Source organism: Microcoleus sp. A006_D1 (assembly GCF_036702805.1).
Taxonomy (GTDB): domain Bacteria; phylum Cyanobacteriota; class Cyanobacteriia; order Cyanobacteriales; family Microcoleaceae; genus Microcoleus.
Genome location: NZ_JAUBVZ010000029.1, coordinates 1 through 41,609 on the forward strand (window position 1 = coordinate 1; position 41,609 = coordinate 41,609).

Consider the following 41,609-nt stretch of genomic DNA (forward strand, 5'->3'; position numbering starts at 1 on the left):
CACAGTGCGATCGCAAGGAAATATCACCCTCACAGGAACAGGCGGCAACGCGAGCGGGAGCGGCAACGCGGGCCTTGTGATAGCAGGGCTGGTAGAATCCACAGGCACCGGGAATGTCACTCTCGTCGGTGTTGGCGGCAGCGGGACCGATCTCAATACAGGGATAACTCTTAACAATACCAGCACAGTGCGATCGCAAGGAAATATCACCCTCACAGGAACAGGCGGCAACGCGAGCGGGAGCGGCAACGCGGGCCTTGCAATATTTGGGCCCGTAGAATCCACAGGCACCGGGAATGTCACTCTCACCGGTGTTGGCGGCAGCGGGATCGATCGCAATTCAGGGATAGGTCTTAACAATACCGGCACAGTGCTATCGCAAAATGGAAATATCGCCATAACAGGAACAGGCGGCAAGGGGAGCGGGCTCGAAAACTCCGGCCTTGCGATAGAAGGGCCTGTAGAATCCACAGCCACCGGGAATGTCACTCTCGTCGGTGTTGGCGGCAGCGGAACCGATCGCAATTCAGGAATAGGTCTTAACTATACGGGCACAGTGCTATCGCAAAATGGAAATATCGCCATAACAGGAACAGGCGGCAAGGGGAGCGGGATCGGCAACTCCGGCCTTGTGATAGAAGGGCCCGTAAAATCCACAGCCACCGGGAATGTCACTCTCGTCGGTGTTGGCGGCAGCGGAACCGATCTCAATTCAGGGATAGGTATCATTTTAGATAATGCCAATATTACGACCAACGAACAGAATATTACTTTTAATGGCAATGTCTTTCTCGCTCCCAATTCTAATGTCAATCTGAATACTGGGCAAAAGGCAGGCGATATTAATTTTGGAGGAACTGTTGATGGCCGTGGCAATCTCAGCTTAGAAACAGGGAGTGGAAACATTGATGTTAAAGGGGACGTAGGCAAGACCACCCCATTAGAAACTCTGACAGCCAATAGTTCTGGTACAACGACATTTAATCAAACAGTCAATGCCGCGAGTTTGACTACAGATGTTGGCGGCACAACTACACTCAATGGCAATGTCACGACAACGGGCGCTCAAACTTATAAGGATGCTGTCACGATTGCCAATAAATCGAGTCTCGCAGGTAGCGACGTTACTTTCAACAAGACAGTTGACGGTAGTGGCGATTTGACTGTGAAGGCGAGTAGTGGCAATATTACATTCAGCGATGCAGTTGGTAAGACAACTCCTCTCACAAGTTTAACTACCAACAGCAAAGTATCTTTAGGCGTCAATGTCACGACAACTGGCGCTCAAACTTATAACGATGCTGTCACGATTGCCAATAATCCGACTCTCACAGGCAAAGGCATTACTTTCAAAAATACTGTTGACCCCCTTAATAACGTCGGCAGCAGCTTGACTGTGGATGGGGGTACTGGTGATGTTACATTCCAGAGTACGATCGGCACTATCAACAACCCGATCGTAGATTTGCAAACTAAATCTACAGGAACAACCGTATTTAGTAAAGCAGTCAGTGCAGTGAATTTGACTACAGAGGCTGCGGGTGGCACAACTCAAATTAATGACAAGGTGACAACTACCGGCACTCAAACCTATGGAGATGCTGTCACAATTGCCAATAATCCGATTCTCTCAGGTAGCGACGTTACTTTCAAAAATACTGTTGACGGTAGCAGTGATTTGACGGTGAAGGCGAGTAGCGGGAATATTACATTCAGCGGTGCAGTTGGTAAGACAACTCCTCTGGCAAGTTTAACTGCCAACAGCAAGACATCTTTAGGCGCCAATGTCACCACAACCGGCAGTCAAACCTATAACGATGCTGTCACGATTGCCAATAAATCGACTCTCTCAGCTAGCGACGTTACTTTCAAAAATACTGTTGACGGTAGCGGCGATTTGACGGTGAAGGCGAGTAGTGGCAATATTACATTCAGCGATGTAGTTGGGGCTGCAAGTGCGATCGGCAATTTAAAAGTTAACTCTGCCGGTACAACTGCATTCAACAAAACAGTCAACGCAGCAAGTTTGACTACAGATGGCGGCACAACTACACTCAATGGCGATGTCAAGACAACCGGCACTCAAACCTATGGAGGTGCTGTCACTGTTGCCAAGAATCCGATTCTTTTAGGTAGCGATGTTACTTTCAACAAAACAGTTGAAGGTAGCGGCGATTTGACGGTGAAGGCGAGTAGCGGGAATGTGACATTCAGCGGTGTAGTTGGGGCTGCAAGTGCGATCGGCAATTTAACAGTTAACTCGGGAGGTACAACTCAAGTTGAGGCAAATGTCACGACAACCGGCAGTCAAACCTATAATGATGCTGTCACGATTGCCAAGAATCCGACTCTCTCAGGCAAAGGTATTACTTTCAATAATACTGTTGACGCCAGTAACAGCGGCAGCGATTTGACTGTGAATGCAGGTACTGGTGATATTACATTCAGCGGTGCAGTTGGGAGTTCAAAGGATCTCGGAAATTTAAAAGTTAACTCTACAGGAACAACTGCATTTAATAAAACAGTCAATGCAGCAAGTTTGACTACAGATGTTGGCGGCACAACTACACTCAATGGCAATGTCACGACAACGGGCGCTCAAACTTATAACGATTCTGTCACGATTGCCAATAAATCGACTCTTTTAGGTAGCGATGTTACTTTCAAAAATACTGTTGACGGTAGCGGCGATTTGGCTGTGAAAGCCAGTAGTGGCAATATTACATTTAGCGATGCAGTTGGGGCTGCAAGTGCCCTGGGCAATTTAAAAGTTAACTCTGCCGGTACAACTGCATTCAATAAAACAGTCAATGCTGCAAGTTTGACTACAGATGGCGGCACAACTACACTCAATGCCGATGTCACGACAACTGGCACTCAAACCTATGGAGGTGCTGTCACTGTTGCCAAGAATCCGACTCTTTTAGGTAGCGATGTTACTTTCAACAAAACAGTTGACGGTAGCGGCGATTTGACGGTGAAGGCGAGTAGCGGGAATGTGACATTCAGCGGTACAGTTGGGGCTACAAGTGCGATCGGCAATTTAACAGTTAACTCGGGAGGTACAACTCAAGTTCAGGCAAATATCACAACAATCGGCAGTCAAACCTATAATGATGCTGTCACGATTGCCAAGAATCCGATTCTTTTAGGTAGCGATGTTACTTTCAACAAAACAGTTGACGGTAGCAGTGATTTGGCTGTGAAAGCCAGTAGCGGGAATGTGACATTCAGCGGTGCAGTTGGGGCTGCAAGTGCGATCGGCAATTTAAAAGTTAACTCTACAGGTACAACTGCATTTAATAAAACAGTCAATGCTGCGAGTTTGACTACAGATGTTGGTGGCACAACTACACTCAATGGCAATGTCACGACAACTGGCACTCAAACTTATAACGATTCTGTCACGATTGTCAAGAATCCGACTCTCACAGGTAGCGACGTTACTTTCAAAAATACTGTTGACGGTACCGGCGATTTGACTGTGAATGCCGATAGCGGTAATATTACGTTCAGCGGTGCAGTTGGTAAGACAACTCCTCTCACAAGTTTAACTGCCAACAGCAAGACATCTTTAGGTGGCAATGTCACTACAACCGGCAGCCAAACCTATGGAAATGCTGTCACGATTGCCAACAATCAGATTCTCACAGGGAAGGAAATTACTTTCAACAAGACTGTTGACGTACCTGGCAATCTCGATCTGGTTGCTGACAATGTTAATCTCAAAGGAATTGTCACAACCACGAATGACGGCGCGCTGACAATTACCAATACGGGGAATCTCAATATCGATCAAAATCTGAATTTAGATGGTGCATTTAATCAAAAAGGTGCCGGAACTGTGGCGCTGAGCGGAAATATCGCTACCACTAATGATCACATTAGTTTTAGTGGGCCTGTGACCTTAAAAAATCCTGTAAATTTTACACTGGGAGATGCAACTATTGCTTTCGGTTCGACTTTAGCAGCAGGAACTAACGCCCTGACTTTGACAGCAAGTGAAATTAATTTTTTCGGTAAGGTTTCTGGTAATGCTGCGCTAACGCTACAACCAGGAAAGGTAGGACAAAATATTGTGGTTGGTGGTAGTGACAACAATACTAGCGCTTTAGATTTGACTGCATCGGAAATTGATTTAATTCAAAATGGATTTACTAAAATCGCGATCGGGCGATCGGATAGTAGCGGCAATATTAGTATTCCCAATAATCGCCAATTTTTAGACCCCGTAACTATTCAAACGGGAACTGGTACGATCGCACTTGATGGCACTCTGACGGGCAATGACAACAGCAGCATTACTCTCAAGGCTTCTACAATCAATTTGAATTCTAGCATCAATACCAATAAAAATGCGATCGCCCTTAACGGCAATGTCAAACTCGGCAACGATATCAATCTCAATACCAACGGCGGAGATATTAACATAGTTGGTGCGATCGACGGCAATCGTTTGTTAAACTTAAACGCAGCTACAGGCAGTGTGCTGGTGCAAGGAAATATCGGAGGAACAGCACCGCTTTCTGTTTTGAATGTTACTGCAACGAACGCAGAATTTACTGGTAATATTGCCAGCAATTCAGGTTTTAATATTACTGCTAGCACTAAGTTGGGTGGCAATGTTACCACGAATAACGGCAATATCAATATTGACGGTACTCTCGGGCTGACGAAAGATGCGATATTGAGCACGGGTGGGGGGAATATTGCCTTTAAAGGTGCGATCGACAGTATCGATGCGGCCCGCAGCCTAAATCTGGATGCAGGTAGCGGCAGCATCACTTTCAGCGCAGCAGTCGGCGCAACCAGCAAGTTAGGAAATATTCTGATTAAAAATGCTGGCAATGTGACAGGAAACTCGACAATTAATGCAGCGCAATTGACAGCACAGAACACGGAAAAAGTCAACTTATCGGGAGATGTAACCGCCAGCAAAGTGGATATTACTGCTAGCGGCGATATCACTGTTAAAAACGTTACTACTGATGGTGGAGAAATTCTCTTCAACAGCGGTAACGTTTTCACAGCAGGTAATTTGAATACATCGGGAACTATTGGCGCTAACATCACGGTTAAAGCGATAACTTCAATTACAGCCGGACAAATTAACTCCAGCGGTACAGTCGGAAATGGTGGCAATGTGTTCTTAGATCCGATCGGCGATATTCAAGTAGAGTGGATTAATGCCCAAGGTGGTACTGGTGGCACCGGTGGCGATGTGTTTGCTTCATCGACGGGGGGATTTTTCCGCGCTACGGGTGGTTTTTCCACCCCACTTTCGCCGACGGGATTTGCTAGCATTTCTACTGCTGGTGGCGCAGGTGGTGGCACAATTACAATTGAGCACGCTGGGGGAGATAAAGGGCCGCCGATTCAACCGTTTGTCGTGGGAGATGCGACTACAAATGGTACGGCGGGTGCAATTACCACTGGACAATCTAGCATTACATCGCAGTCGTTTCCCCGTTCTGCTAGTGGTGTGCCTAATATTGCATTTCCGACTGATGATGCGATCGATCCAATTCCAACTCCGTCAACAACTCCGAGTCCAACTCCCACTCGGGTTGTGATTCCAACTCCGAGTCCAACTCCCACTCGGGTTGTGATTCCAACTCCGAGTACAACTCCCACTCCGGTTGTGATTCCAACTCCGAGTACAACTCCCACTCCGAGTCCAATTCCAACTCCGAGTACAACTCCCACTCCGAGTCCAATTCCCACTCCGAGTCCAATTCCCACTCCGAGTCCAATTCCAACTCCGAGTCCAATTCCAACTCCGAGTCCAATTCCAACTCCGAGTACAACTCCCACTCCGATCGCACCCATCACCACACCAGCATCCCCCACACCCGCACCTATCGCCTCAACCCCCGATCCAGAAGACTTTCCAAGTCGCCGCCGAATTCCAGCGCTAGACACTCCCGGCCCTGCTGCGGGTCAAATTTTAAGACTGGATTCAAGTATCACCAGTCAGTTATCCCCCGGCCAACCGCCAGCAGTTCCCCCCAGGGAAACACCGCCATCGCTGAAACCTACTTCTAATTTAGTTCTGGGATATGTACCGTCTCCCGATCGACTTTTTGAAGGCAACGACATAGAGAAAATAGTTTTGGGAATAGAACAAATTAGGAATCAAGAATTTGGAGAATATCTGGGAGTTAAAGCCAACCTTCCAGACCAAAAAGTGATGATGGTGCAATTCCAAGAAACTTTAAGAAAGATCGAACAGCAAACCGGCAAACGTTCTGGTATTATCTACATAATCTCCCGAATTAATCAACTGGAACTAATTTTAGTTCCTCCCGTAGGGCTGCCGATTCACTACAGCGTCCCCGAAGCCAACAGAGCAGCACTTTTTCCGATAGTCAACCAGTTCCGCGATGAAATCACCATTCCCGCAAAACGCGATACTACCAGTTATCTACCCTCGGCCCAGCAATTGTATAAATGGGCGATCGCACCCCTTGAAAAAGACTTGCAAAACTTAGGAATTCAGACTTTGTTGCTGTCAGTCGATCCGGGATTGCGGAGTATGCCCTTTGCGGCTTTACACGACGGTAAAGGCTTCTTGATTGAAAAATACAGTTTCAGCCTGATTCCGAGTTTCAGCCTGACTAATAGCGATTATAGAGCAGTTAGAGACGCCACTCTGCTAGCAATGGGACGGTCAGAATTTGTGGACAAACAGCCATTGCCCAGCGTGCCGATCGAATTACAGGCAATTTCTGGTGAGTGGAACGGCGCATCTTTCCTGAATTCGACTTTCACTTTAGACAATCTCAACTCGCAACACACCAAGGGAGGATTTCGGATCATTCACCTAGCAACCCATGCTGACTTCCAACCGGGAAAACCGAGCAATTCTTACATTCAACTTTGGAATTCCCAATTGCAGCTCGATCACATGGATAGTTTAAATTGGCGCAATCCGCAGGTAGACTTGTTAGTATTGAGTGCTTGCAGAACAGCCTTGGGCGATCGGGAATCAGAGTTAGGTTTTGGAGGTTTAGCAGTAAAATCCGGCGCCAAATCTGCCTTAGGGAGTTTGTGGTATGTTGAGGACGGAGGCACTTTGGCGCTGATGAGCGAATTTTACCACCAGCTTCGAGGAGCCGCAACCAAGGCAGAAACTTTGCAACTTACTCAACAGGCGATGATTGCTCGTAAAGTTCGGATTGAAAACGGGCAGTTAGTAACAACAGCGGGCAAGTTGAATTTATCGGCTAATATAAAACAACAAAACCAAGATTTTTCTCATCCTTATTACTGGAGCAGTTTCACCCTGATCGGAAATCCGTGGTAAGCTGCGATATTTGAGAGCGTGTTGGTGGATAAAATCAACCATTCCAGGTTCGCAGCATCGGAATGCAAGTCCTCCGACTTTATGAGGACTAAAGTCCTCACTACGAACAGCTATTTTTATAGCAAATTAATTAAATTATTTGAGATTAAATACAACCCCACAGATGAATCTGGGGGCTTGAACTAACGTCCAAACTTTTTGTCTCACCGCGACTTTTGTCGGGGGATTGTATCCGTCTTTGGGCCTTCTTCGAGTCAAAAATTATCTGAAACCAGCAGCAGCTCTGGGCCCAAGCTGTTTCAAGTTAGGTGCGGCAGTTCCATAATTAACGCGACAACCGATGTTTAACAAACTAGAACTGCATTCGAGAGGGACAATTTGCTGGTCGAGGAGAGCGCTGCAACTTACATACTCGTCGTTATTAGTATCTCTTACCATACATTCGATCGCTCTAGCACCCGATCGACTCGCCCAACTGTTCATACCTACAACTGCGATCATGTGCTGCCAGAAAAACGACAACACTAACACTCCCAAGAGTACAGTAACTCCTAATCCTGCTTTAACTTTCCAACTGCTCAGGATGTTTCCCAAGCTACTTTTTACATTTTCCGTCCAAGAAATAGAGCTTTCGGAACTTGTTTCTGGAGCCGATAAATTTGTTTGTGTTGGTTCTGGGATTTCCGACATCACGTATCTCCTCTGATTGTTGGGACTTGCCAGGGCTGGCAGTTGCGATCGCGCGCAACTGCAAACCCTATTAAATTTTAGCAAAACTAGCCTGTGCCGACAACCGATTCGGGCAGCACCGCCCTATAAGTATGTATGTTGAGGAACTGCACCGCGATTTCTATACCTTTTGAGGTATTGCGCAATTTGTCAAACTGGTTGGTAGTGAGGACTTCAGTCCGCATAAAAATCAGAGCACCCAAGTCCGAACGATCGAACACTTTTGATTGTGACATTAGTACAGTGCGGATGACCGCACCTTACGAAAAATTACTGATTTCAACCTGCCAAAAGTTCCAACAACTCGGCCTCGGAAAGTAGCTCGATTCCCAAAGATTGAGCTTTTTCCAACTTAGAACCTGCATCTTCACCCACAACCACATAATCAGTTTTAGCACTCACAGAACTTGAGACTTTCCCTCCCGCTTTTTGGATCAAATCTTTAGCTTCATCTCGTTTCAGAGTCGGCAAAGTTCCCGTAAGCACAAAGGTTTTGCCGACAAATTGTAAATTATGGTCGCCGGAATTCTGACTTTTGACTTCTGACTGCAATTGCAATCCCGCAGTTTTCAACCGTGCGATTAAACTTTGATTTGCCGGAACTCGAAACCACTGATAAACCGACTGAGCAATCTCCGGGCCGATGCCGTACACGCCCTCAATCGCAGCGGCCGATACTGCGGCTAACTCTTCCACATTTGCAAACCTTTCTGTCAGCAATTGAGCGTTGACACTACCAACGTGGCGGATTCCCAAGCCGTAAAGTACCCGCGAATAAGGTTGATTTTTCGATTGGGCGATCGCACTTACCAACTTTTCGGCTAGCTTTTTGCCCATCCGTTCCAAACTCATCAATCTTTCGGCTGTCAAATCGTACAAATCTGCCGCAGAATTGAGCAGGTTGCTATCAACCATCTGCTGCACCAACTTTTCCCCAACACCGTTAATATCCAGAGCATCCCGGCTGCAAAAATGAATCAGGGAACCCCTCAAAATTGCCGGACAAGACGTATTGATGCAGCGAGTCACGGCCTCCCCTTTTTCCCGAACTACAGGTTGTCCGCATTCGGGACAGCAGCTAGGCATTTGAAAAAGTTGAGCATTTGGGGGGCGAAGTTCTGCTAAAACTCGCACAACTTCTGGTATGATTTCCCCAGCTTTTCTGACAATTACAGTATCGCCAATGTGGAGGTTGAGCTCGGAAAGTCGATCGCCATTATGCAGCGAAGCCCGCGAAACCGTTGTCCCCGCCAACTGCACGGGTTTTAGTTCCGCCACGGGCGTCAAAGCCCCGGTTCTGCCTACCTGTACGGTGACTGCTTCCACTATTGTAGGCACTTCTTGTGCTGGATACTTCAGGGCGATCGCCCAACGCGGAAATCTCTGAGTAAAACCCAACTGTTTTTGGAGCAAAACCGAATTAATCTTAACAACAACGCCATCCGTCATGTAAGGCAAATTTCGCCGCTCAGTATCCCAAAATTCGTAATACTCCCGAACCTCATCCAAAGAATAGCAAACTTTGCGATTGGGATTCACCTTAAACCCCATTGTCCGCAACAATTCCAACGAATCCCATTGCGTGTTACCCTCATTTCCCTCATCTAAATAAAGAGTATAAGCAAAGAAATCTAACCGTCGCTGATCCACAACTTTAGAATCCAACTGTCGCAGCGTACCCGCCGCCGCATTGCGAGGATTAGCAAACAATTGTTCCCCCGCTTTTTCCCGTTCCCGATTAATTTCTGCAAACACAGCCAAAGATAAAAAAGCCTCTCCGCGCACTTCCACAACAGGCGGCGGATTATCTAAATTCAGCTTTAAAGGAATCGAGCGAATAGTCTTGACATTTTGAGTGATTTCCTCTCCTGCAATGCCGTCTCCCCGCGTCGCACCGCGAACTAAAACCCCATTTTCATAGGTTAACGCTAAAGCAGAGCCGTCAATTTTCAACTCGCAAACATAGGAACCCCCCCCCAGCCCCCCCTTGCTAAGGGGGGGAGTAATTTCTTTGTTTTTCTCATTGCTAAGACGAGGTGCAATTCCATCTTGTCCCTCCCCTTGGCAAGGGGGGGCTAGGGGGGGTGCAATTCCATCTTGGGCAGGTGCAATTCCATCTTGTTCCCCCCCTTGACAAGGGGGGGTTAGGGGGGGTGCAATTCGCTGCCAGCGTTCCTGCCATTTAGCAAATTCCTCAAAATTAAAAGCATTTTCCAAACTGTAGAGAGGAATATTGTGCTTGACGCTAAAAAACTGAGTAGCAGGCTTTTCTCCCACGCGCTGAGTCGGACTTTCGGCAGCAATCAATTCAGGATGAGCTGATTCTAGTTGTTGCAACTGTCGATAAAGGCGATCGTACACCTCATCTGGTATAATCGGCGCATCGAGAACATAATAAGCATAGCTAGCTTCCTGTAGCTGCTGCCTCAATTGTTGAATTTGCTGCTGAATGTCGGATTGCATATCGATTTGAGATTTAAGATTTTACATTTGCTCTTATTTCAGACCGAACCACAAGAAAATTGGTTCGTAGTGAGGATTTCAGTCCTCAGGATTTTTTGAGGACTGAAGTCCGAACGATCGAACATTATAACGGTTGTTTTACGGGATATGATATTAGATGATCTATCTCAATCTTAACTCAAAAAAAGGAGCCAACAACTAGAAAATCAAAAAATATCCTAATTATGACTCGCCTTTATAGCTGCTGAATTTTGGGTAAAATTCCTCACAAATTCAGGTCGGCAAACTCGCTAAATTTCTTATTATCCCCGGACATAGAAGCTTGAAGATTCTCACCATTTTTTTCGCTATTCAAGTTACCATTGGCGCGGACTTTGGTCAATTCTTGAGCGTTCGCCTTGTTGAAAGCGAGGGGTTCAGCGTGTTCTACCTGAAACACATTAGCGTAGAGGTTAGCAATAATCTGTTTGCCACCCTGGGTCAATTCCAAGTAGTTCAAAGCTGCTGGAATATAGGGAAAAACTCCGTTCCAATAAAACTTGGCGTAATTTTGTCGCAAATCTCCCGGAGACTTGTAGCCCAAAATTTTATTAGTGCCGACTTCCTCAAATTCGTAGAACAAAGCACTGATTTTTCGTAGGTAATTGGGGTCGCTCAACTGACCAATCAAATCGGCGGCCCTGGCGAGTCCAGAATAATTGTTTCTGTCTTGATGAGTTTCGCTAGCAGGAACGGGGAAGCGTGTCAACTCAATATTGCGTTTGATTTGTTCGGCGTCAATTAAGGTGTGGCCGCCGAAGCGTTCGTCAATTACGAGTTTTCCTCGATCGACATGGTAAGGAGTTAAACTGGCAGAAGTGGCGCCGATCGCCACAGAAACCATGCCCCCATCAATACCCGTAGCGTAGAGTCCGACAGCTTCTTGGTCTTGGCGGCAAACACCTTTCACGTAGCCGATATCGTGGCACAGCAGCGAGATCAGGTAGTGCAGCCAATCTTCCGGCGACACTCCCCCTTCGCGAATATGCTTGCCCCGGAGAATCTCTTGTCCCACCAAGGCCACGAGCATTGTGTGTTCCACATTGTGGTACAGAGCATCGCAGTTAGCGATATTTTCCAGAGCCATAGTCCCCGCCCAGGCGATAATTTCCGGGTAGTCAGGCTTGTACTTGCCGTAGGTGCGACGGTAGCCGGCCTGCAGCTCTTGCACAAAAGCGTCAATCAGGATAGCAGTTGCATTGAACATCATAAATTCTCTCACTCAGGCTGTAGTTACAAACTCGATCGAAAATATCTTGCATAGCTGAAAAAATAATCAATGGGCATGACCGTAGGTTTGACCCCGGGCGCGTTGAATTTGAAATTTCAGCTACTCTTGTCAGGTCAGAAAATTACTCTCAGGCTATGCTTCCCACGATAACCTAATTTCCGAAGCAACAGATCGATTGTTCGGTATTAAATATTAGTGAAACAATTTACATCGTTTCACCGACTAATTATTAGAAGTCCTAGGTGTGAAAGTTATGAACTGTCTGTTTCCGAGTCTCTCCACTGCTGTAAAACGCACTCGGCGGTCGATCGCCCCAAAATACCTAGGATGGTTTGCATTCACGGCTGTTTGCACCGCCGCACCGGCTTTGGGAGCAGAGCGAATTTACGTAACTTACGGGCCGCTAGAAGAATCAGTGCCGATCGCATCCCTGGCACTCTTCGCCAAAGAAGGCAAAATAGACTCGAACTTGGACGGCTTCGCTCAGTACGCCAAAAAATCTCAGCTAGCGGAGATTCGCAGCGCCCTGCAAGCCAAAGCTGAAATCAGCCACGTGACGATCGCCCAATTCCTCTACACGCCGCAAGGAGAAGTGCTGCTGGAACGCTTGGGGCGAGTGATTCAAACCAAAGCTCGGCAGCCGGGATTTTATGCGATCCGCGCCGCCTTAATTTTAGCAGCCTCAGACTCAGAAGGCCTGACAATTCTCAACGTGCTGCAAAAATTCCCTACTTACGGCATCAGGATTGACATCTCCCGCGGCTTGGGTATCGCCAGCGAGCTGACATCGCTGATCAACCGTTCCAACCGGGCGATCGCCGGAGTTGCCCAATTGTCGGAAACACAAGCAGCCGAGGAGCCAGGGATACCGCCAGCCGAACTGTTGCAGCCCCAGCAAAATGGCCCCTACACTTGGAAAAAATCATCGGTAACTCTGACGAGTCCAAATCGCGATCGCACGTTTGATATGGACATTTACCTGCCGCAGGGCAGCCAGCAACCGGCCCCTGTCGTCGTAATTTCCCACGGTTTAGGTTCCGATCGCATTTCCTTTCAATATTTAGCAAAACACCTAGCCTCCTACGGCTTTGCCGTCGCCGTCCCCGAACACCCCGGCAGCAACGCCCAACAAATCCAAGACTTAGTAACAGGCAGAGCCAAAGACTTAGCAGAACCAGCAGAATTTGTCAACCGCCCCCTCGACATCAAAGACCTGCTCGATTATTTAACCAAACTTTCTACAACCGATCCGGCCTACCGAGGGCAGCTAGACTTGCAGCGAGTCGGCATCATCGGCCAGTCTTTCGGCGGCTATACGGCATTAGCATTAGCCGGGGCGGAGATTAACTTTGCACAGCTAGACAAAGACTGCCAGCTCGAAAAAGACACTTGGAACATCTCGCTGCTGTTGCAGTGCCGCGCCCGTGGCCTAGAGCGCAACCAGTACAATTTCAGCGATCCGCGCATCAAAGCTGCGATCGCCGTCAACCCTATCGCCAGCAGCATTCTCGGAGAAACAAACCTCAGCAAAATCCAAATCCCAGTCATGGTAATCGCAGGCAGCGCCGATACCGTCGCCCCCGCTTTGCTCGAACAAATTCAACCCTTCACTTGGCTGACATCGCCCAACAAATATCTGGTACTGATGAACAACGGGACTCACTTCTCAACGATCGAGGACTCCCCTCAAAGCCTCTTTCTGCCACCACCAGAGGTCATCGGGCCCGAACCAGCTTTAGCCCGCCGCTACCTCAACGGACTCAGCCTAGCTTTCATGGAAAGTTATTTGAACAACAAATCAAATTTCCGCCCGTATTTGGAGCCCTCCTACGCTTTAAGCATCTCCCGAGACACTCTCGGACTGAGAATTTTGCGATCGCTCACCCCGCAGCAACTACAACAGTTCAGTTCTGCACCTGTGCGCACTCCGGCTCCTCCACTGCCGATCGAGCCACTTTCTCCAGTTTCTCCGCCTTCTCCACCTCCGCTAGCTCCAGTTCCCCGTTAGGCTGTTGTGGCATTTAAATTCAATCTTTGGGGCGGTGCTCGGAGCAACGGCCCAAAGATTGTTTGACAAAACAAGATTGTTAAAATTAGACGCGCACCAGCTTAACAGCTAACAGTTGACGAAAGACTCCAAGTTTTGGAAGTCGTATATAGCCTTTCTCACAAAGATGAGGTATCATGTTACTGACACTCATGAGGGTCAAACAGAGAAGACACAAACGATCGACTGAACTAGAATTACATGGTTCAGTAAAGCCACGGGAAAGCGATAGCACACATAATAACATTTTTCTGACAGCACGAAGAAGTTGACTCACAAAAAGTAAAATTGTACTCCTCTTCATACATTGTTAAAAATGAAAACTTATTCGATTGATTTTAGGCAAAAAATCCTTGATACTTATCATGCTGAACCCATTTCACAAAAAGCAATAGCTAAGCGTTTTTCGGTGGCCCTGAGCTTTGTACAAAAATTGCTTAAACAGTATCGTGAAACAAAAAACATTGCTCCGAGAACTGACCGATGTGGAGCCAAAGGCAAACTTAATGCGGAGCAACTACTCATTTTGGCGGAATTGATTGAAGAAAATAATGATGCAACCCTTGAAGAACTCCGTTATTTGCTTTATGGGAAAATTGGATTTTCCGTGAGTAGAGCAACAATAGGAAGAATGATAAAACTCTTAGACATAACTTTCAAAAAAAAACTCTCTTCCCTTCAGGCAAAGGAACTGAGCGAGTTCAAATCCTGCGATGTGAGTTTTGGGAAACAATTAAAAATATTAGTTTTAAAGACTTAATATTCATTGATGAATCTGGAGTTAATTTGGCAATGGTTAGGTTATATGCTAGAGCTTTAAAAGGTGAAAGAGCCAAGGGGCCAAGACCAACCAAACGTGGCAAAAATGTGTCAATAATTGGTGCAATGTCAGTTAATAAAATCTTAACATCCGTTAATCTAATAGGTGGAACTGATGCAATTACATTTGAAGCTTTTATTATCAGAAAACTTGTGCCAAAACTATGGAAAGGTGCTTGTGTAGTGATGGACAATTGTTCTATTCACATGGGAGAAGAAGTGAAAAAAGCGATCGAAAAGAAAGGGGCAAAATTAATATACTTGTCACCTAATTCGCCAGATTTTTCACCAATTGAAAATCTGTGGTCAAAACTTAAAATCATTCTCCGTTCTAGGAAGACTACTAATTATCAAGAATTAGGAAAAGCCATTGAGTTTGCGTTCGAGCAAGTTACATCAGAAAATATTTTTAACTGGTTTACACACTGCTGTTATTGTACCTCATCTTTTTGAGAAAGGCTATATTATGGATAAGTGATTATTGTCAAAGGTAAATCAGATGGTTGTCGCAATTTCTCAAACAGGATTGGGTACAGGTGCAGCCTTGCTCTCAAACGTGACATGGGAGACTCTGGAAAAGTTGGATGTAGATTTGGCCCTAACTGGAGCGCGTTTAACTTATTTAGATGGGTGTTTAGAAATTACGACTCCTTTTTCTGAGGCCCATGAGGAACCTAAAAAAACTTTAAGTCAGCTTTTAGAGATTTATATGCTGATGAAAGACATTCGTTTCTACGGGCGTGGTAGTACAACTATCGGGATGAAGGAATTGGGTGCACGGAAGGAACCAGATGAGTCTTATTGTTTGGGTACGCGCAAGTCAGTTCCAGATTTGGCGATCGAGGTGACGGTGACGAGCGGTGGAATTGATACGCTGGAAATCTATCGCCGGGTGGGAGTGCAGGAGGTTTGGTTTTGGGAGGATGGTGTAATTTCGGTTTATTGTTTGCGTCCAACGGGATATGAGTTGGTGAGTAAGAGTGAATTGTTGCCGGAGTTGGATTTGCGATCGATCGAGTTTTATTCGCGGATGGCAGATCAATATGATGCGATCAATGCTTTTATGCGATCGATGTAGAAGTTGAGAAGTGCGATCGAAAAATCATGCTTTAGCCTCACGTTTTGCCTTTGCTGCTTGAAGTTTTTTCCATGCAGCTTCGGTTCCTGGTTTCGGTAGTTTTGCAGCAATCTGGGCAAAAAGCAGTTACGCAGTTCACGTAAACTCACCGTGACTCCAACATTTCCTCAACTGTCAAGCCAATATCAATTGCAATCCGCTGAAGCAATCTCGGTGATATATCACGGCCTTTATGAAAAGGAACAGTAGTGCCTCGCCCATCTTCGTGACGGAACTGCTTATGTGAGCCTTTTTGACGCACTTCTACAAAGTCAAGGTTCTCTAGTATGCGGACTATTTCCTGTGGTTTCAGAACTGGGATATTGCTCATGTTTATCGGATCACAATCTGTTGTGTACCTATAAACTCTGTCTCAATGACCAGAGTATCATCTTCTAGGAGCATCTCAATTACCTCACGCAGATTCTCGTGTAACTCATCCAAGGTTTCTCCCTGAGAATGCGCCCCAGGAAATCCAGGAATATAACCAACGTAAAGCTTGGTATCAGAATCTTTTTCGATGATAGCGGTAAATGTTTTCATAAGATTCGCTTTCTATCCGTTAAATGTAAGAAATGTAATCTCTCATAGATTATATAATATTTCACCTGCATTGAATGTATGCTTTGAATACGGGATTGAGGAGAAAGAGCGATCGCCCTTCTAGTTGAATTTTTTCCACTAAGCCGCGTCGGGCCAAGGATTGTATGGCTTGCCACAGTTCTGATTTGGATAATTCGCGATCGGCAGGTGGTTGGGAAATATCTACCGCGTCATCTTGACTTGCTAACCATTCGCTCACCTTTTTTTCTAATTCCGATAAACGCTCTAGTTGAGATTCTAAAAGGGGTTCTATGTCCCCTAAATAGATATCATTTTCTGCGGCTAAAAACCGGGCTACATTCCCGTCAAATAATTCTAAAATTGTTGAAGCGATGATGTTTAACCAGGAAGGATGACCTTGATAAAGGGTGATTAATTCTGACCATTTTTCCTCATCGGTTAATCCTTTTTCTTTGAATATTTCTGCGGCTTGTTCTCCTAAGCCTTTGAGGTATAAGGTGCGAGTTGGTCGGTTTTCTCCTTCTAAAGTTGTGATTTCTCTGGGTTTTTCCCAACTGAGGAGGATTAAGCAACTCTGGTGAGATGATGTGGCAATTTGTTTGAAAAATTTGGCATAATCTTTATATTCGGCTAAATATTCACCTGCTAATTGACCGCTGCTAAATATATTATGTACATCATCAAGTATTACTAAACAACGATAGGTGCGAAAATAATCGATGATTGTTGGTAATGGGGTTGGTTGCGATCGCGAAAAAAATTGCTTGAGTTGGGTTTGCAGTGTTGAGAGTGTGGGAGTGTTGCTGAGACTTTGCCAAATAATGTAATCAAATTCGGTTTGAGTTTGTTGGATGAGTTGGAGGGCGATCGCGCTTTTGCCGATTTCACTTAAGCCGTAGATGGTGATTAAGCGGGTGTGGGCTTCTAATATCCATTGTTTGAGGGTGGTGAGTTCGGATGTGCGGTTGTGGTAGTAAGGGATGTCGGGCGCGTCTGTTAAGTCGATTATGCGGGTATGGGCTTTGTTTTGGGGAGAATCGGGGGGAAAGGGCGATCGGGTTTGTACATCTTTAATGGTTTGTATAAATTGACCGCCAATATTAACATTATCAAATTGTAATAAACAGTGACCTGATTGAGAAGTTTGATCAACTTTATGTTTTTTTTCTAACTTAGAACGAAAATTAAATTTATTGAGATCTTCTCCTAATTCCTCACCCAACTTTTCCCATAACTTAGCCGCTTCTTTTTTAACGTGAGATTCACTACAATTGAACTCTTTAGCTATTTGAGGATATTTCTGTCTTTGCCAAACACCGGTTAGTATGGCTTCTTGTAGGAGTGTGAGATTTGCTCCGGTGCGATCGAAAATTAAGTTGTCAGCCCATTGTACAACATCTTCACCATTCATAGGTCAGGGTTGAGTGAGGTTTAGTGTACTATATTCTACCAAATCCTACTTTGTCAACTAGATTGTACCAAACTCTACTAAATTGGTTCAGGGTGGTTAGAAGTTTGGGTGCTAAATCCGACTTTTTTGAGTTGCCATATATAAAGATTACCAAATACAATTTAAGGAAACAAAGCAATCAAAAATTGAAAAATAAGAGCGAATTAACTTTGAAATCTAATTCCTTTTGGCATAGTTTAGTTGCAGTTATGACTCTGACTCTATTCTTGATAACTGCTCAGTTTTCCATACCCTCTAACCCAGCTTGGGCCGATCAAACCGGCAACTGTTATTCAGATAAACTGGGTCATACGGAATGTACAAATATTGACAAGACAAATAACGGTACTATTATAATTGTTAACCAATCTGATTCAGGCAAAGCTGAAGCTTTTGTAGCAGGCGTGATCGTTGGAGCTATTGGTGGTAGCGCTAGTACAATTGCAGCCGTTTCTACTGCGGGTTCTGTTGCTGGACTCGGAGCTGCTGGAGTTACTTCAGGTTTAGCGGCAATTGGTAGCATTGCAGGTGGTGGAATGGTTGCTGGGTTAGCGGTTTCAGCAGCAGTTCCTGTAATAACTGCTTCTGTTGTTGGTTATGTTGCTTATAAAGCTTGGGAATGGGTGCATCCTCCTCAAACTCAAAATGTAGAAATTACTCCCCACTAAATTTAATTTTTTTCAGTAGGAAGGATCGGCAAAACTTCAGCTAATACAGTAGATCAAGGATAAAATCTGATGGTTCACTTAGGTTCTAGCGAACAAAAAAAAGATATTCGTCTAATAGCAACTATTTGGATTTGGATTTTATCTATCTTTTCACTCTTAGCTTGTGTGCCAATCTTAGCTCTTACGGAAAATAGTTTTTTCCTGCCTTTTGCAGTGCTTATTTCTGTTACTATAAGCACTGCATCTATTTGGTTTTTTGGAAAGCCCATAAATTTAAAAAATGATAAAATGATTAAAATTTTACAAGCTAGAATTGAAAATTTAGAAACAATTTCTGATATTACTGAGTTTGATAAAAAATTAATTAATGATAACTATAAATAAAAATATTTTAATCACAAGGCTTAGATGTAGGGTGCGTTAAATTGAGATTAATTATCAAATAAATAGATTATAGCAGGTGACGCGCTCTACTAGGTAAAACTAACGTCGATCTGCAAAACAGGGAAACCGCGCGATCGCACTACTATTTTCAAGTATAATTTCCCTAACTATTATCTCCACATTTAACTAACGAGGTCCGGCTTCAATAGCAGAATTGGCTATTTGAACGAGCGTTTCCTCTCGTCCATTCTTCATGGTTACTTGGTACAAAACGCCTTGATACTGCCATTCCACTAAGGCAGTACAGGAAGCACCGCAGCCATTATAAAAAATTCCTTGTGTTCGGTCAGCTAATTTAATGGTTTTAAATTCACTTCTAAATCCTCTAGGCGGTGGTTGGGCTGGTTCTCCACCTCTTTCTGCTGATATACTCCCGATAAAGCACGCTGTACTGTTGCAATTAGGTGTGTGGCTGATTTCAACGCTATAGCTATTTGTTTCTACTCGGCTTTTCAAGTAAATTTTTTGTGAGAATGGAAGCTGACTAGGTAAAAAAATTGGTACTCTCGTCTTACCTTGAATTTGTGAGAGAATTTCACGAACAGGAAAAGGAATACTCGATTGTACTGGTTTGACAAATTGACTATTAGCACGAACGAAACAACGTTGCACCCCACCAGTAGCGTAGTTTTTTCCTACAAAAAGCCAAGGTAAACCCCTGGTATCGTTGAAAGTACCAGCAGCATTACTAGGAAAGCTTTCAAAACGCTGTCCCTGTTTTAAGACACCAACTAAAGACCAATTAAAAAACTCAAATGGAGTGCGGTTGTCAGCACGCATAAGTTCTTCAAAAGAAGAATTTGTCATGCGACAATTTAACCCATTTGGGTCTGGATCTACTACTTCCCAATAAGTATGATAAGCTCTTCCCATATAATCCCCTTGATTATTAGGACTTGGGAGAGGTGCAGTAGAACCCAGTTTAGCTGCTCCTAATACCAGAAGAGTTGCAAGAGTAATGGTTTTTAATTCTTTTAACATGGGTATCACTTTTAAAACACTATATCGATCGTAGTATTCAAGGACTTTCTGATACATTAAGTCTATCATACTTTGGGATGAAGAACTATTGATTACTCGCAAGTCCCAGAAGCGCGATCGCGCCCAAAATTCCGAGCCAATTCCTTCTCACTTACGATCGCAAAATATCATCGACAAGAACCGTACCACCATCACAGAAGTCTATACTGAGATGATAATCTTCAAGTAGTGCAGTCCCTATAAGCGGACGATGCCCCATTCCTAGCACTGCAACATCCTTTTCTACACCATTCCACAAAATAGTTGCCAAATAAACGTTAGTTGCTACATTGGAATTATCGGCTAACTTTGCATTAATTTGTCCAACATAATGCAACCCAAGTTTAGTAATCGCAGGAGATGGCAAAGTCAAGAAACCTTCAAAACCTGTATCAACAACACACTAAATTTCTATATCTAAATTTTCTGGCATAAGCAAAATTAAACTAATTCTAGCTTGTCGCCCAACTACATTTCCTTGTATCATTTATGCCGTCCTGACCAATGTACCACCAACAGCGTAAACCGCATCAAAACCAATCCGTTCCGCCCAAATTAGTGCATCAGCCTGTTTAGCTTGTAACTTACCACTCGTTACTACCAAATCCTCACCAATTTCATATTCACCCGTCTCCACATTAATTGAAATAATCTTGCCAATATTCTCCGGTGTCTCTACTTGAGCGCGGATAACCTTCTCATAAAGTTCTTTACCCCGTTTATCAAACACCTGTTCAGCCGGAATACCAGTAACTTGATCGCCATCCATTTCTCGATCGCGCATTTGGGCTTCCTCACTCCAGATTGATGTAGCTTCTGGATCAATTTCACTAATTTGTCCCAAGTGTTTTAGGAGTCGCGATAGCAATATTGCTTGAGAGTCCTTTGGCAATGCCATAACCTCAGCTTCAATATTTTCAATTGTCATAGTATTTGAGGATTTTATGATTCATTAACTCTATCATACTTTGGCATAAATAACTATGGCTGAGACTTAAACTTTGCCTTGGCCGCTCGAAGCTTTTCCCATACAGCTTCCGTTCCGGGTCTTGGTGGTTGGGCGGCAATTCGAGCAATCAGATCGCGATTTTTTTCTTCGTAGTACAGCCGCAGTTCTTCAGCTTCCTTAAGAACCATTTGATACTCAGCTTCAACAGTGTCGCGATTTGCCTCAATGTAAGCTAAAGCCGCGTTAATTTGTTCCTCTGTTAGATCAAACAATCCTCTGATAAACTTAGGCGGATATTGAGCCGTCACATAGTCCATGATGTCGTAGATAGTGATGCGCGTACCTGCGATCGACAGTCCTCTTTCTGTACGGATAATCGCTGTTTGTTCGTTACTTATGGTTGTCATCTTTATAGCCTCCTAGAAGTGATCTTTATATTGGTCGAAAACCCTGCACAAAATTCAGCCAGCGCTGAACTTTATTACCAGTAATATCTAAAATTGGAAGAGAGCGATGGCTAGATATTGGCGGCCCAGCTTCTTCCTGAGAATATTCGATCGCACTAAGCTCTAGTTTACCTAAACCGTAACTGTTCGCAAGAGTCCCAGCCGACTGACAGGTAATTCTGAATGTCCATCTCAATTCTGCCATTTCCGGCCCTGTACTGCCAAGTCCTACCGCCCGCGTCAGGTATCTGCTGTTTTTAGCCTTAATTTGACACCAATGGGTGCAGGGCGCACAGATAAAGTGTCTGCATCCAAGACTGCTTAATCGGGTTGAACTGCCGCTAGAATTTGTCCGGCTGTCACCGTTTTCCCCTTTTCACAAAACAACTGGGCAACAGTGCCCGCAACATCAGCAGTAATAGCAATTTCCATTTTCATCGCTTCCAAAATTAACAGGCGATCGCCCTCTGCAACCGCATCTCCCACATTAACCAGCACCTGCCAAACATTCGCCGAAACGTGAGCGACAACTGCCTCACAACCAGCAGGCAAATTCACCTCCGGCACTCCCTCAGCCATATCCAGCGGGGCTTCTGCGACAGCTTCAGCATCAAATTCCCCGGCGGCGGCCCAGCGATCGCGCTCTGCATTAAATGCGGCCTGCTGATTCGCTTTAAACTCAGCCGCACTGCTAGCAATAGAATGCAAAAACTCATTGTATTCTCTCAAACTAAAAGTTATTTCCTCAACCTTTAATTTAAACTTCCCTTCGATAAATGCTTCCCGACAGCGCTGCAATTCCTGATGAGAAACCGGATAAAATCGGATTTGGTCAAAAAAGCGCAAAAGCCAAGGTTTACCAGACTGGAAATCCGCCGTTTGTTTGAACCGATTCCACATTTGTACCGTGCGGCCGACAAATTGATAACCTCCCGGGCCTTCCATTCCGTAAACGCACAAATACGCGCCGCCAATGCCGACTGCATTTTCGGGAGTCCAAGTGCGGGCGGGATTGTATTTCGTAGTAACTAAACGGTGGCGCGGATCGAGGGGAGTTGCGACGGGCGCGCCTAAATAAACGTCTCCCAAACCCATCACTAAATAGCTAGCATTAAATACAATTTCTCTGACTTGTTCGATGCTCTCAAGTCCGTTGATGCGGCGAATAAACTCAATATTGCTGGGACACCAAGGTGCATCCGATCGCACAGACTGCATATATTTTTCGATCGCCAACAGCGTCGATTCATCTTCCCAAGATAAAGGCAAGTGTACAATCCGCGCCGGCACTTCCATATTCTCGATCGCCGGCAGTGACGCCTCCGCCGCAATCAACGCCTGCATTAGCTGCTGTTGCGAAATCTGGCGGCTCTCAAAGTGAATTTGGAGCGATCGCATTCCCGGCACTAATTCGACAACTCCCGGCAACGGATTTGCTGTCAGCCATGCCATCAAGGCGTGGGCCCGGAAACGCAAATTTAAATCCAGCACTAAAGGGCCGTATTCAACTAAAATATATTTATCCCCAGCTTGACGGTAAGTAACAGCAACCTGTCCCGGAGATTCAGGAATTTTGTGCAAAATAGGAGAACCGGGAAGCTGGGACAATCCCTCCGCCTTCGCCTCAGAAACAGGGAGACAAAAAGTAGCAATTTGCCTGTCTTGTGCTAATTCCCCCTGCAAAGCTTCAGCAAAACTCAAACAGTAAAAGCGAATGCTGTCCCCCGGTTTCAGTTGTCCGATTTTCCACAATTGGGACTGCACAATAGTAGCAGGACACACAAAACCCCCCAAACTCGGGCCGTCCAGACCTAGAATTACAGGCATATCGCCCGTAAAGTCGATCGTGCCGATCGCATAAGCATTATCGTGAATGTTAGACGGGTGCAAACCCGCTTCTCCGCCGTCTTGACGCGCCCAAGTTGGCTTCGGGCCGATCAGCCGAATCCCCGTCCGCGTCGAGTTGTAATGCACCCGCCAATCTGTTGAGAAAAACATTTCGATGTCTGACTCAGTAAAGAAATCCGGCGCGCCGTGAGGCCCGTACAAAACGCCAATTTCCCAATTATTGCTGTAAGTTGGAATTAGTTCGGGAGGCAAAGATAATTCCGCTTCCAGAGTTGCAGTTTGGTGCAGTTTCAACACATCTCCCGGACGCAGCGTGCGGCCAGCGTGTCCGCCAAATTTCCCCAGTACAAACGTTGATTTGCTGCCCAAATATTCAGGTACATTAAAGCCGTGTTTCACCGCTAAATAAGTGCGGTAGCCGCCGCCTTCAATGGCTTTTAACTTGAGAATGCTGCCCGCTTTTACGGGAATTGCCCGCCAAAACGGCACCGATTCGCCGTTGAGCGTTCCCTTCATAGTTGCACCAGTCAAACTAATAACTGTATCGGCATTAAATCGCAGAGTTGGGCCTGTGGCTGTGAACTCCAATCCTGCTGTCGGTTCGGGATTTCCTACTAAACGATTTGCCGATCGAAATGCGAGATTATCCATCGGGCCAGAAGGCGGTACGCCAACATCCCAATAGCCAATCCGCCCCGGATAATCTTGAATGCTGCTGTAGGTTCCACCCTCCAATACATCGATCGTTAAAGGGGCGTATTCAAAGGAGTTTAAAAAGCGCGTGTTCAGTTCGCCCCGGTTGAATCGGGAATCGTCCAAAATCTGGCGGAGGTAATCTAAATTAGTTTCAATTCCCGCTATTTCACTGGCATCTAAAGCAGCTTTGAGTTGGGTGATCGCCTGCGATCGATTTTCCCCGCAAACGATTACTTTTGCTAGCAGCGGATCGTAAAAAGGAGTAACCTCCGTGCCGGTTTCTATCCAACTGTCGCAGCGGACGTTTTCGGGAAACGCAACTTGATTCAGCAACCCGGAACTCGGCTGAAAATTCTTGGCAGGATCTTCGGCATAAATTCGCACCTCAATTGAGTGTCCTTGCGGCTGATAGCTATACTCTTGCAGGGGAAACAAATCCCCAGAAGCCTGTTTTACCATCCACTCAACAAGGTCGATGTTGTTGACAGCTTCAGTAACGCCGTGTTCGACTTGCAAGCGCGTGTTGACTTCCAAAAAATAAAACTGTTTCGCATCAACATCAAACACAAATTCCACAGTACCTGCTGATTGGTAATTTACCGCTTTTCCCAGCCGCACTGCTGCACCGTACAACTGATTTCGCTGTGCGTCGGTAATCGCAGGGGCGGGGGTTTCTTCAATTACTTTTTGATTGCGCCGCTGCACCGAACAATCTCGCTCGCCCAATGCTATGACATTTCCTTTACCATCTCCAAAGATTTGGACTTCAATGTGTCTGGCTGTTTGAATGTATTTCTCTAGAAAAACGCCGCTTTGTTTAAAGTTGCTTTGACTCAAACGCTGTACTTTTTCAAATGCTTCTGCCAAATCTCGATCGCCAAAACAAGCCTGCAAACCGATGCCGCCGCCGCCTGCGGTACTTTTGAGCATCACCGGATAGCCGATCGCCCCAGCAGCCCTTTCCGCCTCCTCCAAGCTTGCTAAAAGTTGGCTTCCGGGAGTTAGCGGCACTTGATTTGCAGCGGCTATTTCCCGCGCGGTGTGCTTCAATCCAAAGCAGCGCAACTGAGCCGGAGTCGGGCCGATAAATGCAATATTTTCGCTGATACAAGCTTCTGCAAATTCTGCATTTTCGCTCAAAAAGCCGTAACCCGGATGAATTGCTTGGGCTTTTGTTTGGCGCGCCACTTCTAGAATGCGATCGAACCGCAAATAACTCTCGGCTGCGGCTGCTGCGCCGATACAAAAGGCTTCGCTGGCGGCGAAAACGTGCTTGGCGCGGGCGTCGGCTTCAGAATATACTGCTACCGAAGCAATTCCGAGGCGATCGAGGGTGCGGATAATTCGGCAGGCAATTTCGCCGCGATTGGCAATCAGAACTTTGTTAAACATTATGGGGGGAATTGGGAATTGGGAATTGGGAATTGGGCATTGGGAATTGGTAATTGGGAATTGGGAATTGCAGGAGCTCAGAAACCGGGTTTCTTCCTAAATTTCGGTGAGGATACAAAAATCATCGCAGAAACCCGGTTTCTTGGACTTGGGGAAGGAGCTCAGAAACCGGGTTTTTCAACCAAAATAATTGCTTAAAACCTTCAATCTCGGTTAAAAAACCCGGTTTCTTTGTTCGGAGTGCGTAAGTCCTAATAATTATATATTTTCAGATTACACAGCATCCCAAACAATCAACTGAATCGGCGTGGGATTGTAAGCGTTGCAAGGATTGTTCATTTGCGGGCAATTAGAAATCGCAACCAAAGCATTCATTTTGGCTCGCAAATCAACTGTACTTCCCGGATCGGAGATGCCGTCAACAATTTCCAGCGTGCCATTTTCACTAATTGGAACATTCATAAAAAAGTTGATATTACTGACCAAATCTCGTTTGCCCAAACCGTAGGGAAGAATTGCGGCGAGGAAATTTTCAACGCAGGCGTGCTGGTACTTTTTGTCGAGTCCAAATCGCACCGAATTGCTCTCGCAGCTACAGGCGCCGCCGGAGGTATCGTGCCGCCCGCAGGAGTCAGCAATTATGGTCATCATGGTGCGCCCTTCGTTGGAAAGAAGTTTGCTGTTTGTAGTTACAAAGATGTTGCCTTGATTGACGATGGTATCGGGGGCGCTGTAGCGTTCGGAAGGGTCATCGGCATTGTAAACTAAAAAGTCTACTGCTTGATTTCCGCCTAAATCTACAATGCGGAGAATCTGTCCTTTTTTGATGACGCGAGACCAAGGATGTCGGGCGGGTAAAACTTCGTTGTAAATTGCTGTTTTTGGATCGAGGGCTTGTTGGGTAGTTGCAATCATGGTTCGCTTTTGGTGGTGGAAGTGCAGGATTTTTTGCCGCAGATTAACGCGCAATACGCAATTGTTAACACTGTTTATTGCTCGGAGATCCCCCTAAATCCCCCTTAAGAAGGGGGACTTTGATAAGATTCTTGTCCCCCCCCGAAAGCAAGGGGGACTTTGATAAGATTCTTGTCCCCCCCTTTTTAAGGGGGGCTAGGGGGGATCTGTCTTAACCCAAGCGTATTGGATTGATGCGGACAAGACTGAGTTGTGGAATCGAGTTTATTGCAGGAACAAAGCATCGGTGTTGGTGAAGCCGCGCACAACTTCCGGGTTGGCGTTGCGGCACAAGTCGTCTGATTTGGGTGCGGGGGATTTCCTAATCTGAATTTGGATGGGTTTTGGATCGTAAATGTAACCAGGGTGCAGGATGTGGGGGCAGTTTGAGATAATTGTTAATACGTTCATTTCGGCTCGCAAATCGATAAAACTACCGGGTTTTTCGCAGCCTTCGCGAAACTCCATCGTGCCGTCTGGTTTGACGGCTATTCGAGTAAATAAGTTGAGGTTTGGCATGATGTCTTTTTTGCCTAAACCCCACCGACTTAGAGCTTTGAGGAAGTTATCGCGGGAGTTTTTCCAGTCTCCTCCGCCGTATTTTTTGGCATTGCTAATGGCGTTGCTGCATCCTGCTAGCAAGTCGTGACAGCCTGATGTGTCTTGGGTGATGGAAAATAGGATGCGTCCCATGTCTGTGTAAAGGACTTTGCCTTGTGTGAGAAAGGCGTTGAATTGAATTTTGGCGGTGTCTGCTGCGTTGAAGCGTTCGATCGCATTGTCGGCATTGTAGCAGAGCATGGAAACACCGCGAGAGCCTTCTAAATCGGTGATTCGCAGGGTATTTCCCCGCTTGATGACCCCCGACCAGTACGCGCCGCCCGGTACGGTTTCTTCGATTAATACGAGGCTAGAATCGATTTGTGAGTTTTTGTCGATCGATAGTTGCACCATGAGTTCCTCCCGATGTATTGAGGCAGTCAGCGAAACACAACAATATTATCTTGTCGCTGTCAAACCCGCCTTACCCCAAAGTAATATTTATAGCGGTTTTCAAGAAAGTGAGGTATGGGGGAGAGTCCAATGCCCAATGCCCAATGCCCAATGCCCAATGCCCAATGCCCAGGAGTACCTCATTTACCTGAAAAAGGCTATACAAATCTATGTCTATTTAAGCGGCCATTGCAACTGCTTCTTGTCCGTGTTTCCGCATCAAATCCATGAGTTCGTCGCGGTAATCGTGGAATTTGGCGTGGCGTTTAATGCTGAGATTGCGATCGGGCAAATTAATCGACATTTCCTTTCTCACTGTACCGGGACGAGCACCCAAAGCATAAATTCGATTGGAAAGAAACACCGCTTCTTCGACATCATGGGTAATCATAAAGATTGTAATCTGAGTGCGGCGCCACAAATCGAGCATGAATTCGTGCATCGATTCTTTAGTGTGGATATCCAAGGCGCCGAAAGGTTCATCCATTAATAACACTTTCGGTTCAGAAGCGAGGGCGCGGGCGATCGCCACCCGCTGTTTCATCCCGCCCGACAATTCCTTGGGTAGCGACTTCGCAAACTCCGTCAATCCTACCACACTCAAATAATAACTCGCTTGTTCGCGCCGCTGCTGCTTCGGCAAACCCTGAAGTTTGAGGCCAAACTCGGCATTTTCCTGCACGTTCATCCAAGGATAAAGAGTGTAATGCTGAAATACCATACCTCGATCCGGCCCAGGTGAAACAACTTCTTTGCCGTCAATTTTCACTTCCCCAGTTGTCGGCTTGTCCAATCCCGCAATCTGCCTCAACAAAGTAGATTTGCCCGAACCGGATGCGCCTACCGCGCAGATAAATTCACCTTGCTTGATGCTCATATTAATGTCCTTGAGGACAACTAATTTACCGTTTTTAGTTTCAAAATCTTTGTGCAGATTCTTAATTTCCATAAACATGAGTAAATCCTCCGTATTTGTAAGTTTAAAAATGACACCCTTTTGTCTCCTAACACCAAATCCAAGTTAGCAACTCTTCAGTCCGCGAAGGCGGACTTCGTTTGTGTAGAAGCGGTTTCAACCGCCGATTTATAGCAGAATTTTTAGACCAAGATTTATCTAACATCTGCTTACTGTTTCTGAATTGACCATTTACAAGAAACCCGCAACAGATATTGAAAAAGCAAGTCAAAAGTCAGCCCGATCGCCCCAATAACAATCAGCCCCACAAAAATTTCATCGGTTCGGAGAAATCGACCTGCGACACTGATGCGGCGCCCCAAGCCTTCAGTTGCAGCAATCAATTCGGAGACGATTACCAATTGCCAAGCCGCAGCTAGATTGATGCGGCTAGCATCAAGAATTCCCGGTAAAACGTGGGGGAAAATAACTTGAGTGAGGATTTCCCAGCGATTCCCTCCCAACATATAAGTAGCTTCGATCAAGTCTTTGGGCACAAACTTGACCGTATCCATCACCATCAGCGAATTGAAGAAAAAGACACCGATAAAAATTAGGGTAATTTTCGGTTCTTCGCCGATTCCCAAGTAGAGTATCAGCAGGGGAATGAATGCTGGCGCGGGCATATATCGCATCAAGCCGAACATCGGTTCTAGCAAGGCGCGAATGCTGGCAAAACTGCCCATCAGCACACCAATTGGGATAGAAAAAAGCAAGGCTAATAGAAAACCAACTCCCACCCGCCACAAACTCGCTACCGTGTCTTTCAAAAGTTCGCGAGTGTTCCAAAGTCGGCCAAATGCCTCTAAAACTTTGCCGGGGGAAGGCAAAAATTTGGGATCTATGTTGGCGAAGGTTGTGACTAGCCACCACACTAGCAGCGGTAGGGCGATCGATGTGACTGTTAACCCAATATTGAGGGGTTTTGGTATGTCTTCGGCAATCCGCCAAAAAACCGTGGGAGTTAGGTTTTTTTGCTTGAGATGGGATTGGATCGATCCTGGTGCGGTATGTTGTGCCATGATTTAATTACGGAACGGTTAATCGAGTAATTTGATTGATTTTGGTCATCCCTAAAATAGGTTTTTTGAGAGTTTCATTTGTCTGTAATTTCCGAAACTTCGACATTTTAGCTTTTACCTTCGGCATAAGCTTTGATAAAGCGATCGTCAAATAATTTGCTAATATCTGGTTGGGTTTTTGCTAAATTTACATCTACGAGAAATTTAGTCATTTCCGCCGCCGCAAACTGCAACGATGTCATGTCATTTCCGGGTTGAAAAGCTTTCAAGTTTTCCTCAACTGTAAATATCTTAGTGCCGTTTTCATATTCTTTGTATTCCTCTACGCTGACTCCGGCGCGGTTTGCTAGAATTTGGTAAGATTTGTCTTTATTTGATTTTATGTATTCCAATGTGGCAAACCATGAATTGACCAGGGCTTGGACGCGATCGGGGTGTTCGCTGACAAACTTTTGGGTGAATACCAAATGGTCGGAAATCGCCCCAGGAAAATCTTTTGAACTAAACAGTTCCTTGCTGTTTTTGCGCTTTAAGGCTTGGGTGGTAAACGGCGCAAATACTGCCACCGCATCGACTTTTCCTCCGACGAAAGCCGCCGCAGCTTTGCCTGTTTCCAGCGGTACAAATTGAATGTCGCGCACTGATAAACCTGCTTTTCTCAGCCCTAACAGCAAGAGAAAATGATCGACTGTACCTTCCTCTGCTGCAACTTTTTTACCTTTCAAATCGGCAACGGAATTGATGCCTTCGGCGACAATAACTTTGTCGTTTCCCGTCGAGTTGTCGTTGACTAAAACAATTACTTGGTCGGCGCCGCCCGATATGGAGTTTACTGTATCGCCGAGGGTTTGACTGTTAGCATTTATCTGTCCTGCTGTGAGGGTGCTGATCGATTCTAAGTAGCCGTCAAACCATTTTAAGTCTACCGCAACGTTATTGGCTTCAAATATCTTTTGTTCTTTGGCAATTTGCCAAGGAAACCAGCCTGGCCACGCGCTGAATCCGAGGCGAACTGCGTCAGCATTTACGGAAGAAGCTGCTTCCGTTTCAGTTGTGGTTTTGATATAAATTGCCGGGTTGACGCACCCGATCGCCAAAAACAAGGTGATGAAAAATATGGCACAGTAGGATAAGGGCGATCGCGTTATTTTTGGGGAGCCATATCGGATATTCATAGCATATTCTGGTTGCTGGTTAGAGGTGAATATGTCGATCGAGCTTTTGCACCTTCCTTGGCTTGGTTCCCTCCCGCAAAACCCCTTGATATCAGGATAAAGCCCGAGAGTTAACGAACCGAGCCGAGCTTGCAGATCGCGTTTCTCCCCGGCTTTTATCGGGCCCTGTAACTGGCTGGTGTTTCCCTAAAATTTAAATCTTGGGACAACCAGTCTGCTGCTCTCGGACAGCACTCGAACTGTCTAATCTCAGGAATGAAACTCGTTCAAATCGGAACCCTAGAAGCTATTAAATTTTTGCTGTTTTTGTCTATATAAGTCCTATTTGCAACCCAAGGAGTTATGCGAGACTGTTTGTTACTGCAATGCACTTAACTGTTTGAAAGGTAAGCATACTGTATAGCCTTTCGAGTTCTCATATGAGGTACTATCCGGCATAGGGCATAGGGCATAGGGCTATGGGCATACCTCACTTTTTTGAGAACCGCTATAGTGTGCGATCTTAATAGATTGCTACTTTTGAAACACTAACAGCCAGCTTGATGATAAAATGTGTATCATGTTACAAAAAACTGCTTGAATCGGATTTTTTTAAATTAAAATTTTGGGAAGATTCAACCGGGCGATTGTGCATCGCAAAGTTTACGCCCACACACTGACAAAACCCGCAAGACAATAATTGAATATTTATTGAGAAATACTGCGATCGCCCTAGACTAGATGCGAAGGCGATCCCCAATGCGGTAAACTAACATTCTATTAGTAATAACTGAGATGTTCCACAATTCTCAATAAGCCTTTTATGGGCGGGCAGGATGCCCACCCCACAAGAAGAAAGAAATACACTCTTTGTGGAACAAACATCTTGCCTGTTAAGAGAGAATGGTACTCTTCGGTGAGTAATAACGATCGCCAAACACAGCCTGTGAAGTCAACTCTTCAATCTAAAATCTAAAATCTAAAATCTAAAATCGAGTGACGCTGCATTATGGCAAAAGTTAACGACAGTCACAGTCTAGACATTCATTCGCTGCTCGATCGCTACCGCACAGGCTCGATCGCGCCCGCAGATGCGATCGCTCAAGTATACGATCGGATCGATCGCTATGCAGATCCAGCCGTGTGGATTTATTTAGCACCGATCGCAGAAACCCTCGAACGCGCCAAAGCCTTGCAAAACCGAGACCCGCAACAGTTGCCGCTCTACGGGATACCGTTTGCGATCAAAGATAACCTCGATTGGGCGGGCGTTCCCACGACAGCGGGATGCCCGCAGTTTGCTCGCACTCCAGCGCGATCGTCCGCAGTCGTAGAGCGCCTGTGCGCGGCAGGTGCGATCGCGATCGGCAAAACAAACATGGATCAATTTGCGACGGGATTAGTGGGAACCCGCACGCCTTATGGAGTTTGTCGCAATCCGTTCGATCGGCGCTACATCCCAGGCGGATCGAGTTCCGGTTCCGCCGCAGCAGTCTCGGCCGGACTGGTTAGTTTTGCTCTGGGTAGCGATACCGCAGGCTCAGGGCGGGTTCCCGCTGCTTTTACCAACATTGTCGGGCTGAAGCCAACTTGCGGCTCGATAAGCACTCGCGGCCTGCTTCCAGCGGTGCGATCGCTCGATTGCGTTTCGGTGTTCGCTCTCACCTGTGCGGATGCGGCCTCGGTGCTGCAAGTCGCCAGCGGTTTTGACGCTGAGGATGCGTTTGCTCGCCGCCCCGAAACCAACAAAGTTTTGCCGGATTTAGCCAGCTTGCGGGTGGGAGTTCCCCCAGACGGCGAGCTCGAATTTTTCGGGAATGCAGAAGCCGAACAGCTCTACCGAGAGGCGATCGCGCGGTTGCAATCCTTGGGCTGCACGATCGCACCTATTGACTTCAAACCCTTTGCGGATGCTGCCGAAATGCTCTACGGCGGGCCGATCGTAGCCGAAAGGTTGGCGGCGATCGGCGATTTCCTGGAGGCGCACCCAGAGGCGATCGATCCGATCGTCTATCAAATAATCAGTAGCGGCAAACGCTACGATACTGTCTCTGCTTACCGCGCCTCGTACCAGTTGGCGGAACTAAGCCGGCGGGCAGAAATTCAGTGGCAGTCAATGGATGTTTTGGCTGTTCCCACCACTGGTACGATTTATACTGTCGGAGAAGTTGCAGCCGCGCCGATCGCCCTCAACACCACTCTCGGACGCTACACGAACTTTGCCAATTTGCTCGATTTGTGCGCGATCGCAGTTCCCAGCGGGTTTCAAAGCAACGGATTGCCCGCAGGATTGACACTGATGGCTCCGGCGTGGCACGATTTATCGCTCTGCCGCCTGGGATCTGCTTTCCACGCTAGCTTGGGCGGAACTTTGGGCGCAACCGGCCAGACGCTGCCAACCGTCCCGGAATTCGCGATTGCACCAAAATCTTCGTCAGAAGAACGAGTCAAACTTGCCGTGGTTGGTGCTCATTTGAGCGGTGAGCCACTGAATTATCAACTAATCGAGCTCGGAGGAGTTTTGGTGCGAGCCTGCCGTACCAGCCCGATTTACAAGCTTTATGCTTTGACGGGGACAGCGATTCCCAAGCCGGGATTGGTGCGTCAGTCAGAGGGCGGTAGCGCGATCGAGGTGGAAGTTTGGGAGTTGTCGATCGCAGCTTTCGGCCGATTTGTCGCTCTAATTCCGCCGCCGCTGGGAATTGGTACGCTGGTGTTGGAGGACGGCTCGACGGTGCAGGGCTTTTTGTGCGAATCTTATGCTGTCGCAGGTGCGATCGACATTTCCGATCTGGGCGGTTGGCGAGCTTATAACTCCCGATTTTAAGCTAAGTTAGAATGGCAAATTTCTACCACTGTTCAAAACCATGCCAGCAGCAGTACCAGCTAGGATCACCATCACCACCCCAACTCCAACCCCCGGCAGCGGCGGTACCAGTCCCGGAGGCTCAGCTAGCGGTGGCAGGAACGGCACCAGCGGCCCCGACTCCCTCAGCGGTAATGCGGGCCCTGACTTAATCTTCGGTTTGGGAGGCGCTGACAGCATTTTCGGCTTGGGGGGAAACGATAGCCTCTACGGTGGGGACGGCGACGACTCAATACTAGGCGGCGACGGCAATGATTTGCTGTTCGGTAATGCTGGCCGCGACAGCGTTTTTGGCAACGCGGGCGACGATACTGTCTACGGCGGCAAAGATGCTGACTCGGTAAGCGGCGACGACGGCAACGATTTGCTGTTTGGCAACCAAGAAAGCGATACTTTGTTGGGAGGCGCGGGCAATGATACGCTGTTTGGCGGTGCCAGCGATGACTCGCTGTTTGGCGGTATCGGCGATGATTGTTTGTCGGGCGATAAGGGCCGAGATACTTTAACTGGCGGCGCTGGGAATGATACTTTTGCGATCGGGCGTTTGACAGATGCGGATGTGATTACCGATTTTACTGTTGGTACTGATAAAATTCGCTTGACAGCAGACCTCCCCTTTGCCCAACTCACCATTTTCGCTGGATCTGGCGGAACTTCGCCGAGTACAATTATTCAACTTACAAGCACCAAGGAAACTCTGGCTACTTTATTCGGAGTTGCACCCACTTCTATCAGTCGGGCGGACTTTATTTTTTGATTCGGAATTGTTGACTGTTGACTGTTGACGGTTGACTGTTGACGGTTGACTGTTGACTGTTGACTGTTGACTGTTGACAGGAAAGCTAATAACAACTAACAACTAACAACTAACAACTAACAACTAACAACTAACAACTAACAACTAACAACTAACAACTAACAACTAATAACTAACTAATGACTATCGATGGTTTTCTCAATCTTAACAAACCTGCGGGCATGACATCTCACGACTGCGTGGGGCGAGTGCGCCGAATATTGCAACTCAAGCGAGTCGGACACGGAGGAACCCTCGATCCTACTGTGACTGGTGTTTTGCCGATCGCCCTGGGCAGATCGACCAGACTGCTGCAATTCCTCCAACACAACAAAGCTTACCAAGGTACGATTCGGTTTGGCTTAACTACCGCTACGGACGATTTAGAAGGAGAAATTATCCATTCTCAACCGGTGCCGGAGTTGAGTTTAGAAAAAGTGCAAGCTGCACTGCCAAAATTCATCGGGAAAATCGAGCAATTTCCGCCGAGTTTTAGTGCGGTTCAGGTGGGAGGAAAACGACTTTATGAGTTAGCTAGAAAAGGCGAAACTGTGGAAGTTGCTGCTAGAAAAGTCGAGGTTTTTCGGCTCGAAATCTTGGATTGGCGATCGGGTGATTTTCCCGAATTGGATTTGTCGATCGCCTGCGGGGCCGGTACTTACATTCGGGCGATCGCCCGGGACTTAGGCGCACTCTTGAATACAGGCGGTACTTTGGCTGGTTTGACTCGCACCGCCAGCAGCGGTTTCTCGATCGACCAAAGTCTCAGTTTTGAAGAATTAGAACTACAATTGCAGGAGAATAGATTCAGCCCGATTTTGCCATCGGCGGTTTTGGGACACTTAGGCGCGATCGTCCTGTCGCCTGAATATACCAAACGCTGGTTTCAAGGACAGCGCCTCCCGATTCCCGAAACGCCCGTAGCAGGGGAGGAAAGTAGCAACAATCCCCCCGACAACCCAATACCCGAACCTCCCTATCCCTTGCAAGTTTACGATCGAGATGGTAATTTTTTAGGTATCGGTCAAGTAGCAAACTCCGAAACAAATACCATATTGTCTCCTCAAATTGTGTTTTAGCTATCCCAGAGGTAAAAATGAAAATAGGTATACAGGACAAGATTTTGCGATTAATCTAATCAAGCGCTGAGGTCAAAACTGTGAAAGTATTACTGATCGGATTAATTCGAGGCTACAAAATGGGGATTTCTCCTTATTTGCCCAATGCCTGTAGATTTCAACCAACTTGTTCGCAATACGCGATCGAAGCCGTAGAAAGATTTGGGGCGGCGCGGGGCTCAGCGCTCGCAGTCAAGCGGATTTTGCGCTGTCATCCTTTTCATCCAGGAGGTTACGATCCAGTACCTCCCAAAGATAGCGACGAGAATTAGCTATTAATCAGAAGCAAGATTTTATTTATTAGTTAATGGTGCAAATAAGCCCTGTATCTTCATGGCTAAAACTCCCGATGGGTATCAGTACCACAGGGGGTAAACTTACAGCATTAATTGTTGGTATTTGTAAAATTTCAGTAATATTACTGTTTTCTTCCACAACTCAGCAGCTATATAATAGGAAAAACGGGAGTACAGGGGATGCGAGTTGATATGTCTGCTACCGCAATCGGGTACAAAATGTTGTCCCATACTTTGGCAGTGCTCAGCCAAAAACAAGCAACGGGGAAACTGCTGTTAGAGCAAGGGGAGCAACAGTGGCAACTTTACTTTTTTCGGGGTTGTTTGGTTTATGCCACAGGAGGAGCGCACAGGGCGAGGCGCTGGTATAGGGGGATCGGGCAACACTGCCGCAACTTTCAAGTGGATCTCAGAGACCTCGATGCTGGGGAACTGTGGGAATATCAACTGATTCAGCAAGGGATAGCTGCTAGCGAAATGAGTTTGGAACAAGCTAAGGCGATCGTCCACAGTAGCGTTTCCGAAGTGTTCTTTGCTCTGGTCGGCCAATCGGGTTTGCGCCGGGAGTGGCGTCCGTCGGAAAAATATTTTTCTAAAATAATCTCTTCTTTGCTGCTGTCTTTAACGGAAGTAGAGCAAATTCTGTGTTCTACAGAACAAATTTGGCAGAAGTGGAAAGCCATGGGTTTGTGGCTGGTAGATCCCGAACAAGCACCGCTGTTAAAAGCGTCGGCGCAGTTCCAGGAAAATCGATTTAGTTCTAATTCTTTGATAGCTTTGGCTAACGTATTTAACGGCGAGAATACTCTTTGGGATATTGCTTTTAAGAAAAAGCAGTGCGTCACAGTGGCAACTCGCGCTTTAGTTAATTACATGAAGCAGGGTTTAGTAAATTTCCGAACAGTACCAGATTTGCCGTCGCCTATAGAACAGTGGCGCTGGGCCGCCGCCATCGCTGGGCCTGTTCGCCCTTTGATTGCGTGTATCGACGACAGTCCCACAGTATGCGAATTTTTAGAGCAAATTTTATCGCCCGCAGGGTATCGAGTCCTAAAAATTCAAGACCCGATGCAGGGAGTTGGTATCATCGCCAAACAAAAGCCTGCTTTAATTTTTATGGACTTAGTGATGCCGAAGACAAGCGGCTTTGCTTTGTGCAATTTTTTGCGGAAAACACCGACTTTTCGGGAAACTCCGATCGTGTTTTTGACAGCTCAAGACAGTATAATTGACCGCACGCGAGCAAAATTGACAGGTGCTTCCGATTTCTTGGCAAAACCGGCCCAGCCGGAACAAGTTTTGCAAGTAGCTGACAAGTATTTGAAGGTAAAAGGCGATCGCAATCCTTTAGCAATTCGCCGCCACGATTTACCGAATTCGCAGCAACTTACCTTGGCAAATTCTTAAACCAAAATTATGCTCAAAAAGCACCGCTTATCGGGTGCGTCAGAGGCTGACGCACCCTACATTTATGCTACCGATAGTCATCAGTCACTCCCAATTCTGCAATTCTTGAATCTAAAATCTAAAATCTAAAATCTAAAATGGTATAATCCATCGGACTTGATATTATTAATTATGAGCGATCGAACTCCGCAGGTAAGCGTGGTGATTCCGGCTTACAACTGCGCTGCTTACATCGGCCAAGCCGTAGATAGCGTCCTGCACCAAACCTATACAGACTGGGAAATTATTGTCGTAGACGACGGTTCCCGAGACGACACCAGATTAGTTTTAGAGCAATATGGCGATCGAATTCGTTACATTTACCAACAAAATCAAGGAGTTTCCATTGCCAGAAATCGCGGCATTGAGCTAGCGCGAGGAGAATTCATCGCCTTTCTCGATGCAGATGACTACTTCTTACCAGACAAAATAGCAGCACAAATCGCTGTCTTTGCAGCCCAACCAAATCTAGGAATAGTCCATAGCGGCTGGCGTCTAGTTAACAGTATAGGCGAACCGCTAAAAGATGTCAAACTCTGGCAAAATGTCCCTAAATTAGACTTAGAAATGTGGCTGCGGTGGAAACCAGTATTACCCAGCGCCATGATATTTCGCCGCCAATGGTTAGAGCGAGCAGGCGGATTTGACCCTCGATTTCCACCAGCCGAAGATACAGATTTAGTGCTGCGTTTAGCCTTAATGGGATGCGAAACAGAGTGGCTGCGGCAAGTAACAGTTTGCTACCGCCAGCACGAACAAAGTGCGATGTACAAAGGTTTGCCGCAGGCTAAATCCCTCGCCGCAGTCATGGACAATTTTTTTGCCAGCCCCGAATTGCCGGATAAAATACGTTTGTTAGAAAAGCAAATCAAGTACAGTACCTTAGTTTGGATTGCTTGGTATTTGCACCGCACAGGTCATCCCGTCGAGATGGTACAATTTTTGCAGCGTTCTTGGAATTATACGCCTTATCTGCCTGTGGAAACAGTAATTAATTGGGCGGAATGTTTTGCTGAATTTTCGCAGGATGCAGGAAATGAATTCGATGCAGATTTATTAGCTCAGTCTCCTGAATGGCAAGAGTTAATGCAGTGGGTAATTATTAGTACAGCAGCTTAATTATGCAGAACTTACGCACAGGGAACCAAAAACCCGGTTTCTGTATGAATATTTGTCTAAAAAATCGACAATCTTTGGAATAAATCGGTTTTTTTGGCTTTAGTTCTATTACAATACGGTTCACTTAAGACATATCTCCCTGGCACACCCCTTAAAAAGGGGGAGACAAGAATGCCCTCAAAGTCCCCCTTGCTTTCGGGGGATGCTGCAAGGGATCTCCGGGGCATAAATATGTTAAGTGAACCGTATTGAGTTATATTATGTTGATAGCAGAAGGCGGAGCGAAAAATCAAGATGGCAGTTTACCAAGGATTACCAATCATTGTGAAACCACTCCAATAGTAAGGATGAGAAAAATTTTGGTTTGGTTGTTCTGAATTACCAGATAAATTTAACTTGTTGTTTGTTGTCACTAACAGCCCCTTTTCCAGCCGGACTTTACCCGAAATCATTGCTTGTTGAGTGCGCTGCAAAGCTTCTGATTTAATAGTCGATCCTTGAAGCTGCTGGTAAAATTCACTCATCAGGCCTAAAGTGGCTCGATCGTCAACATACCACAAACTCCCTAGGGCAGATTTAGCGCCAGATTTTATCGCTAAACCTCCAAAACCTAACTCGGATTCCCGATCGCCCAAAACCGTTCTACAAGCACTTAATACTAACAATTCTACCTGGGGATTCCGCCAATTTAAACTCTGCATCTGGTCGAGCGACAATTTGGAATTCCATAGTTGAATGTAAGAATTACTGGCTTTTCCTGGAAGAAATTCAGCATGGGTTGCTAGGTGAACGATCCGAAACCCTCGCTCTGCGTGTTGCGAATTGAGATTATCTAAAGTGAAACTCGAATTGAGGAAAAATTGGCTATTCCATCTAGCAGAAATACTCTGTAATTCTAGAGGTACGCTGGGCAAGGCATTTTGATCGATAAACTCCGACCGTCCCATAGGTAGCACTGTGGCATTACGAACCGATTGATAATTAGTATTTGTCAAAACGAAACTGGGAATTAGACTAAACTTGTATTTTTCAATTAAAAAGCCTTTGCCGTCGTGTAAAGCTGCAAATGGCAGGCTTCGCAACCCTGGATCGACCGATAGCAGCAGGGTATCGATACCTAGTTTTTTTAAGTCTTTATCTATGCGTCCAAAAGACAATTTATATAATTGCTGAGCGGATGCTAGATAACTGGTACTGTTGCGTTTTTGAGGATTGGTGATTTCATTGCGTAGGTCTCTGACAACGGGGAGTAAAGCTGCTCTGTTAGCTTCGGGCACGCTGTACTGAATCGCTGGCCCTACGGGAGGAAGCACAATTATTTCTAATTGTTTTTCTTGTGAGACTATATAGACAATAGCAGACCGCTTGTTTGTTTGTCGTTCGATATTTTGTAAAATTTTTTGGAAGTCATTAGTTGTAAGGTTTTGCTCTAGCTCGTTGGCTTTTATGCCCAGATGTTCTAAAAATTCTTGATTCCTAATTTTTTCTAGTGCCAAAATAGTTTTATTTACATCATTTTGCTCGAAAATTCCATCGGGAGACGGAACATATCCCATAACTCCATCAACTGCATCAGCACCAGGGTTGGCTTTTTGCGTTGGTGCGACGCGAATAATGGGCAACTGGCTGATAATACTTCGATCGATATTTAAAACTTGATAGGCCGCGATATCGGAATTGTCTAGCGCTGGAGTTTGGCGGCGTTGAGACTGTTCTGCATCCAAATTTGAGGGTTGGGGTGCGGGTGTTACTAATTGCGCGATCGGCACTTGTATTTCTGTAGTATCAAGTGGCTGGGTTGCGATCGAAATTGAATTTACAGCCGGAGTTGAATTTACAGCCGGAGTTGAATTTACAGCCGGAGTTGAATTTACAGTCGGAGTTGGAATCACAGTCGGAGTTGGAATCACAGCCGGAGTTGAATTTACAGCCGGAGTTGGAACTACAGCCGGAGTTGAATTTACAGCCGGAGTTGGAACCACAGTCGGAGTTGGAATCACAGTCGGAATTGGAATCACAGCCGGAGTTGAATTTACAGCCGGAGTTGAATTTACAGTCGGAGTTGAATTTACAGTCGGAGTTAGAACCACAGCCGGAGTTGAATTTACAGTCGGAGTTGAATTTACAGCCGGAGTTGAATTTACAGTCGGAGTTGAATTTACAGCCGGAGTTGGAACCACAGTCGGAGTTGGAACCACAGTCGGAGTTGAATTTACAGTCAGAGTTGGAACCACAGTCGGAGTTGAATTTACAGCCGGAGTTGGAACCACAGCCGGAGTTGGAACCACAGTCGGAGTTGGGTCATCAGTAAAGATATCAATACCTGCCACATTGTTATTGGAACCCTGAAACGGCTGTGGTCGAATAGTAGATTTCCCAGTTGTAATTGCAGCAGCCGTGCCGTTATTAGTAGGATTCCCCACCACAAACGATTGAATGGGTGGGGCATCATCGCCTCCAGCGTGTTTAATTGTAATTGTGCCACTACCAGCGCCCCCAGCGGTGGAAATGCTAGCATCTCCCGTTGGCGAAAGTGGGGTTAGGAAAGAATCTGTAGCGCGAAAAAATCCTCCTGTGGATTCAATAAAAACATTGCCACCGCTACCGCTAGTACCACCCTGGGCATTAATGAAACCGACTTGAATATCGCCGATCGGATCTAAGAAAACATTACCAGCATTTCCGACAGTACCACTAGAGTTGATTTGTCCCGCCGTAATTGAATTTTTAGCTACAACAGTAATATTGCCACCAATATTTCCCGATGTATTCAAATTTCTGACATTAACTGCGCCCATTGGACTCAAAAGTGCGATCGATCCTCCATTTCCAGAATTAGCAGCAGTGACATCTCCCAAAAAAATGATATTTCCCCCACTATTTACTTCCAAGTTTTGGGCATTAATTGTCGAGTTAGACATCACGTCGCCAGCACTTTTAATCCGAAGACTTCCTAATCCCGTAACATTACCTACAGCACCATTTAATGTAATATTACCAGTGCCAGAGTTCACAGTTAAACCGCTATTACCGTTAACTGTATTGTTAAAAGTAATACCGTTCCCTGTCAAAATGGGATTATTAGCAATTGTGACTGGATCTCCATAATTTTGAATACCCGTTGTCGTGACATTGCCATTCACTTGAGTCGTACCGCCTGCATCGGTGGTTAAACTCTGGGCATTCACAGTGGTAGCAAAGCTAGTTATACCGCTACTATTAGCCGTGAGATTTCCTAATGCTGTTGTGTTGCCTACAGCACCATTGAATGCGATATTACTGCCAGAGTTTACAGTCAGATTACTGTTACCGTTAACTGTATTGTTAAAACTAATAGCGCTTCCTGCAAGAATTGGATTGTTGGCAATTGTGACTGCATCTCCGTAAGTTTGAATACCCGTTGTAGTAATATTGCCATTCAGTTGAGTCGTGCCGCCTGCGTCGGTGGTTAAACTTTGGGCATTCACAGTGGTAGCAAAGCTAGTTGTACCGCTACTATTAGCCGTGATATTTCCTAATGCTGTTGTGTTGCCTACAGCACCATTGAATGCGATATTACTGCCAGAGTTTACAGTCAGATTACTGTTACCGTTAACTGTATTGTTAAAACTAATAGCGCTTCCTGCAAGAATTGGATTGTTGGCAATTGTGACTGCATCTCC

At 46.0% G+C, this 41,609-nt stretch carries 30 protein-coding genes and 1 pseudogene; 12 read left to right on the forward strand and 19 right to left on the reverse strand.

The window, feature by feature from the left end:
* The first annotated feature begins 76 nt into the window (after positions 1–76).
* Entirely contained in the window at positions 77–7,306 is a 7,230-nt protein-coding gene (locus tag QUB68_RS29295) for a CHAT domain-containing protein (protein WP_332998427.1), read from the forward strand.
* A 261-nt stretch (positions 7,307–7,567) separates the two neighbouring features.
* Here the strand turns inward: QUB68_RS29295 and QUB68_RS29300 are convergent, their stop codons facing one another.
* The 4 genes from QUB68_RS29300 to QUB68_RS29315 all read right to left on the reverse strand — a co-directional run bounded on the left by QUB68_RS29300 (position 7,568) and on the right by QUB68_RS29315 (position 11,744).
* Positions 7,568–7,996 carry a hypothetical protein gene (locus QUB68_RS29300; RefSeq protein WP_332998428.1) on the reverse strand — a complete coding sequence of 143 codons (429 nt, stop codon included), beginning with the start codon at positions 7,994–7,996 and terminating at the stop codon, positions 7,568–7,570.
* A gap of 86 nt (positions 7,997–8,082) precedes the next feature.
* Entirely contained in the window at positions 8,083–8,271 is a 189-nt protein-coding gene (locus tag QUB68_RS29305) for a hypothetical protein (RefSeq protein WP_332998429.1), read from the reverse strand.
* A gap of 43 nt (positions 8,272–8,314) precedes the next feature.
* Entirely contained in the window at positions 8,315–10,498 is a 2,184-nt protein-coding gene (gene ligA / locus QUB68_RS29310; RefSeq protein WP_332998431.1) for an NAD-dependent DNA ligase LigA, read from the reverse strand.
* Between the two features lie 265 nt (positions 10,499–10,763).
* Complete coding sequence (locus tag QUB68_RS29315) at positions 10,764–11,744, reverse strand: Npun_R2479 family HD domain-containing metalloprotein (RefSeq protein ID WP_332998456.1); 981 nt, start codon at positions 11,742–11,744, stop codon at positions 10,764–10,766.
* A gap of 277 nt (positions 11,745–12,021) precedes the next feature.
* On the opposite strand from QUB68_RS29315, the gene QUB68_RS29320 reads away from it, so the two are divergent.
* The 3 genes from QUB68_RS29320 (at position 12,022) to QUB68_RS29330 (ending at position 15,712) form a co-directional block, all read left to right on the forward strand.
* Positions 12,022–13,776: an alpha/beta hydrolase gene (locus tag QUB68_RS29320; RefSeq protein WP_332998432.1), complete on the forward strand. Its 1,755-nt coding sequence runs from the start codon at positions 12,022–12,024 to the stop codon at positions 13,774–13,776.
* Positions 13,777–14,131: 355 nt separating this feature from the next.
* A protein-coding gene (locus tag QUB68_RS29325; protein WP_332998433.1) for an IS630 family transposase occupies positions 14,132–15,087 on the forward strand; the annotation gives its coding sequence in 2 pieces (ribosomal slippage) (positions 14,132–14,450 and positions 14,450–15,087; 957 coding nt in all).
* Positions 15,088–15,133: 46 nt separating this feature from the next.
* Positions 15,134–15,712, forward strand: a complete 579-nt coding sequence (locus QUB68_RS29330) for a Uma2 family endonuclease (RefSeq protein WP_332998434.1) — start codon at positions 15,134–15,136, stop codon at positions 15,710–15,712.
* Positions 15,713–15,857: 145 nt separating this feature from the next.
* Here the strand turns inward: QUB68_RS29330 and QUB68_RS29335 are convergent, their stop codons facing one another.
* From QUB68_RS29335 to QUB68_RS29345, 3 genes are all read right to left on the reverse strand, one after another.
* Positions 15,858–16,082, reverse strand: a complete 225-nt coding sequence (locus tag QUB68_RS29335) for a type II toxin-antitoxin system HicA family toxin (protein ID WP_293133325.1) — start codon at positions 16,080–16,082, stop codon at positions 15,858–15,860.
* A 2-nt stretch (positions 16,083–16,084) separates the two neighbouring features.
* Complete coding sequence (locus QUB68_RS29340; protein ID WP_332998435.1) at positions 16,085–16,294, reverse strand: type II toxin-antitoxin system HicB family antitoxin; 210 nt, start codon at positions 16,292–16,294, stop codon at positions 16,085–16,087.
* 61 nt (positions 16,295–16,355) lie between these two features.
* The gene (locus QUB68_RS29345) at positions 16,356–17,726 is read right to left on the reverse strand and encodes an NB-ARC domain-containing protein (protein ID WP_332998436.1); all 1,371 of its coding nucleotides are present in this window, start codon (positions 17,724–17,726) and stop codon (positions 16,356–16,358) included.
* A 104-nt stretch (positions 17,727–17,830) separates the two neighbouring features.
* Between QUB68_RS29345 and QUB68_RS29350 the strand changes: the two genes are divergently transcribed.
* Positions 17,831–18,433, forward strand: a complete 603-nt coding sequence (locus QUB68_RS29350; RefSeq protein WP_332998437.1) for a hypothetical protein — start codon at positions 17,831–17,833, stop codon at positions 18,431–18,433.
* Positions 18,434–18,502: 69 nt separating this feature from the next.
* Positions 18,503–18,817 (forward strand): hypothetical protein, encoded by a 315-nt coding sequence (locus QUB68_RS29355; protein WP_332998438.1) that lies wholly within the window; start codon positions 18,503–18,505, stop codon positions 18,815–18,817.
* A gap of 186 nt (positions 18,818–19,003) precedes the next feature.
* Here QUB68_RS29355 and QUB68_RS29360 read toward each other — a convergent pair whose 3' ends face one another.
* The 11 genes and pseudogenes from QUB68_RS29360 to QUB68_RS29410 all read right to left on the reverse strand — a co-directional run bounded on the left by QUB68_RS29360 (position 19,004) and on the right by QUB68_RS29410 (position 30,327).
* Entirely contained in the window at positions 19,004–19,927 is a 924-nt protein-coding gene (locus QUB68_RS29360) for a hypothetical protein (RefSeq protein WP_332998439.1), read from the reverse strand.
* Between the two features lie 82 nt (positions 19,928–20,009).
* Positions 20,010–20,285 (reverse strand): annotated as a pseudogene (locus tag QUB68_RS29365) (clan AA aspartic protease); the annotation flags it as partial.
* A gap of 99 nt (positions 20,286–20,384) precedes the next feature.
* A complete protein-coding gene (locus QUB68_RS29370) occupies positions 20,385–20,825 on the reverse strand; it encodes an addiction module protein (RefSeq protein WP_332998440.1) in 441 nt (146 codons plus the stop codon).
* Between the two features lie 53 nt (positions 20,826–20,878).
* Positions 20,879–21,253, reverse strand: coding sequence for a DUF433 domain-containing protein (locus QUB68_RS29375; RefSeq protein ID WP_332998441.1), 375 nt, complete (start codon positions 21,251–21,253; stop codon positions 20,879–20,881).
* 25 nt (positions 21,254–21,278) lie between these two features.
* Positions 21,279–21,497 (reverse strand): hypothetical protein, encoded by a 219-nt coding sequence (locus QUB68_RS29380; RefSeq protein ID WP_332998442.1) that lies wholly within the window; start codon positions 21,495–21,497, stop codon positions 21,279–21,281.
* 116 nt (positions 21,498–21,613) lie between these two features.
* On the reverse strand, positions 21,614–25,228 hold the full coding sequence (gene uca, locus QUB68_RS29385) for an urea carboxylase (protein WP_332998443.1): 3,615 nt from the start codon (positions 25,226–25,228) through the stop codon (positions 21,614–21,616).
* Between the two features lie 273 nt (positions 25,229–25,501).
* Positions 25,502–26,143, reverse strand: coding sequence for an urea amidolyase associated protein UAAP2 (locus tag QUB68_RS29390; RefSeq protein ID WP_332998444.1), 642 nt, complete (start codon positions 26,141–26,143; stop codon positions 25,502–25,504).
* A gap of 264 nt (positions 26,144–26,407) precedes the next feature.
* Positions 26,408–27,136, reverse strand: coding sequence for an urea amidolyase associated protein UAAP1 (locus QUB68_RS29395; RefSeq protein ID WP_332998445.1), 729 nt, complete (start codon positions 27,134–27,136; stop codon positions 26,408–26,410).
* A gap of 217 nt (positions 27,137–27,353) precedes the next feature.
* Positions 27,354–28,130 (reverse strand): ABC transporter ATP-binding protein, encoded by a 777-nt coding sequence (locus QUB68_RS29400; protein WP_332998446.1) that lies wholly within the window; start codon positions 28,128–28,130, stop codon positions 27,354–27,356.
* Between the two features lie 170 nt (positions 28,131–28,300).
* The gene (locus tag QUB68_RS29405) at positions 28,301–29,152 is read right to left on the reverse strand and encodes an ABC transporter permease (RefSeq protein ID WP_332998447.1); all 852 of its coding nucleotides are present in this window, start codon (positions 29,150–29,152) and stop codon (positions 28,301–28,303) included.
* A gap of 107 nt (positions 29,153–29,259) precedes the next feature.
* On the reverse strand, positions 29,260–30,327 hold the full coding sequence (locus tag QUB68_RS29410; RefSeq protein ID WP_332998448.1) for an ABC transporter substrate-binding protein: 1,068 nt from the start codon (positions 30,325–30,327) through the stop codon (positions 29,260–29,262).
* A 988-nt stretch (positions 30,328–31,315) separates the two neighbouring features.
* Here QUB68_RS29410 and atzF point away from each other — a divergent pair.
* The 6 genes from atzF to QUB68_RS29440 all read left to right on the forward strand — a co-directional run bounded on the left by atzF (position 31,316) and on the right by QUB68_RS29440 (position 37,947).
* On the forward strand, positions 31,316–33,133 hold the full coding sequence (gene atzF / locus QUB68_RS29415) for an allophanate hydrolase (protein ID WP_332998449.1): 1,818 nt from the start codon (positions 31,316–31,318) through the stop codon (positions 33,131–33,133).
* A 40-nt stretch (positions 33,134–33,173) separates the two neighbouring features.
* Complete coding sequence (locus tag QUB68_RS29420; RefSeq protein ID WP_332998450.1) at positions 33,174–33,929, forward strand: calcium-binding protein; 756 nt, start codon at positions 33,174–33,176, stop codon at positions 33,927–33,929.
* Positions 33,930–34,108: 179 nt separating this feature from the next.
* Complete coding sequence (gene truB, locus QUB68_RS29425; protein WP_332998451.1) at positions 34,109–35,047, forward strand: tRNA pseudouridine(55) synthase TruB; 939 nt, start codon at positions 34,109–34,111, stop codon at positions 35,045–35,047.
* 80 nt (positions 35,048–35,127) lie between these two features.
* Entirely contained in the window at positions 35,128–35,358 is a 231-nt protein-coding gene (gene yidD, locus QUB68_RS29430) for a membrane protein insertion efficiency factor YidD (RefSeq protein WP_332998452.1), read from the forward strand.
* 216 nt (positions 35,359–35,574) lie between these two features.
* The gene (locus QUB68_RS29435) at positions 35,575–36,789 is read left to right on the forward strand and encodes a response regulator (protein WP_332998453.1); all 1,215 of its coding nucleotides are present in this window, start codon (positions 35,575–35,577) and stop codon (positions 36,787–36,789) included.
* A 171-nt stretch (positions 36,790–36,960) separates the two neighbouring features.
* On the forward strand, positions 36,961–37,947 hold the full coding sequence (locus QUB68_RS29440) for a glycosyltransferase family 2 protein (RefSeq protein WP_332998454.1): 987 nt from the start codon (positions 36,961–36,963) through the stop codon (positions 37,945–37,947).
* Positions 37,948–38,249: 302 nt separating this feature from the next.
* Here the strand turns inward: QUB68_RS29440 and QUB68_RS29445 are convergent.
* Positions 38,250–41,609 (reverse strand): CHAT domain-containing protein (locus QUB68_RS29445; protein WP_332998455.1); only part of this gene is annotated, 3,360 nt, incomplete at its 5' end.

Coding starts and splice junctions, on each gene's coding strand:
- QUB68_RS29300 (WP_332998428.1), bottom strand. CDS start 7,996: ATGTCGGAAATCCCAGAACCAACACAAACAAATTTATCGGCTCCAGAA.
- QUB68_RS29305 (WP_332998429.1), bottom strand. CDS start 8,271: ATGTCACAATCAAAAGTGTTCGATCGTTCGGACTTGGGTGCTCTGATT.
- ligA (WP_332998431.1), bottom strand. CDS start 10,498: ATGCAATCCGACATTCAGCAGCAAATTCAACAATTGAGGCAGCAGCTA.
- QUB68_RS29315 (WP_332998456.1), bottom strand. CDS start 11,744: ATGTTCAATGCAACTGCTATCCTGATTGACGCTTTTGTGCAAGAGCTG.
- QUB68_RS29320 (WP_332998432.1), top strand. CDS start 12,022: ATGAACTGTCTGTTTCCGAGTCTCTCCACTGCTGTAAAACGCACTCGG.
- QUB68_RS29330 (WP_332998434.1), top strand. CDS start 15,134: ATGGTTGTCGCAATTTCTCAAACAGGATTGGGTACAGGTGCAGCCTTG.
- QUB68_RS29335 (WP_293133325.1), bottom strand. CDS start 16,082: ATGAGCAATATCCCAGTTCTGAAACCACAGGAAATAGTCCGCATACTA.
- QUB68_RS29340 (WP_332998435.1), bottom strand. CDS start 16,294: ATGAAAACATTTACCGCTATCATCGAAAAAGATTCTGATACCAAGCTT.
- QUB68_RS29345 (WP_332998436.1), bottom strand. CDS start 17,726: ATGAATGGTGAAGATGTTGTACAATGGGCTGACAACTTAATTTTCGAT.
- QUB68_RS29355 (WP_332998438.1), top strand. CDS start 18,503: ATGGTTCACTTAGGTTCTAGCGAACAAAAAAAAGATATTCGTCTAATA.
- QUB68_RS29360 (WP_332998439.1), bottom strand. CDS start 19,927: ATGATAGACTTAATGTATCAGAAAGTCCTTGAATACTACGATCGATAT.
- QUB68_RS29370 (WP_332998440.1), bottom strand. CDS start 20,825: ATGACAATTGAAAATATTGAAGCTGAGGTTATGGCATTGCCAAAGGAC.
- QUB68_RS29375 (WP_332998441.1), bottom strand. CDS start 21,253: ATGACAACCATAAGTAACGAACAAACAGCGATTATCCGTACAGAAAGA.
- QUB68_RS29380 (WP_332998442.1), bottom strand. CDS start 21,497: ATGGCAGAATTGAGATGGACATTCAGAATTACCTGTCAGTCGGCTGGG.
- uca (WP_332998443.1), bottom strand. CDS start 25,228: ATGTTTAACAAAGTTCTGATTGCCAATCGCGGCGAAATTGCCTGCCGA.
- QUB68_RS29390 (WP_332998444.1), bottom strand. CDS start 26,143: ATGATTGCAACTACCCAACAAGCCCTCGATCCAAAAACAGCAATTTAC.
- QUB68_RS29395 (WP_332998445.1), bottom strand. CDS start 27,136: ATGGTGCAACTATCGATCGACAAAAACTCACAAATCGATTCTAGCCTC.
- QUB68_RS29400 (WP_332998446.1), bottom strand. CDS start 28,130: ATGTTTATGGAAATTAAGAATCTGCACAAAGATTTTGAAACTAAAAAC.
- QUB68_RS29405 (WP_332998447.1), bottom strand. CDS start 29,152: ATGGCACAACATACCGCACCAGGATCGATCCAATCCCATCTCAAGCAA.
- QUB68_RS29410 (WP_332998448.1), bottom strand. CDS start 30,327: ATGAATATCCGATATGGCTCCCCAAAAATAACGCGATCGCCCTTATCC.
- atzF (WP_332998449.1), top strand. CDS start 31,316: ATGGCAAAAGTTAACGACAGTCACAGTCTAGACATTCATTCGCTGCTC.
- QUB68_RS29420 (WP_332998450.1), top strand. CDS start 33,174: ATGCCAGCAGCAGTACCAGCTAGGATCACCATCACCACCCCAACTCCA.
- truB (WP_332998451.1), top strand. CDS start 34,109: ATGACTATCGATGGTTTTCTCAATCTTAACAAACCTGCGGGCATGACA.
- QUB68_RS29435 (WP_332998453.1), top strand. CDS start 35,575: ATGTCTGCTACCGCAATCGGGTACAAAATGTTGTCCCATACTTTGGCA.
- QUB68_RS29440 (WP_332998454.1), top strand. CDS start 36,961: ATGAGCGATCGAACTCCGCAGGTAAGCGTGGTGATTCCGGCTTACAAC.